Annotated in this window: 48 protein-coding genes, 1 other RNA gene and 1 pseudogene (1 of these 50 running past the window's edge); 32 read left to right on the top strand and 18 right to left on the bottom strand. The window is 37.3% G+C overall.

Features of this window, described 5'->3' with window-relative positions; all coding sequences use genetic code 11:
- On the top strand, positions 1-1,084 hold the 3' portion of the coding sequence (locus H6G44_RS13340) for a M3 family metallopeptidase (RefSeq protein ID WP_190386957.1). 1,022 nt of this gene lie to the left of the window's left edge; 1,084 of the gene's 2,106 nt are visible here — the last part of the coding sequence; the start codon falls outside the window, past its left edge; it ends in the stop codon at positions 1,082-1,084.
- Positions 1,085-1,156: 72 nt separating this feature from the next.
- Here the strand turns inward: H6G44_RS13340 and H6G44_RS13335 are convergent, their stop codons facing one another.
- Entirely contained in the window at positions 1,157-1,414 is a 258-nt protein-coding gene (locus H6G44_RS13335; protein WP_190386956.1) for a hypothetical protein, read from the bottom strand.
- Positions 1,415-1,833: 419 nt separating this feature from the next.
- Between H6G44_RS13335 and H6G44_RS13330 the strand changes: the two genes are divergently transcribed.
- Complete coding sequence (locus tag H6G44_RS13330) at positions 1,834-2,829, top strand: cyanophycin synthetase (RefSeq protein ID WP_190386955.1); 996 nt, start codon at positions 1,834-1,836, stop codon at positions 2,827-2,829.
- 163 nt (positions 2,830-2,992) lie between these two features.
- Here the strand turns inward: H6G44_RS13330 and H6G44_RS13325 are convergent, their stop codons facing one another.
- Positions 2,993-3,343: a hypothetical protein gene (locus H6G44_RS13325; RefSeq protein ID WP_190386971.1), complete on the bottom strand. Its 351-nt coding sequence runs from the start codon at positions 3,341-3,343 to the stop codon at positions 2,993-2,995.
- Positions 3,344-3,887: 544 nt separating this feature from the next.
- Between H6G44_RS13325 and H6G44_RS13320 the strand changes: the two genes are divergently transcribed.
- Positions 3,888-4,496 (top strand): hypothetical protein, encoded by a 609-nt coding sequence (locus H6G44_RS13320; RefSeq protein WP_168635937.1) that lies wholly within the window; start codon positions 3,888-3,890, stop codon positions 4,494-4,496.
- Positions 4,474-4,869: a type II toxin-antitoxin system death-on-curing family toxin gene (locus H6G44_RS13315; protein WP_242031735.1), complete on the top strand. Its 396-nt coding sequence runs from the start codon at positions 4,474-4,476 to the stop codon at positions 4,867-4,869. The genes H6G44_RS13320 and H6G44_RS13315 overlap by 23 nt, the downstream gene beginning before the upstream one ends.
- 91 nt (positions 4,870-4,960) lie before the next feature.
- Here the strand turns inward: H6G44_RS13315 and bchH are convergent, their stop codons facing one another.
- On the bottom strand, positions 4,961-8,662 hold the full coding sequence (gene bchH / locus H6G44_RS13310; protein ID WP_190386969.1) for a magnesium chelatase subunit H: 3,702 nt from the start codon (positions 8,660-8,662) through the stop codon (positions 4,961-4,963).
- Positions 8,663-8,776: 114 nt separating this feature from the next.
- Here bchH and H6G44_RS13305 point away from each other — a divergent pair, with 114 nt between their 5' ends.
- The 10 genes from H6G44_RS13305 to H6G44_RS13260 all read left to right on the top strand — a co-directional run bounded on the left by H6G44_RS13305 (position 8,777) and on the right by H6G44_RS13260 (position 18,416).
- Positions 8,777-9,745, top strand: coding sequence for an N-acetylmuramoyl-L-alanine amidase (locus H6G44_RS13305; RefSeq protein WP_190386954.1), 969 nt, complete (start codon positions 8,777-8,779; stop codon positions 9,743-9,745).
- A 339-nt stretch (positions 9,746-10,084) separates the two neighbouring features.
- Positions 10,085-10,570, top strand: a complete 486-nt coding sequence (locus H6G44_RS13300; protein ID WP_190386953.1) for an ATP synthase subunit I — start codon at positions 10,085-10,087, stop codon at positions 10,568-10,570.
- 66 nt (positions 10,571-10,636) lie between these two features.
- Positions 10,637-11,392, top strand: a complete 756-nt coding sequence (gene atpB, locus H6G44_RS13295) for a F0F1 ATP synthase subunit A (protein ID WP_190386952.1) — start codon at positions 10,637-10,639, stop codon at positions 11,390-11,392.
- Positions 11,393-11,557: 165 nt separating this feature from the next.
- A complete protein-coding gene (gene atpE / locus H6G44_RS13290) occupies positions 11,558-11,803 on the top strand; it encodes an ATP synthase F0 subunit C (RefSeq protein WP_013192016.1) in 246 nt (81 codons plus the stop codon).
- 185 nt (positions 11,804-11,988) lie between these two features.
- Positions 11,989-12,420, top strand: a complete 432-nt coding sequence (locus H6G44_RS13285) for a F0F1 ATP synthase subunit B' (protein WP_190386951.1) — start codon at positions 11,989-11,991, stop codon at positions 12,418-12,420.
- Between the two features lie 153 nt (positions 12,421-12,573).
- A complete protein-coding gene (locus tag H6G44_RS13280; RefSeq protein ID WP_190386950.1) occupies positions 12,574-13,140 on the top strand; it encodes a F0F1 ATP synthase subunit B in 567 nt (188 codons plus the stop codon).
- The gene (gene atpH, locus H6G44_RS13275; RefSeq protein ID WP_190386949.1) at positions 13,137-13,691 is read left to right on the top strand and encodes an ATP synthase F1 subunit delta; all 555 of its coding nucleotides are present in this window, start codon (positions 13,137-13,139) and stop codon (positions 13,689-13,691) included. Before H6G44_RS13280 ends, atpH begins: the two co-directional genes overlap by 4 nt.
- Positions 13,692-13,784: 93 nt before the next feature.
- Entirely contained in the window at positions 13,785-15,305 is a 1,521-nt protein-coding gene (atpA, locus tag H6G44_RS13270; protein ID WP_190386948.1) for a F0F1 ATP synthase subunit alpha, read from the top strand.
- A gap of 89 nt (positions 15,306-15,394) precedes the next feature.
- Entirely contained in the window at positions 15,395-16,342 is a 948-nt protein-coding gene (locus tag H6G44_RS13265; protein WP_190386947.1) for a F0F1 ATP synthase subunit gamma, read from the top strand.
- Between the two features lie 712 nt (positions 16,343-17,054).
- Positions 17,055-18,416: an NAD(P)/FAD-dependent oxidoreductase gene (locus tag H6G44_RS13260; protein ID WP_190386946.1), complete on the top strand. Its 1,362-nt coding sequence runs from the start codon at positions 17,055-17,057 to the stop codon at positions 18,414-18,416.
- A gap of 129 nt (positions 18,417-18,545) precedes the next feature.
- On the opposite strand, the gene H6G44_RS13255 is transcribed toward H6G44_RS13260, so the two are convergent.
- Positions 18,546-19,202, bottom strand: coding sequence for a class I SAM-dependent methyltransferase (locus H6G44_RS13255; protein ID WP_190386945.1), 657 nt, complete (start codon positions 19,200-19,202; stop codon positions 18,546-18,548).
- Between the two features lie 93 nt (positions 19,203-19,295).
- Between H6G44_RS13255 and hemH the strand changes: the two genes are divergently transcribed.
- The gene (gene hemH / locus H6G44_RS13250) at positions 19,296-20,462 is read left to right on the top strand and encodes a ferrochelatase (protein ID WP_190386944.1); all 1,167 of its coding nucleotides are present in this window, start codon (positions 19,296-19,298) and stop codon (positions 20,460-20,462) included.
- 26 nt (positions 20,463-20,488) lie between these two features.
- On the opposite strand, the gene H6G44_RS13245 is transcribed toward hemH, so the two are convergent.
- The 7 genes from H6G44_RS13245 to H6G44_RS13215 all read right to left on the bottom strand — a co-directional run bounded on the left by H6G44_RS13245 (position 20,489) and on the right by H6G44_RS13215 (position 26,793).
- Positions 20,489-21,043, bottom strand: coding sequence for a DUF4126 domain-containing protein (locus H6G44_RS13245; RefSeq protein WP_190386943.1), 555 nt, complete (start codon positions 21,041-21,043; stop codon positions 20,489-20,491).
- 145 nt (positions 21,044-21,188) lie between these two features.
- Positions 21,189-22,484 (bottom strand): adenylosuccinate lyase, encoded by a 1,296-nt coding sequence (gene purB, locus H6G44_RS13240; RefSeq protein WP_190386968.1) that lies wholly within the window; start codon positions 22,482-22,484, stop codon positions 21,189-21,191.
- A gap of 103 nt (positions 22,485-22,587) precedes the next feature.
- The gene (locus H6G44_RS13235; protein WP_190386942.1) at positions 22,588-23,244 is read right to left on the bottom strand and encodes a hypothetical protein; all 657 of its coding nucleotides are present in this window, start codon (positions 23,242-23,244) and stop codon (positions 22,588-22,590) included.
- A 95-nt stretch (positions 23,245-23,339) separates the two neighbouring features.
- On the bottom strand, positions 23,340-23,534 hold the full coding sequence (locus tag H6G44_RS13230) for an NAD(P)H dehydrogenase subunit NdhS (protein WP_190386967.1): 195 nt from the start codon (positions 23,532-23,534) through the stop codon (positions 23,340-23,342).
- A 119-nt stretch (positions 23,535-23,653) separates the two neighbouring features.
- Complete coding sequence (gene rodA, locus H6G44_RS13225) at positions 23,654-24,967, bottom strand: rod shape-determining protein RodA (protein WP_190386941.1); 1,314 nt, start codon at positions 24,965-24,967, stop codon at positions 23,654-23,656.
- A gap of 96 nt (positions 24,968-25,063) precedes the next feature.
- Entirely contained in the window at positions 25,064-26,134 is a 1,071-nt protein-coding gene (locus H6G44_RS13220) for an Mrp/NBP35 family ATP-binding protein (RefSeq protein ID WP_190386940.1), read from the bottom strand.
- A 128-nt stretch (positions 26,135-26,262) separates the two neighbouring features.
- On the bottom strand, positions 26,263-26,793 hold the full coding sequence (locus tag H6G44_RS13215; protein WP_190386939.1) for an SRPBCC family protein: 531 nt from the start codon (positions 26,791-26,793) through the stop codon (positions 26,263-26,265).
- Between the two features lie 421 nt (positions 26,794-27,214).
- Between H6G44_RS13215 and hemF the strand changes: the two genes are divergently transcribed.
- The 3 genes from hemF (at position 27,215) to psb29 (ending at position 29,983) form a co-directional block, all read left to right on the top strand.
- Positions 27,215-28,267 carry an oxygen-dependent coproporphyrinogen oxidase gene (gene hemF, locus H6G44_RS13210; protein WP_190386938.1) on the top strand — a complete coding sequence of 351 codons (1,053 nt, stop codon included), beginning with the start codon at positions 27,215-27,217 and terminating at the stop codon, positions 28,265-28,267.
- Positions 28,268-28,406: 139 nt separating this feature from the next.
- Positions 28,407-28,781: an STAS domain-containing protein gene (locus H6G44_RS13205; protein WP_190386937.1), complete on the top strand. Its 375-nt coding sequence runs from the start codon at positions 28,407-28,409 to the stop codon at positions 28,779-28,781.
- Between the two features lie 530 nt (positions 28,782-29,311).
- The gene (psb29, locus tag H6G44_RS13200) at positions 29,312-29,983 is read left to right on the top strand and encodes a photosystem II biogenesis protein Psp29 (protein ID WP_190386936.1); all 672 of its coding nucleotides are present in this window, start codon (positions 29,312-29,314) and stop codon (positions 29,981-29,983) included.
- Between the two features lie 312 nt (positions 29,984-30,295).
- On the opposite strand, the gene ssrA is transcribed toward psb29, so the two are convergent.
- Positions 30,296-30,687, bottom strand: a transfer-messenger RNA (tmRNA) gene (ssrA, locus tag H6G44_RS13195).
- A gap of 304 nt (positions 30,688-30,991) precedes the next feature.
- Here ssrA and ilvC point away from each other — a divergent pair.
- Positions 30,992-31,987: a ketol-acid reductoisomerase gene (gene ilvC / locus H6G44_RS13190; RefSeq protein WP_190386935.1), complete on the top strand. Its 996-nt coding sequence runs from the start codon at positions 30,992-30,994 to the stop codon at positions 31,985-31,987.
- Positions 31,988-32,422: 435 nt separating this feature from the next.
- Positions 32,423-32,995, top strand: a complete 573-nt coding sequence (locus H6G44_RS13185; RefSeq protein ID WP_190386934.1) for a hypothetical protein — start codon at positions 32,423-32,425, stop codon at positions 32,993-32,995.
- Between the two features lie 72 nt (positions 32,996-33,067).
- Here H6G44_RS13185 and H6G44_RS13180 read toward each other — a convergent pair whose 3' ends face one another.
- Positions 33,068-36,367: a hypothetical protein gene (locus tag H6G44_RS13180; protein ID WP_190386933.1), complete on the bottom strand. Its 3,300-nt coding sequence runs from the start codon at positions 36,365-36,367 to the stop codon at positions 33,068-33,070.
- 659 nt (positions 36,368-37,026) lie between these two features.
- Here H6G44_RS13180 and H6G44_RS13175 point away from each other — a divergent pair.
- The 4 genes from H6G44_RS13175 (at position 37,027) to H6G44_RS13160 (ending at position 43,720) form a co-directional block, all read left to right on the top strand.
- Positions 37,027-37,482, top strand: a complete 456-nt coding sequence (locus H6G44_RS13175) for a TEK-like protein (RefSeq protein ID WP_190386932.1) — start codon at positions 37,027-37,029, stop codon at positions 37,480-37,482.
- 237 nt (positions 37,483-37,719) lie between these two features.
- Positions 37,720-38,172 (top strand): TEK-like protein, encoded by a 453-nt coding sequence (locus H6G44_RS13170; RefSeq protein WP_190386931.1) that lies wholly within the window; start codon positions 37,720-37,722, stop codon positions 38,170-38,172.
- Between the two features lie 170 nt (positions 38,173-38,342).
- Positions 38,343-43,037 (top strand): FkbM family methyltransferase, encoded by a 4,695-nt coding sequence (locus H6G44_RS13165; protein WP_190386930.1) that lies wholly within the window; start codon positions 38,343-38,345, stop codon positions 43,035-43,037.
- Between the two features lie 197 nt (positions 43,038-43,234).
- The gene (locus tag H6G44_RS13160) at positions 43,235-43,720 is read left to right on the top strand and encodes a hypothetical protein (RefSeq protein WP_190386929.1); all 486 of its coding nucleotides are present in this window, start codon (positions 43,235-43,237) and stop codon (positions 43,718-43,720) included.
- Positions 43,721-43,932: 212 nt separating this feature from the next.
- Here H6G44_RS13160 and H6G44_RS13155 read toward each other — a convergent pair whose 3' ends face one another.
- From H6G44_RS13155 to H6G44_RS13140, 4 genes are all read right to left on the bottom strand, one after another.
- Positions 43,933-45,324, bottom strand: a complete 1,392-nt coding sequence (locus H6G44_RS13155; RefSeq protein ID WP_190386928.1) for an amidase — start codon at positions 45,322-45,324, stop codon at positions 43,933-43,935.
- Positions 45,325-45,571: 247 nt separating this feature from the next.
- Positions 45,572-45,955: a DUF4346 domain-containing protein gene (locus H6G44_RS13150; protein ID WP_190386927.1), complete on the bottom strand. Its 384-nt coding sequence runs from the start codon at positions 45,953-45,955 to the stop codon at positions 45,572-45,574.
- Positions 45,956-46,091: 136 nt separating this feature from the next.
- Positions 46,092-47,261, bottom strand: coding sequence for a GNAT family N-acetyltransferase (locus H6G44_RS13145; protein ID WP_190386926.1), 1,170 nt, complete (start codon positions 47,259-47,261; stop codon positions 46,092-46,094).
- A 71-nt stretch (positions 47,262-47,332) separates the two neighbouring features.
- On the bottom strand, positions 47,333-48,016 hold the full coding sequence (locus tag H6G44_RS13140; RefSeq protein ID WP_190386925.1) for a RibD family protein: 684 nt from the start codon (positions 48,014-48,016) through the stop codon (positions 47,333-47,335).
- A gap of 215 nt (positions 48,017-48,231) precedes the next feature.
- On the opposite strand from H6G44_RS13140, the gene H6G44_RS13135 reads away from it, so the two are divergent.
- The 8 genes from H6G44_RS13135 to H6G44_RS13100 all read left to right on the top strand — a co-directional run bounded on the left by H6G44_RS13135 (position 48,232) and on the right by H6G44_RS13100 (position 56,895).
- The gene (locus H6G44_RS13135) at positions 48,232-50,130 is read left to right on the top strand and encodes a sensor histidine kinase (RefSeq protein ID WP_190386924.1); all 1,899 of its coding nucleotides are present in this window, start codon (positions 48,232-48,234) and stop codon (positions 50,128-50,130) included.
- Positions 50,131-50,186: 56 nt separating this feature from the next.
- Positions 50,187-51,068, top strand: coding sequence for a hypothetical protein (locus H6G44_RS13130; RefSeq protein ID WP_190386923.1), 882 nt, complete (start codon positions 50,187-50,189; stop codon positions 51,066-51,068).
- Positions 51,069-51,842: 774 nt separating this feature from the next.
- The gene (locus H6G44_RS13125; RefSeq protein WP_168642228.1) at positions 51,843-52,016 is read left to right on the top strand and encodes a hypothetical protein; all 174 of its coding nucleotides are present in this window, start codon (positions 51,843-51,845) and stop codon (positions 52,014-52,016) included.
- Complete coding sequence (locus H6G44_RS13120) at positions 52,013-54,079, top strand: AAA family ATPase (protein WP_190386922.1); 2,067 nt, start codon at positions 52,013-52,015, stop codon at positions 54,077-54,079. The genes H6G44_RS13125 and H6G44_RS13120 overlap by 4 nt, the downstream gene beginning before the upstream one ends.
- A 42-nt stretch (positions 54,080-54,121) precedes the next feature.
- Positions 54,122-54,760 (top strand): Uma2 family endonuclease, encoded by a 639-nt coding sequence (locus tag H6G44_RS13115; RefSeq protein ID WP_190386921.1) that lies wholly within the window; start codon positions 54,122-54,124, stop codon positions 54,758-54,760.
- Positions 54,761-54,792: 32 nt separating this feature from the next.
- Entirely contained in the window at positions 54,793-55,353 is a 561-nt protein-coding gene (locus H6G44_RS13110) for a Uma2 family endonuclease (protein ID WP_190386920.1), read from the top strand.
- A 96-nt stretch (positions 55,354-55,449) separates the two neighbouring features.
- The gene (locus tag H6G44_RS13105; RefSeq protein ID WP_190386919.1) at positions 55,450-55,917 is read left to right on the top strand and encodes a DNA phosphorothioation-associated protein 4; all 468 of its coding nucleotides are present in this window, start codon (positions 55,450-55,452) and stop codon (positions 55,915-55,917) included.
- Between the two features lie 39 nt (positions 55,918-55,956).
- Positions 55,957-56,895, top strand: coding sequence for an HNH endonuclease (locus tag H6G44_RS13100; RefSeq protein WP_190386918.1), 939 nt, complete (start codon positions 55,957-55,959; stop codon positions 56,893-56,895).
- A 10-nt stretch (positions 56,896-56,905) separates the two neighbouring features.
- Here the strand turns inward: H6G44_RS13100 and H6G44_RS13095 are convergent.
- A pseudogene (locus H6G44_RS13095) lies at positions 56,906-57,517 on the bottom strand (DGQHR domain-containing protein); the annotation flags it as partial.
- Between the last annotated feature and the right edge of the window lie 154 nt (positions 57,518-57,671).

The following is a 57,671-nucleotide window of genomic DNA, read 5'->3' as shown; positions in this document are numbered from 1 at the left end:
TTGGGATATTAACTTTTGGGCTGAACGTCAACGGGAAGAACAATTTGCCTTTACATCTGAGCAGTTACGCCCCTATTTTCCCCTTCCTCAAGTGCTAGATGGCTTATTTGGGCTAGTAAAACGGCTTTTTGGGGTGACAGTGACTCCTGCTGATGGTCAAGCACCAATATGGCATAAAGATGTCCGTTATTTCCAAATAGCTGATAAATATGGTGAACCCATTGCTTATTTTTACTTAGATGCTTATAGCCGTCCCGCAGAAAAACGTGGTGGTGCTTGGATGGATGCTTGTATTCACCGTAAAAAAGTCACAGAAAAGGGGTTAACTACTATCCGCTTACCTGTAGCTTATTTGATTTGTAACCAAACTCCTCCTGTCGGTGGTAATCCAAGCTTGATGACTTTTGATGAGGTTGAGACATTGTTCCATGAATTTGGACATGGTTTACATCATATGCTGACTAAGGTAAATTATCTGGGGGCAGCAGGTATTAATAATGTTGAATGGGACGCTATCGAATTACCAAGCCAATTTATGGAAAATTGGTGTTATGACCGTCAGACATTATTTGGTATGGCTAAACATTATCAAACGGGTGAAGCCTTACCGGAGCATTATTACCAAAAGTTATGGGCGGCACGTAATTATATGAGTGGTTCAGCTATGCTACGACAACTAGATTTTAGTAGTGTGGATTTGGAATTACATAACCGATATTGCCCCAATGGTCAAGAAACCATAACAAATGTGCGACACCGGATTGCTAAGTTAACGACTGTGTTACCACCATTACCTGAGGATGCTTTTCTGTGTGCTTTCGGTCATATTTTTGAAGGGGGTTATGCAGCCGGATATTATAGCTATAAGTGGGCTGAGGTTCTTAGTGCTGATGCTTTTGCGGCCTTTGAGGAGGCGGGCTTAGAAAATGAAGTTGCAATTCACGCCATTGGCAGACGCTATCGAGATACAATTTTAGCACTAGGTGGCAGTCAGCATCCTATGGATGTTTTTAAAACCTTCCGGGGACGAGAACCCAGTACCAAGGCTTTACTCAAACACAATGGACTGCTGACTGCTGTGTAAATTGGCAATAGGGACAAGGAATGAGGGAATGAGGGGAATTATCTTATCTCTTACCCCTTGCCTTTTTTAGATTTACATGACAACTTCTTTGCGTTGAGAATCAAAGAAAAGCTCAAAAACAGAGTTAGGAATCATTTGACGAATGTGCTGAATATAGCCTTCAGCATCAGAACGACTACGGAAACGGGAAACAATTACTTTTTCTTGTTCAGTAACGACGCGGGCTACAACCCAACCATTCAGCCTTTTTTTGTAGGCATTATCTTCTCTTATAGTAGGCATTCCTTGATTTTCTGAAGTGGTATTTTTGTAATCCGTATTTTGTGGCATGATAATTTTCTGCGTATGAACTTGAGTGAGGGGCCTTGCTTTGTCTCTTAACTAAGGATGTATCATCGCTTTTTATTGATGATGCCACCTTGGTATTACATATTTTCAAAATTGTCAATACGTGGTGCAACAACTTATCTTTTGACAAAGGTTACTTTTATTTACTACTAAAGAGTAAATACTGATTCATTCAGTATTTAAGTTCACCTGTACATTTAGTTTGTATAATTATAGCGAGCAATATGCCCGCACTATAAAGTTTAAGTAAATTGTGGTTATCAACTTTAGCTGCGTAATAGCTTATGTATATAAGTTAAATTATACTAATTTTTCAATTACCTGAGATCTGAGATTGTCAAATATTTACGAATGTTGCTATACTTTTTCCGTATAATTTGAGCTAGTCTGGAAAAATAAAAATGTCGATTACATCAATTGTCAAAAAAGTTGCATTGGAAATAGGGGCTGTAGTTTTAGTTGAACCAGAATATGAACGAGTTGGACATATTACCTTTAAAAATGGCAAAAAATCGGTTTTTAGTCATAGTAAGTTAGATATTAACGGTTTTGGGGCAGCGGAGTTAGTTAAAGATAAAGCATATAGTAATTTTTTTCTGAAGCAGTTTGGATATAAAGTTACAGAGGGAAAAACTTTTTTTAATGATAAACTACGCGCTAAATTAGCAAATCTCAGAAATATTGATGATGGATTTAATTATGCACAATTAATCGGATTTCCTGTAATTGTTAAACCTCTTAATCTTAGTCAAGGCAGATTGGTGACTAAGGTATATAATCAGGCAGAATATTATGATGTTGCTAATAAAATATTTACAATTAAATCAGGATTGATTGTAGAAAAATTTTATAGTGGTAATGACTACAGAATTGTTGTTTTAGATAATGAAATTTTTGCTGCTTATCAAAGAATTCCTTTATTTGTTGTTGGTAATGGTAGATCTAATGTTTCAGAGTTGTTACAACAAAAGCAGGAAGAACTTGTTAGTTCAGGCAGGAAAAAAGTTATTAAGTTTCATGATTTCCGCATTGATAAAAAATTAAAAACACAAAATTTTAATTGGGATAGCGTGATTCCTAATAATCAGATTGTTTATCTTTTAGATAATGCTAATTTATCTAGTGGAGGTGAAGCTGTAGATTTTTCCGAAACTATTCATCCTGACTTTCAAAAATTAGCAATTAATATTACCAAAGATATAGGATTAAGATTAGCAGGAATAGATATACTCACCGATGATATCACTATGCCAATAAAAGATTATACCCTAATTGAAGTAAATGGTTCTCCCGGATTAGATCACTATGCTGCTAGTGGTAAAGTAGCTGCGGTAAGAGTAGAAGAATTGTATTTAAAAATTCTTAAAATGCTAGAAAATGGTATACAGCACGTTTAGCTTGAGTGATGTACACCATTGGCGGGCAAGATGCCCGCACCACAAGAGTTTAATCATTAATATCTGTACTTCATAATAGCGGGAACTGCTGTAGCAGTTACCAGGTAAACAATAAAATACTTTGTTTCCTGTTCCCTGCTATCCTATTAATGGTAGTTAAGAGTTACAAATTTTTCCCTAGTAGTGATTCCAATTCACTAGGCAAATAGTTCAGATCTGCTACTCTAGCTACGAGTAAACTATCATGTCCGGCATCGTTTAACCGGGATTTCCAATAGTTAATACTTTCAGCATTATTCATCCAAAATTCAATGACTGTATCTACTACTTGATCTAAATTCCAACCCCATTTTACAGGAATTGGTTCTATAGATGCTAGAAAGGCATCTAAAGTACAAGTGTGAGTTCCTAGATATTCTATTCCTTGATGTTGTGGTTTTACTAAACTCTGTTGTTGATGATTAAAAAAATACAAAACAGGAGATACACCTACCAGATTGAAGCTGTATTTAATCATTCTAGTCCTCCTAATGAATTCATAAATTGCCAAGAAACTTGAATTTTAGGCAAAAGACTCTTGCGGAAAAGTCCGCTAAATCTATCTAGAAAAAGGAGAATTTTTGCCTACTACATTAGTTTCAAGATTAAGCTAGAAATTAGCACTCAACCCCTGTGAGTGCTAGGGTTTATTTGGTTGTTACATTGTATTATCTATTATTTGGAGAATAATTTCAAGATTGTAAATAGCTTTTTTATTTTGTGTTATTGTAATTTCTATTCAAGGGAGGTACAATAGGAAATAATTAACCGCAGATGGAAGAAGATGGACGCAGATAAACGCGGATAAATTTGTACTTTATTAGACTAGGAAAAGTTATATTGTCAATGTGTTGGGTTGCACTTCGTTTAACCCAACCTACGATTAATTGATAATAAAGTGCGATTTAACGATTTTTGGCTAAGGCTATATTAGTAACTGACAGACTGGATTATTATGGGTTTTTCAGTTAAAATAGTCCTAGTGAAGCGCATAATATTACCAGAGAGGTACATAAAATATGGTATACAGCTTTACATTCCCACAAGAAATAATTGACAGCATTCAGGAAAGGATAGAAGTCCTGGAAAGATGCTTAAATGATGCTAACCCGCAAGATGAAGCAATGGCGGAGATGCTTGAGTTGGCTAATATTCGGCAAATATCTTTTAGTGAGTTTAAAGAAGAAGCAAGACAGATGTTATATCTACTTCAAAAATTTTTGAAGTTAGATAAGAAATTAAAAGAACAAGAAAAACAGGGCGATTTATCAATTCTACTCTTTGTTAGATACAATTTTTTATTCAAAGAAATTATAGACAATTACTGGAATTTCTTTCAAACAAAAAAAGGTAGAAAATTATTCAAAGCGATATTCATGCTTTGGGAAAAAACTTACAAAGAATTTCCAAGGATAAGACAGTTTAACAAAAATGAAATATACATTATTTTAGAAACACTAAAAAATATATTGCTTTCAGTAATTGAAATAAGTTTGAAAATTAATGTATTGACAGAAGAACAGGTTAATTTTAACATAGAAGATATCACACCTAAAGAATCGGAAACCACACTAACGTTTTTGGCATCTATAAAAAAATGGGATTATGTGTATAGAAAACTTGCATAATCCTAAATTTATTGAGGATAAAAAAGAGGTTTTAAGAATACACAGTGAGCTTCTCATTCAATATGGTGGAGAACCAGGTATCCGTGATGAAGGCTTGCTAGAATCTGCGATTAACCAGCCTCAAGCAAGTTTTGGGGGAGAGTTTTTACATCCTACTATTGTTGAACAAGCAGCAGCATATTTGTTTCATATTACTAAAAATCATGCTTTTGTAGATGGTAACAAGCGAACTGGATATGGTGTTATGGTGACATTCTTGAACTTGAATGATTATGAACTGAACATGACACCAGAAGAAGCAGAGAAATTAACAATGCAGGTTGCTGATAATAAAGTGAGTAAAGAAGAGTTAATTGAGATATTGAGATATTGAGATATTGTATTATAGAATTGTTTTAAAGTATCAGGTGAAATGTGTTGGGTTGCACTTCGTTTAACCCAACCTACAATTAATTTTGAATTTTTTACGCGGTTACTCCTTCCAATTGTTCATCGCTTAATTCATACAACTGACGCAATTTTTCTAATTTATCTCCATCAGCTTGCCATAAACCGCGTCCTGATGCTTCCAACATTCTCCCCAAAATATTTTTAAAAGCTTCGGGATTTGCTTTACGTAATTTTTCCGCCATTTCTGGATCTAAAGCATAGGTATCTACGGCTTGATCATAAACCCAATCATCTTGAAAATCAGCAGTACCACCCCAACCGATTAAAGCTGTCATGCGTTGAGAAATTTCAAAAGCGCCACCAGAACCTTGATTAGCCATTGCGTCAGCCCATTTAGGATTTAATAACTTAGTTCTGTATTCCATTCGCAATAAATCATCTAAATTGCGGGGTGTAGTGTCTTTAGAAAAACTTTCTACAAAACTGGCTTGTACTTTTTTTCCGCTTTGCTTTTCGGCGGCCTTTTTCAAACCTCCAGTATTAGCATAATATTCCTGAATATCAGTTAAACCATATTCTACCGAATCTATTTCTTGAATAATGCGATCGCTAGTTTTTAATAATGTTTGTAATACCTCTGGTCTAGCTTGTCCTTTATCATTTCTACCATAACTAAAGACATTGCGACTTTCCCAAGTATTCCCCAAATCTTCCCCAGATTCCCAATTACCATCAACTACTCTATCATTAACCAAAGAACCAAAATCACCAGAGGGATTAGAGAATAATCTGGCCGAAGAATTTTCCACACCTTGGGCTTTTAAAATCAAAGCGTGTTTTCTAATAAAATTCATTTCCTCCGGTTCATCAATTTCCGCAGCCCGTTGAAATAAATCATCTAATAATTCAATAATATTCACAAAACTATCTCGGAAAATTCCCGATAGATTTGCTAACACATCAATACGAGGATGTCCCACCTCAGCAAGAGGTTTTAAATCATATCTAACAATGCGTCCAGTTCCCTCCTTCACAGGTTCAGCGCCCACCAATTCCAAGAGAATCCCCAAAGATTCACCCTTAGTTTTAATAGCATCCAAACCCCATAATAAAACCGCCACAGTTTCAGGATATTTCTGATTTTCATCCAGAGATTGAGAAATAATTTTTTTAGCAATTTCCTTACCCCTTTCAAAAGCAGCAGGAGAAGGCATTCTATAAGGATCTAAAGCGTGAATATTCCTTCCAGTTGGTAAAACACCAGCACCATCTCGTAACAAATCCCCACCGGGTGCGGGAAGAATAAACTCACCATTTAAACCCCTTAAAAGATTAGTCAACTCATCAGTAGATTGATTCAATAACCTTGTAATTTCCTCCTCCTCTCTGTGTTCTCCGTGCCTCCGTGGTTCGTTTCCAAAATAAGCATCCAAATAACCAATTAACTCCTCCTGATTTGGTGCTTCACCTAAAGTATGTAAACCAGAAGAGAAAAGACGATTTTCCAGAACTTGCAAATACTCATATAACTTCACCAAATAATGATCAAAAGCGTGATTACTGAACATTCTCACATTTTCCGGTGTAAAAGGAATCCCCAAGTTTTTAGCATCATCAAAAGGACAATCTATCTCCAAACCAGTATCAACAATCTTTTTACAAATTCCTTCTTTTAAGACATAATTCTTTTCTGGATCTTCTCGATATTCCGCAATTATATCACGTAAATTTACCAACTCCTTATATAAACCAGCGCGGCCATAGGGGGGGACATTATGAGAAATTAAAACCCCATAACCGCGACGTTTTGCTAGTATTGATTCTGAAGGATTATTTGCTGCATAGATATAGAGATTTGGCAGATTTCCCAAGAGAATATCAGACCAAGAGTAACCAGTATTTCCTAATGGTGAACCTGGCAACCATTCTACAGTTCCGTGCATTCCAAAATGAACAACTGCATCAGCTTGAAAATCATTTTGTAACCATTTATAATAAGCTGCATATTGAGGATGTGGGGTTAAATCTCTTTCAAACATTAACCGCATGGGATCTCCTTGAATTCCCAAAGGTGGCTGAACACCTATCCAAATATTTCCTAATTGTACACCACCGATATTGAATTCATCACCATAAGTCTTAATACCGCTACCAGTCAGGTATTTCCATTGTTTTTCTATGCGAGATGTGAAAAGATAGCCTAACCATTTTTCCAATGTTCTAGCATTGACTGTATTTTTATTTTGTAGAGAGGTTTCATGAAACGTCTCCACATTGACGGGATTAATTTCATCTGCTGCTTTAATTTGCCGAATTAATTCTTCTCCATCTTCAGGAATATCACCAACTGTATAACCCTGTTCTTTCAGTGCATTTAGTAATTTAATTAAACTGCGAGGAACGTTTAATAAAGCAGCAGTTCCTACCGCACCATAACCAGGAGGAAAACCATATAAAATAATGGCAATTTTTCGTTCAGAAATAGGTTTTTGTCGCAGAGAAACCCAACTTTTGACCCTATTAGTTAAACGTTGGACTCGTTCAGGAACTAAATAAATTTGTTCACCGACTAAACCACCGAGAGGAATTGTATCAATTGCGCCATCTAGTTCGGGTAAAGCATATAATACAACACTTTGCAACCCCCCTACACCTTGGCGTGTCCAAGAGTGAATATCTTGTATTAATAAAGGTGCTGCAACTATATAAGGAACATTTTTAGCTGCAAGAATGCGTTTAGCCACTTCTACCTGTCTTCCCGCTTCCATAGAACCAGCCGGACCACCAACGAGGGGAAACCCGATAGTAGAAACTATGGCATCAATTTTTACTGCTTCTGCGGAAAGGGAAGGGGTTTCAATATGATTGAGGTGACGTTGCTGGGTTTCATGGTCGCTTGTCATCCAATCTCTGACGGCTACGTGACCTTCTACCCCATTGATAAAGATAGGTAAGGGGATTAACCCCGCTTTTTCAAAATAGCCTATCAGTTGGGAAATATAGGGCAGTTTGGTGATAACGTGCTTTCGGTAAAGTAAAATACCAATAACTGGCTTTGTGGGGTGGGCATCTTGCCCGCCCTTAGACAGGTCAGACACCCGCCCCACAAGATACCATTGTAAATACTGTTGCGGAGAAGTAAAAAAACCTGGATAGTCAGGATGTAATAATCCCATGTTGGGAGTTTCCAGAGGTGGTGGTATATCTCCAATCTTTAAATATAAGTATTTTTCCGCAATAGTCCAAAATAGAGAAGCGACGTTTTCTGAACCGCCGGCGTTCCAATAACCATAGATAATTAACCAGTTACGAAGGTCTTGGACTTTTTGAACTGGGATGAATTTTAATAACTTTGGTCCGATTTTTAGAAAACTGATATAACCTGCAAGTTTGTCTTCTTCTTTACCATTGCTGAATTTGTCAAGAATGAATTTAATCGGTTTAGGCATTCCTTTCGGTTTGTCACCAATGGAAAACGCGCCAATTTTCGTTAAACTCATTAATTCCAGCGCTGACTCGAAAATCAGACGAATAGGGATATCAATAATACGCTCTCGCAACCACACAACCTGGTCATAATCAAAAATTAAACTACCAAAGAAAACATCCGCGTTTTTAAGTGCCGTTTCTACTTCGGCACTGTTTGTGGTAATATTGCGATCGCTAAAAACTCGAATATCCAACTCTGGACACCGGGAACTAGCCAAATCAGCCGCTTTTCGGTACAATTCGGCGTTAAAGGATTCAAACCCAGCAATTAAGACAATGCGTTTAATCATGCTTTGGCTACGAAATATTTCTTAACCTTAATCTTAAACATTTTTGGGGATTAATGGGGGAATCTCTACCTAGAGATTAAAATACGAGAAAAGTCTATTAAGGAGATACAAATGAAATTCGGCATTGATATTGGTCATAACTGCCCTCCCGATAGTGGTGCAAGCGGTATTAAATCGGAAGATAGGTTAACAACAGAAGTGGGTAATAAGGTCATATCTAAATTACAAAATTTAGGACATACAGTAATCTCATGTAAACCGAATAGTGCTAGTACAGTAAATCAGTCTTTAGGTAGCCGCTGCGATAAAGCCAATAATAACCGAGTAGATTTTTTTGTATCTATTCACTTTAATGCTTTTAACGGACGAGCTAATGGGACAGAAGTATTTGCTATTAGCGACAGTGGGAGAAAAGTTGCCCAAAAAGTATTAGATGAAATTGTCAAATTAGGCTTTTTCAATCGTGGTGTTAAAAATGGTTCACACCTGTATGTTCTTAGAAGAACAAATATGCCAGGAATTTTGATAGAAGGTTGCTTCATTGATTCTGCCAAAGATATGCAAATATATGATGGCGAAGCAATGGCTAATGCCATAGTTGCCGGCTTAACAGGTAAAGTCGCAAATACCCCTGTAAATCCTGTAAATCCTGTAAATCCTGCAAATCCTGTTATAGATGAAGAACAGAATAAAGATAAGAGCATTCTCAGGCTACAACAGGCTTTAAATCGCCTGAAAATTACTGATAAAAATAATCGCCCCCTAGCAGAAGATAATAGCATGGGAGCGGCCACATCTTCAGCAACAGAAAAATTCCAGCGAATAGTGGGAATTTTACCCACAGGAATTGCCAGTAATACTACGTGGGATGCCATCAATCAAATATTAGCTAAACGAGTTATCCAAGGAACTCATGCTAGTGGTATAATTATCAGATATTTACAATTCCGTACAGGTAGCGATCCTGATGGTATCTATGGTCCAAAAACACTGGCAGGAATCAAGAAATTCCAACAGCAAAATGGTTTAACTGCTGATGGTATTGTTGGGGCAGCAACCTGGCAGAAATTGGTAGGTTAGCATCAATTTTTTAAGGATACTACTGGTAAATAGGGGGTTTTACTCCCTATAATATAGGATTCCTATGTAATTTTTGAACCTTTGCCAGTAGCAAGTCCTTCAAAAATGTCATAGTTTTGCCACAACGGCTGAAATTTTGCCTCAATTGAGCTAAACTGAGACAAAGTAAGAAAACCCCTCAAGCCACAAAAACTCTTACCAACCCCGCTACACGCAAAAAATTAGTAACTAAATAATTATCTTACCACTGACAACAGACCACCAACAGCAGACAAAAATAAGTTAATTGTTTTTTTCTCAAGTAGTGTTACCGGATCGTGATATGATTCAATTGACTGAATGTGCAGTCATCTTATGTTAACTGTACTGGTTTCAAGTCTCGTGAGCTTGTCAGAAGAATCAATTGCACCGACTCAGACAACACAACAAGATAGGAAATCTGGTTTTGCGGAAACAGAACCAGTAAGCTCTTCCATGGAAGAGTTCTATCAACTCTACCAGAAGTTGTTAGTGATCACACTTGTGTTGACGGGGATTATTTTTATCTCTGTGTGGATTTTTTATTCCTTAAACATCGCCCTAAATTATTTTATTGGGGCTTGTACAGGTGTGGTTTACTTAAAAATGCTGGCTAACGATGTCGAGAGGCTGGGTGGCGAAAAACAAAGTCTGAGTAAAAATCGTTTTGCTCTGATCATGATACCGATCATATTGGCAAGTCAATGGCATCAGCTACATATTTTGCCCATATTTCTGGGATTTCTCACCTACAAAGCTACCCTCCTCATCTATATGGTGCAAACTGCATTCATTCCTGAACATTAAAATTCAGGCTCACTCCAGACAATTCGCCAATCCTCGATTTTTGGGGAAAAACCTTGAAGAACGCCCATGCTTAGTGTATTAAACGCTTTTAACGCTTTTCCCCTCGCCGAATTAGAAGTAGGTCATCACTTCTTATGGCAACTGGGTAGTCTCAAAATACATGGGCAAGTATTTCTCACCTCCTGGTTTGTGATTGCTATCCTAGTAATAGCATCACTAGCTGCCACCAGAAACGTCCAGAAAATTCCTCGTGGCATCCAAAATTTGATGGAATATGCCCTAGAATTTATTCGGGATCTAGCGAAAAACCAACTCGGAGAGAAAGAGTATCGCCCCTGGGTACCATTTATTGGTACGCTATTCTTGTTTATCTTCGTATCAAATTGGTCAGGAGCATTAATTCCCTGGAAGCTGATTAAATTGCCTTCTGGTGAACTAGCCGCCCCTACCAACGATATCAATACAACCGTCGCATTGGCATTGCTAACCTCCTTGGCGTATTTTTACGCTGGATTTAGCAAACGCGGTTTAGGCTACTTTAAGAAATATATAGAGCCAACACCAGTTCTATTGCCAATTGCCATTCTCGAAGATTTTACCAAGCCCCTCTCCCTAAGCTTCCGGTTATTTGGAAATATATTGGCGGATGAATTAGTAGTGGCGGTATTGGTACTGCTTGTGCCTCTCTTTGTGCCTTTACCAGTTATGGCTTTGGGTTTATTTACTAGTGCCATTCAAGCCCTAGTGTTTGCTACTCTAGCCGGAGCGTATATTCATGAAGCCCTAGAGGGACACGGCGAAGAAGGACATGAGGAGCATTAATGCCCTCAGTTGGTTGCTATGGCTTGCGCCACGTTGCACAGTTCAGATGAGTAAACTTACTCAAAATATCGCTCCGGCGATTTTAGAACCTAGTGTAGTGTAAAAATACGCATCTAGTTGTTACGTACATTTGTAATTTTTGTAGTTAAAACAAGGAAAATCGTCATGGATCCATTAGTACAAGCTGCCTCAGTTCTAGCTGCTGCTCTCGCTATCGGTTTAGCTGCAATTGGACCTGGTATTGGTCAAGGTAACGCAGCAGGTCAAGCAGTAGAAGGTATTGCACGTCAGCCCGAAGCAGAAGGCAAAATTCGCGGCACACTACTTTTAACCTTAGCCTTCATGGAATCCTTGACAATTTACGGTTTGGTAATTGCCTTGGTATTGCTATTCGCTAACCCTTTTGCCTAAGACCGCAAAAGTTTTGTTAGTGTAGAGACGTGAAAGATGTCACAGACAGCGAACATCTGGGCATCTACACGCCTCTAAGACTAGCAACTTATGGATCATTGGTGAGAATAGGATTCGTAAAATTATCAAAGGCTGGATCATCTTACTAGCCAAAAAAATTAGTATTCCAGCCAAAGAGGAGAAAAATGTTTGATTTCGATGCTACCTTGCCATTAATGGCATTGCAATTCCTGTTGCTGGCAGTCTTGTTGAACGCAATTTTCTATAAGCCTATGACTAAGGTATTGGATGATCGGGCTAATTATGTCCGTACCAATAACCTTGATGCTCGTGACCGCTTGGCTAAAGCTGAAAGCCTAACCAAAGAATACGAGCAACAACTAGCATCTGCCCGTAGGCAGTCCCAAGTGACTATAGAAACTGCCCAGAATGAAGCTAAGAAAATTACGGCACAAAAAATAGCCCAAGCTCAACAGGAAGCACAAGTTCAACGCGAACAAGCTGCTAAGGAAATAGAGCAGCAAAAGCAAGCAGCTATGGCTACCCTAGATGCCCAAGTTGATGCCCTCAGCAACCAGATTCTAGAAAAACTATTAGGATCTGCTTTGGCGAAATAGTGCAGACTATATCACCAAGTTGGTGCTACGAAAGCATCAACAGATGAGGGGATTTGCCCAAAAATGCGGCGAAAATTAAGTGTCCAAGGCACTTTTACTTTTTTTCCTATCGGGAAAATTCAACGAATTACCAAGCGAGCAGCGCACTTGTAGATGGCTAACATGGGCAATATTTTTTTACTTGCCGCAGAAGCTGTTAACTCTGAAATAGCAGAAGGCGCGGCAGAAGGCGGTTTCGGTCTAAACCTAGACATCTTGGAAACCAATCTAATTAACCTGTTAATTCTGATTGGCATACTATTCTACTTTGGACGCAAAGTTTTAACCAATATCTTGAATGAAAGACGCTCCAGTATTGAAAGCGTTATTCAAGATGCGGAGTCACGCTTGCAGGAGGCTCAAACTTCCTTGGCTAAAGCTCAGGGACAGTTGACCCAAGCGCAACAAGAAGCACAAAGAATTACTCAAGTAGCTGAACAAAATGCTCAAGCTGCTAAAGAGGCTATTTTAGCTAAAGCGAATCTGGATGTAGAACGGTTGAAAGAAACCGCAGCATCGGATTTGAATGCAGAACTAGATAAAGCCATCTCCCAACTTCGACAAAAGGTAGTTTTAAAAGCGCTGCAAAAAGTCGAAGGACAACTCAAGGATGGTATTAGCGCAGATGCTCAACAAATTTTAATTAATCGTAGCATCGCACAACTAGGAGGCGAGATATGAAAAGTGATGCAGCTACCGCTGAAATATCCCAGCCTTATGCCCAAGCATTGTTATCTATTGCTCAATCTCAAAACTTAACAGAAGCAGTTGGGGGAGACGCACGGACATTTATCAGCTTATTAACAGGGAGTAAAGAACTCACTGGCTTTTTAAGCAATCCCTTCGTAAAGCCAGAGAACAAGAAAAATGTTCTCCGACAATTACTTGGGGAAGGTGTAAGTCCCTGCTTACGTAACTTTTTGTTGCTGTTAGTTGACAGAAGAAGGATTGCTTTCTTAGAAGCGATTTTAGAGCAATACTTGGTGCTATTACGCCAGTTAAATCAAACTGTATTGGCGGAAATTACTTCTGCGGTTCCCCTCACAGAAACCCAACAGCAAGCAATTACAGAAAAGGTAATTACTCTGACCAAAGCTCGTCAAGTGGAATTAGCCACCAAAATAGACAGCGATTTAATTGGTGGTGTGATTATCAAAGTTGGTTCTCAAGTAATTGACGCTAGTTTGCGTGGTCAACTACGTCGTCTTTCTTTGCGTTTAAGCAGTAACTAAAAAGTTCTGATAAATGTCAGTAGTCAATAGTCAATAAAAAACCACTGACCACTGACAACTGACAACTGACAACTAACAATTGACAACTGAAAAATGAGTATTTCCATTAGACCTGACGAAATCAGCAGCATCATCCAACAACAAATCGAGCAATATGACCAAGAGGTTAAAGTTGCTAACGTTGGTACAGTGCTACAAGTTGGTGACGGTATTGCCCGGATTTATGGCTTGGAAAAGGCTATGGCTGGGGAACTTCTAGAATTTGAAGATGGCACAATTGGTATCGCCCAAAACTTAGAAGAAGATAATGTCGGTGCGGTACTGATGGGCGAAGGTCGGAGTATTCAAGAAGGTAGCTCTGTAACTGCTACTGGTAAAATTGCTCAAGTAGCCGTTGGTGACGCTCTCATCGGTCGGGTTGTAGATGCTTTGGGTCGTCCTATTGATGGTAAAGGCGATCCTAAGACTACTGAAACTCGGTTAATTGAATCCCCCGCACCCGGGATTATTGCTCGTCGGTCTGTACACGAACCGATGCAAACAGGGATTACCGCTATTGACTCCATGATTCCCGTCGGCCGTGGTCAACGGGAATTAATCATTGGAGATCGTCAAACTGGTAAAACAGCGATCGCTATTGACACTATCATTAACCAAAAAGGTGAAGATGTCGTTTGCGTTTACGTGGCTATCGGTCAAAAGGCTTCCACCGTTGCTAACGTAGTTCAAACCCTACAAGAAAAAGGCGCGATGGACTACACAGTAGTTGTCGCTGCTAATGCCAGTGACCCTGCTACATTGCAATTCCTCGCTCCCTACACAGGTGCTAGTATTGCTGAGTATTTCATGTACAAAGGCAAAGCGACCTTAATCATTTACGATGACCTTTCTAAGCAAGCACAGGCCTATCGTCAAATGTCCTTGCTGCTCCGTCGTCCACCCGGTCGGGAAGCCTATCCTGGAGATGTATTCTACATTCACTCCCGCTTGTTGGAACGTGCTGCTAAACTCAGCGATGAATTAGGTAAAGGTAGTATGACTGCTCTACCTATCATTGAAACCCAAGCTGGTGACGTATCTGCATACATTCCTACCAACGTAATTTCTATTACCGACGGTCAGATTTTCTTGTCTTCTGACTTGTTTAACTCTGGTATCCGTCCCGCTGTAAACCCCGGTATCTCTGTATCCCGTGTAGGTTCTGCAGCACAAACCAAGGCCATGAAGAAAGTTGCCGGTAAGATTAAACTAGAATTGGCGCAGTTTGACGACTTACAAGCTTTCGCTCAATTCGCTTCTGATTTAGACAAAGCCACTCAAGACCAGTTGGCCCGGGGTGTGCGTTTACGGGAACTCTTAAAACAGCCCCAAAATGACCCCCTCTCCGTAGCTGAACAAGTAGCAGTTCTTTACGCTGGTATTAACGGTTATTTAGATGACATTGCAGTTAATAAAGTAACTACCTTTGCTAAGGGTTTACGTGATTATCTGAAAAATGTTAACACTGCCTATTACCAAGGCGTACAAGGGACAAAAGTTCTCGGTGATGCAGAGGAAGTTGCTTTGAAAGCCGCTCTCACTGAGTTCAAAAAGACCTTTCAAGCAGCAGCGTAATTAGCCAGTGGTCAGCGGTCAGTGGTCAGTAGCAATGGACAACTGACAACTGACAACTGACAACTAACAACTGACAACTAACAAAAATTATGGCTAATCTCAAATCAATACGCGATCGCATTCAGTCGGTCAAAAACACGAAGAAAATCACAGAAGCCATGCGGCTTGTAGCAGCAGCGAGAGTCCGTCGCGCTCAAGAACAAGTAATTGCTACCCGTCCCTTTGCTGACCGCTTGGCGCAAGTATTATTTAGCTTGCAAACTAGACTGCGGTTTGAAGATGTCAACTTACCCCTACTGAAGAAACGCGAAGTTAAAACAGTAGGTTTGTTGGTAATTTCCGGCGACCGGGGCTTGTGTGGTGGTTACAACAGTAATGTTATCCGTCGTGCCGAAAATCGTGCCAAGGAACTTCAATCTGAAGGTGTAAACTATACTTATGTATTGGTTGGCCGCAAAGCTACACAATACTTTCAACGCCGGAATCAGCCTATTGATGCTACCTACAGCGGATTGGAACAAATTCCTACGGCCGCAGAAGCAACAAATATTGCTGATGAACTGCTATCTCTCTTCCTTGCAGAAAAGGTAGACCGGATTGAGCTAGTTTATACAAAATTCGTCTCCTTGGTTAGTTCTCGTCCCGTTATCCAAACCCTTCTACCTTTAGATACCCAAGGTTTAGAAGCAGCAGATGATGAAGTTTTCCGTTTAACTACCCGTGGTGGTCAATTCCAAGTAGAACGGGAAAAGGTAGCTAGTACAGTGACAGCTTTACCTAGTGACATGATTTTTGAACAAGATCCAGTACAAATACTGGATTCTTTGTTGCCATTATATCTGAGCAATCAGTTATTACGGGCTTTACAAGAATCAGCAGCTAGTGAATTAGCTGCACGCATGACAGCAATGAGTAACGCCAGCGAAAACGCCGGTGAGTTGATTAAAAGTCTATCTTTGTCTTACAACAAAGCTCGTCAAGCCGCAATTACCCAGGAACTTCTGGAAGTTGTCGGGGGTGCAGAAGCGTTGACTTAATTTGTGATTGGTGGTTGGTGAGTCAGCGCTGTCTTGGGGGTTTCCCCCATGAGCGACTGACGAACCCGAAGCGCGATTGGTAGAATTAACCATAGCCAATCATCAGCTATTAATGATTATTCATCAACAATAATATCAGGATTTTTTCCCTTGCATAAGGGTTATCTTGCCCTTTTAAAGGGTTAGTTCGATTATCAAAACTTTATAAAAGGTAAATAATTACCAATTACCAACTAATCAAAATTCATCTAAATTTTATTGACAAAATACCGTTTTAATGTATGAACCAAGAAATCTTAATTTATCGTTCGATTGATTTTTCAGGGTCATAGTAATGGAATAAAATATTGTCAATAAGTGGTCATTAACGCGAATATTTTGGTCATTATTGAGATTGAATAGCCCTTATTGATAAGATGCGTTTCCCCTGTTTCCTAACACGGGAGTGATTTTTATTCGGGGGAGATGGGACTATCTAAGGCTTGGAGGATGGGGAAATAAGAGAGAAACAGGTCGTCAGAGCGACTATCGACCAAAGCCAAGCGTATATGCAAGAAAAGGGGAAAATTATCTTCTTCTTTCTTGCTCCTGACCAATTCACTACTTTTATTTTTCTTTAAGAAGTTCAAAATAAACAGAAATAATTGTGACAATTTTGATACAAATTTGTTAAGAATGGTGACAACATCTGTTATGGAAGGAAATACCTGTTATGGTTAGTGTATCTGAAAAGAAACCAGTTCATCAAGTCGTCATTGTTGGCGGTGGTTTTGGTGGTCTATACGCTGCTAAGTCCCTGGACAAAGCCAATATACAAATCACCTTGATTGATAAACGTAATTTTCATCTTTTCCAACCACTTCTGTACCAAGTCGCTACAGGTGCATTATCCCCAGCGGATATTTCCTCTCCCTTGCGTTCCGTCCTCAGCAAGAGTAAGAATACCAAAGTGCTGTTAGGTGAAGTCAATGATATTGATACTAACGCCCAAAGGGTGATAGTTGGTGAAGAAACAGTCCCCTATGATACCTTAATAGTCGCCACAGGCGCGAAGCATTCCTATTTTGGTAAGGATAGCTGGGAGGAATTTGCACCGGGTTTAAAGACCGTGGAAGATGCAATTGAAATGCGTCGACGGATATTTTCAGCATTTGAAGCCGCTGAAAAGGAAAATGATCCGATAAAACGTCAAGCTTTGTTAACTTTTGTCATTGTCGGTGGAGGTCCTACTGGGGTAGAATTGGCGGGAGCGATCGCTGAATTAGCAACCAAAACCCTAAAAGAAGATTTCCGCAACATTGACACATCAGAAACAAAGGTTTTATTATTAGAAGGTTTAGATCGGATTCTTCCCCCCTTTGCACCGGAATTATCCCACACAGCAGCAGCATCTTTAACTGCTTTGGGTGTAGATGTGCAAACTAAAACCTTAGTAACACATATTGAAAATGATATTGTGACGATTAAGCAGGGTGACGAAGTTAAAGAAATTGCTGCAAAAACCGTATTATGGGCTGCGGGTGTAAAAGCCTCACCCATGGGGAAAGTTTTGACAGATAAGACCGGAGTTGAGAGCGATCGCGCTGGTCGTGTTATGGTAGAACCAGACCTAACTGTTAAAGGATATCCCAACATTTTCGTAGTTGGTGACTTGGCTAATTTTTCCCATCAAAATGATAAACCCTTACCGGGAGTTGCACCAGTCGCCATGCAAGAAGGTGAATATGTTGCTAAACTGATTCAGAAACGCCTCAAAGGTGAAACTCTACGCCATTTTAAGTATGTGGATAGAGGTAGTTTAGCAATGATTGGACAACACGCCGCAGTTGTTGATTTAGGATTTATCAAACTGAGAGGTTTCTTTGCGTGGTTTGTTTGGTTATTTATTCATATCTACTTCTTGATTGAATTTGATAATAAGTTAGTTGTGATGATTCAATGGTTATGGAGTTATTTTACCCGCAATCGTGGCGCAAGATTAATTACAGGCAAAGAAGCCATTGTCTCTATCCCCATTGAGAATAATCATGGTCAACATCCACCTATTCCCACTAAAAAACCCTTAAATGTTTAACTGAAAGTAGAGGCGGGTAAAACCGCCCTAAATTATCCTAAATCATGTTGTATCCAAAAAATAAGCACTATGATATTAGATTATTTCCAATAATCTGTTTAAACCAGCTTTAACTTTTCCCTAGATGATTTATTTCTCTGGAAAATTTGGGACATTCTCAATCATCTTCCTACCCTGAATTACCTGCAAACTCCCACCAGCGTATAAACTAGGTTTACCCACATCAAAACCATAATCTCCTAACAACCGAGGTAAATCCGTTTTCAATAATTCCCAGGCCGTCTCAGTTTCAAACAACCAGAAAAACAGCGTCAACCCCGGCCAAAATATCGGATTTGTTGGGGAATGAAAATCCACCACAGTAAAAACCCCACCTGGTTTTAATACTCGATAAACTTCAGCAATAATTTTTCGCAGTTGTTCCGGCTGCATTTCATGTAAAGCCGCGCTAGTATGTACCACATCAAATAAATTATCGGTAAAAGGCATATCCTCAGCAAAAGCTTTTATATACGTAGCATTTGGCACATTTTTCTGGCATCGCTGTATAGATAATGGGGAAGCGTCCAAACCGATAACATTTTCCGAAAAATCTACCAAAAATCTAGTTACTTGACCACTACCACAACATAAATCTAAAATCTGAGTATCTGATTGTAATTTTAAATTTTGTAAAGCCAATTGTCGAAACTTGGCCTCACCACCCACAATTACAGCCGCTAATCGGGATATGCCATTATATAACCATTGGTATCTGTAACTCAAGTCTCTAAAAATTGTTGCCATGACATTTTTCCTGCCGATAAAGCTTTATATTTAATAAAGATATATTGTTAACATTAGTAAAAAATCTGTAAAGATTGGGGGAAAGTAACTGCTATGGGTCGTATAGGGGTATTATTACTTAATCTCGGAGGTCCCGATAAACTCGAAGATGTCGGACCGTTTTTATATAATCTGTTTTCAGATCCGGAAATTATTCGTTTACCATTTCGTTGGATGCAAAAACCCCTAGCTTGGTTTATTGCTACACGCAGAGAAAAAACCTCTCAAGAAAATTATAAGCAAATTGGCGGCGGTTCTCCCCTGCGACGGATTACAGAAGAGCAGGGAGAAGCGATTAAATCCCAGTTGAGTGAATTAGGACAGGAAGCTAATATCTATGTGGGAATGCGTTATTGGCATCCTTATACAGAAGAAGCGATCGCCCAACTTACCCAGGATAACATTGATAAGTTAGTAATTCTGCCACTTTACCCCCAGTTTTCCATTAGTACCAGCGGTTCTAGTTTTCGGTTATTAGAACAACTGTGGAAGGAAAACCCCAAACTTCAAGATCTTGAATATACCGTTATCGCTTCTTGGTACAAAGAATCAGGTTATCTGCAAGCAATGGCAGAACTTATAATTGGAGAAATTGAGAAATTTCCTCATCCTGATCATGTACATATCTTTTTTAGTGCCCATGGTGTGCCTAAGAGTTATGTCGAGGAAGCAGGAGATCCCTACCAACAAGAAATTGAGGAATGCACAAACTTAATTATGCAAACCCTTAACCGTCCTAATCCCCACACTCTAGCCTATCAAAGTCGTGTCGGTCCTGTAGAATGGCTACAACCCTATACAGAAGATGCACTGAATGAACTGGGGGCAAAAGGTGTGAAATATCTGGTAGTTGTCCCCATTAGTTTTGTTTCTGAACATATCGAAACACTACAAGAAATTGACATTGAATATCGAGAAATAGCTGAACAAGCGGGAATACACAACTTTGGACGCGTCCCCGCGCCTAATACTAATCCTGTATTTATTAAAGCCCTATCAGACTTGATCATTGATGTTCTTCAACAACCTGATTTGAAACTGTCTCAAGTCACCCAAATGAAAAAAAGAGTGAAAATGTATCCTCAAGAACGTTGGGAATGGGGAATTACCACCAGTGCGGAAGTGTGGAATGGCCGGATAGCCATGCTAGGTTTCATCGGGTTGATGATTGAATTGCTTACTGGTAAAGGCTTATTGCACGCAATTGGACTTTTACATTAGTTTTGATAATGGGTAATGGGTAAGAATTATTTCCTCTGCCCTTCTCTGCCATATTTATACCAGTCATACCAGTATTTTCCGCTAATAATAGCCAACCATAGCAGGATTAAAGCGATTAATCCTCCTTTAATAGGATCATCAACAGCAGAGAGTACAAGTGTAACACAGAGGATATCTTGCATAAATGCTGCCCATATTGGCAAACCACGTAAACGATAAAACCAACCTACGGAAACTAGCTGAAATACCAAAGCCAATAAACCACCAATTAAGACAACTAACCAGATTGGTGTTTGCACCGATGAAGCGACAGACAATCCCATTAAAGCTCCTACTAAAGGAGACAAAAATAAATGAACTTGCTGGATGATTCTTTGGCCGATAAGTCTTTTAGACGCGAACAATTCAAATAAAGACAAACTAGTGAATAGTCCGATTAAAATATGGGGAGAAATACCTGATAATATTGGCATCTGTGACCAGAGTTGATCACCCTGGAGAATGCCAATAATTAGTAGAGGTATACCTATTCTCATACCAGCAGCAGCGCCAGCAGATAATATAGCTAGAACTTCAATCATAGGTATGTCCCCGATTTGATTAAATTAGCAAGGGTGCTTTATTTATACTGACAACTACTGATTATAGCTTCTAATGAAAATTAAGAGAACAGGGAATAGGGAACAGAGGAAAAATTATTACTAATTACCTATTCCCAATCCGGTTCTAAATACCTAGTCGTTGATAAACTTGTTCTAAATGCTGGAAATGATGTTGTGGATCAAAACAGGCTTCTATCTCTGTAGGTAACAAGTTTTGAGTGACGCGAGGATTTGTACTGATTAAATCACGAAAGTTGCCTTCTGGTTTGTTCCAAGCAGCGTGGGCACTTTCTTGGACTATGGAGTATGCTTCTTCTCGATTCAGTCCCTTATCAATTAAGGTGAGTAATACCCTTTGACTAAAGACTACCCCACCATAACAATTGAGATTCCGTGCCATATTTTCGGGATAAACCAACAGATTATTTACCAAGTTGGTGATTTCATGTAGCATAAAATGAGTTAAAATGCAAGCATCTGGTAAAATTACCCGTTCTACGGAACTGTGAGAAATATCCCGTTCGTGCCACAAAGCGACGTTTTCTAATGCTGCTCCTGCATGACTTCTCACCAACCGTGCCATACCCGTTAACCGTTCAGAACGGATGGGATTACGCTTATGAGGCATAGCGCTAGAGCCTTTTTGTCCTTTAGCAAAAAATTCTTCAACTTCTAAAACATCTGTTTTTTGCAAGTTGCGAATTTCCACAGCAAAACGTTCTATGGATGCAGCCAGTAGTGCTAATTGTTGCACAAAGTCAGCATGAAGATCACGGGAAATTACCTGAGTGGAAGCAGTATCGGGTTTAAGTCCGAGTTTCGCACAAGCGATCGCTTCTATGCGCGGTTCAACATTAGCATAAGTTCCCACCGCACCAGATATCTTACCAACAGCGATGGTTTTCTTGAGAACTTGCAGACGTTCCTGGTGTCGCAACACTTCCGCTAACCAACCAGCTAACTTAAAGCCAAAGGTAATAGGTTCAGCGTGAATACCATGAGATCGCCCAATCATCACCGTATTTCGATGGGTAGTGGCTTTTTTACGAATTGCCTCAATGACATCTTCTAGGCGTTTTAACAACAGATCCAGACTAGCAACTAATTGTAGCGATAAAGCAGTATCCAAAACATCAGAACTAGTTAAACCTAAGTGAATATAGCGTCCTGCATCACCTACATATTCATTAACATTTGTCAAAAAAGCAATCACATCATGACGAACTTCCGCCTCAATTTCTAACACCCGTTGGGGGTCAAAATTGGCCTTAGCCTTAATTTCCTCTACTGCTGCTGCTGGAATATAACCCAGTTCTGCCTGTGCTTCGCAAACTGCGATTTCTACATCTAGCCAGGTCTTCAGCTTATAAGCCTCACTCCACAAATCGCCCATTTCGGGTAGGGTATAACGCTCAATCACATTCACAGCATCTAATACAACTGTCATATTTTACATTGGAAATTGCCCACTTTTAATGGATATCTCTCCCAAGTAACAGTCATGTTTCCATAATTGTAAAAGATTAGGGGTGGATTTGACTTAAAATAAAACGTAGACGATCATAATCATCTTTGAGTAACATACTTAGATGTCTTCCAGCTTTAATTAACCATTCTCGATCGTTTTTACGCAACTGATATACTCCTCTAATAGCAGCAGCCGCTAAAGAATCTACAGGTGCACCAGTGATAAAAAGTAATGTTCGTAAAAAATCTAATGCTTCCGTAAATTGAATAATTGCCTCTGGTTCGCAGTGAAGAACAGCTTGATGAATTTGTGGCGGACGGGGCGGCAAGTATTGATATACTCTACTATTATTACCAATATTTATAGATTTTTCCTTAAATCCTACAATCGCTGCTCGAAATTCAGTTTTGAGCATGGAAAATATTTGGGGTTGTTCCTCTCGCAAAGCTTGTAAAGATAATCCCAGTGCTACTGCCCGATGTACAGAATCAATCGGCATAGTTGTGGCATGATAAACTACAGCATAAATTTGATTTCCTGATTCTTCATCTACGGCGCAAACCCAACTACCAAAAGGTGGCATTGGTGGAAAACTCAAGTCTTCTGGTTCTAAACACTGAGCCAAAAATTCCGTACTTGTGGTTTCAATTATCTCTGCAAAGTGATGAGAATTGCTATTAATGATAGCAAACTGTGGTAAAGGCAGACGCATAAGCAATTAAAAAGAAGTTCAGAATGCAGAATTTTTTGGGTATTAGTCAATAGTCTTAGAAAATAACTAATGACCACTGACTAATAACTAAATTACTATTTCCCTTTTTTTGGGATTGTAGTTTCAACCGGTTCTAATTCTGTTAAGCGGAAAGTAATTATTTTATCCCAATTACCGCCTTCAAATAATACAGCTACCTTACCATCACTAACCCGTTGTACAAGTCCTTCAGACCGATAATATGTATCTGCGGGATTTTTGACCCGAACAGTTGCTCCAGGTAGGATCATCATATTCACCTCGAATAGTTTCTTACTAATAGCTTAATGCTTATTAGGCAACAGGGAACAGGAAACAGGGGGTAGGGAATTTTATTTTTCCTTCTACCTTCTGCCTCCTGAACTCCTACTCAATAATACTTTTGACGTTGACGATAATTAGCTACAGATTCTACTATACCGATGGCAATAAAGTTAGTCAGCATGGCCGAACGTCCATAACTCATCCACGGTAGAGGGATTCCCGCCACTGGTGCTAAACCAACTGTCATACCAACATTAACAATCAGTTGAAACACAATCATAGACAAAACACCAACAGCTAAAAGTGAACCAAAATTATCTTTGGCTGTTTGAGCTACATGAAGCAAGCGCAAGCAAATCAAACAGAAGACAGATAGGAGAATTAAACAACCCACAAGACCAAACTCTTCAGCAACAGCCGAGAAAATAAAATCTGTATGTTGTTCAGGAACGAAATTTAGTTGAGTCATGGGACCTTTAAATAAACCCCAACCCCAAACTTCACCGGCACCAATAGCAATGCGAGATTGAATTAGGTGATAACCAGCACCTAGAGGATCATGTTCAGGGTTGATAAATACACTCAGTCGGTTTTTTTGATATTCCCTTAAAATATGATTCCAGGCAAAAATGCCTAGTTCACCACCGAGCATATTTAGACATAATGACATAATAGTGCTAATGCCAAACCGCTTCCAGGGAAGACTAAACCAGCCGACTATCCCCATCGCTACTGCCCATATTAAACCTAATATACTTAAAGATATTTCTTTGTATAAAACTATGGGTGTTGATAATGGCCAAGATATACTAAATAAGATGGCTGCTATAACTGGAGAAATCATGAGTATTAACCAACAGGGGTTAGCATTTGCCCAATACAACATTCCTAAGAATATTGACCCAAATACAAGTGATGTGGCCAAGTCCGGCTGTAAAAATACCAATGCCCAAGGGACAGCCGTAATTGCCAAGACACGGAAAACACTTTCAAGAGTAGAAGCAGTTTGTCTATGCAACAACGCAGCTAAGGTAATAATTAACCCTACTTTGGCAAACTCTGAGGGTTGAACATGAAAACCGGCAATACTAATCCAACGCTGTGCACCTTTAGCACTAGTACCGGCGAACATTACAGCTATTAAACTAAAGTTCGTTAGCCCGTAAATAAACCAATGCCAGTGCATAAGACTTTCATAGCGGCAACGGGCTAAAAATAAAGCGATAGTTGAACCTATAGCGGTTATTAACCAGTGCCACCACCAGTCAGTGACAGGTTGCTTGAGTTCTGTACTCAGAATCATCAGCCCCCCGAATATACTAACAGCAACAGGTAGAAAAAATAGTAGCCCGTCCATTTGTTGCCAAGGTTTAAGCCAAGATTGCCAACGAATTTTAGGGAACGAAGATTTTGATAACATTGTGTGAGGAGGGAGTTGGTCAGAGGAATAGGGGGCAGGGGCACAGGGACAGGAAGAATATTGATCTTTTTCTTGCCGCTTACCTCTTGCCTTTACTTATGTCAAAGCTGCAACTGATACTTTACCTGCTACAGTGAGAGCGATCGCTCTCAGTGCTTGGGCTGCGGCTGAGTTGGGTTCACCAATTACTATTGGCACACCGTTATCACCGCCAATTCGGGTAGAAATTTCTAATGGTACACATCCTAACAAAGGAACTCCTAATTCTGCAGCTGTTTTTGAACCACCACCAGAACCAAAAATGTCATATTGCTGATCCGGTTGATCCGGAGGGATAAAATAGCTCATATTTTCCACAATTCCCAAAACTGGGACATTTAACTGTTGGAACATCCGCAACCCCTTCCGGGAATCCAACAAAGCTACTGTTTGTGGTGTGGTGACAATTACTACCCCTGCCATTGGTACGGATTGGGCTAAAGTTAACTGAGCATCTCCAGTTCCCGGAGGCATATCCACAATTAAATAATCCAGTTCTCCCCATTCCACTTGATAGAGAAACTGACGAATTACACCATTGAGCATGGGACCACGCCAAATTACTGGCTGATCTTGGTCAATTAAAAAACCCATGGAAACCAGTTTTACACCATGATTAAATGCTGGTTCGAGAATATCCCCTGCGGCTGTAGACCGGACATTAATTTCAGCATTACTTAAACCCAACATTGTCGGATCATTGGGTCCGTAAATATCTGCATCTAATAAACCGACCTTCGCCCCAGTTTGTGCTAAAGCTACAGCAATATTAACAGCTACTGTGCTTTTACCAACACCACCTTTACCGCTAGAAACAGCAATAATATTTTTCACTCCAGGTACGCCCTGCCGATCTGGTAAGCTTTTTTGCTGGGGTGTTTCTGCTGTTACTTCTATAATTACATCTGTGACACCGGGAAGCTTTTTAACAGCTTTTTGACAATCTTCAACTATAAATTCCCGTAATGGACAAGCAGGAGTGGTTAACACCAAAGTGAAACTAACTTTGCCACCGTCAATTTTGACGTTGCGAATCATATTTAGTTCTACCAGACTTTTGCGAAGTTCTGGATCTTCTACTGGTCGCAACACTTTTAGGACTGAGTGGGAATCTAGAACATCATACATAGTGTGTTTACCGTTACCGCTTCTATAAAGCTTAAAAAATTTTCATTGACAGATACTAAAATCTTAACTTTAATGGGGCAGTTGTCAGTTGTCAGTTGTCAAGAATTTCCACCTCATATCTGAATCCTCTAAAAATCAAAGCAACTACCATTGAGAGATTTTTTTGGCGGTAATCGTCGATTTTCTACCGATTCTATCAGCGCACGGGCTACCCGATCTACATAAGGACGAGATAACAACCAAATTACCGGTGATAACCAACCACGTAAGGTCACCGAATAAGACAAATAAGACCCACAGACCGTTGATTCTACTTGATATGTGACTCTTTCTTCAATGCCAGGAATAGCTAAGACACGGATACTTAACACCTGTTTAGGATTGACCCGTTCAACAAAAATTTGGATGGGAATTGGCCAAAACCTTGGCATTGCTTGGAAAATCAACCCGGGTTTGGGGACTAATCCTAATGGAACATTGGTACTCTTGAGGAGGGGATGCCAAGAAATATCTGTTAAATCAACTACTTTCTGCCACAGTTCATCTACGGAAGCAGAACTGATCTCTCGATAAGTACGTACTAAGGACGCACAAAACCGCCGACGTTGGCGATGAATTAATTTAGATAACCAACTTGGGACTGTTTTGATCTGTTCCATGGAATTTTGACAATGCTTAACATTGCTTTATATTTTGTCTAGGTATTTGTGATCTTGAAAAGAATTGTACTCAAACTCTTCCTCCTGGGAAAAACTATGTAAAAAATCTGTAATCAGAATAATAAGATTATTTATATGCAATTCTATAGAATGGTAGAATTATTTCTATGAGTGTGAAAACTGGTCTTCAGATATAATAGTGTAGATTGGAGTTAGTTCCGTGCCAGCGGCTTTATGTTGAAACTTGGTCATAGTCGCCTTATGGCATTGGGAGACTTTAAACGGACATGGAGGGACGATAAGACCACTTGTGGCGTGTTCTATGTGAAGTGTCAAGAATCACCTCACCTTCAGGTCGGTGAGTATGTCAAAAGAAAAATTTGTAATTGTTTAGGAATTGTAATTTTAGGTTCGGGAATCTATGTTAACCAACGCGCAAACCCCCACTATCATCAAAGATTCATCTGATTTTCTCCCTGGTGTTAATGCTCAAGCTAGAGTTAGTCAGTTTATGCAGAACTTGCAAGACGAAATTACCCAAGGTTTAGAGAAGTTAGATGGGGCGGGAAAGTTCCGAGAAGATAGTTGGCAGCGTCCAGAAGGTGGGGGCGGGCGATCGCGTATACTGTGCAATGGCGCAATTTTTGAACAGGCCGGTGTGAATTTTTCTGAAGTCTGGGGTTCTCATTTACCCCCTTCTATTTTAGCCCAGCGTCCAGAAGCTACAGGACATGGATTTTATGCAACTGGTACTTCTTTGGTATTACACCCACGCAATCCCTATGTACCTACAGTTCATTTAAATTATCGCTATTTTGAGGCAGGTCCGGTTTGGTGGTTTGGAGGTGGTGCGGATTTAACACCTTATTATCCCTTTGCTGAAGATGCAGTACATTTTCATCACACTTTTAAACAAGCTTGTGATCAACACCATCCCGAATATTATCCTGTGTTTAAACGGTGGTGTGATGAATATTTTTATCTGAAACATCGGGGTGAAACCCGAGGAATCGGTGGTTTATTTTTAGATTACCAAGATGGTCAAGGTTCTATCTATCGCGGTCCAGAACCCCATGGAGAAGCAGCTAGTTATAGCAATCAGGTGGGCCAGTTACCATCACGAACTTGGGAAGATATATTTGCTTTGATTCAAGACTGTGCTGGGGCGTTTTTGTCTGCTTATGTGCCAATTGTAGAGCGTAGACATGGGCTTGAGTACGGCGATCGCCAACGCAATTTCCAATTATACCGTCGTGGTAGATATGTAGAATTTAACTTGGTTTATGACCGAGGTACAATCTTTGGACTGCAAACCAATGGACGCACAGAATCAATTCTCATGTCTCTACCACCGTTAGTTCGTTGGGAATATGGTTACCAACCAGAACCTAATTCTCCTGAAGCTGAGTTGTATGAGACTTTCCTAAAACCTCAAGATTGGATAAACTGGAAACTAACTCAGGCATCATCCTAAATCCTATTACTAGGATAACAAACTTTTATAACCTGGTTAAAGCAAATTTTACCTAGAAATAAGGATTGGTCAAACCGACCGAAAACAAGTCTTGGTGAGAGTGTTGATTAGCAAATATTAGCAAAAAAGTATCAGTGTAATGGTTAATATAGATCAAAAAACCTATACAACTGAAGACGGTAATACCATCATGGTATTGACACCCACCAGTCGTTTGGACATTACCACTACTTGGCAACTTTGTCTCAAATTAAAGGAGTGTATTTCTGAATACATTCCTCATATTATTGTCAATTTAGGGCAAGTCAATTTTATTGATAGTTTTGGTCTGACTTGCTTAGTAGCTGGTATGCGTGATACTAGCAAGGTTAGGGGCAGTTTTCGCATTTGTAATATTCATCCAGAAGCCAAGCTCATGTTTGAAAAAACAATGATGGATAATGTATTTGAAGTCTTTGAGACCGAAGACGAAGCTGTAAATGATGTACCGCGAAGTATAGCTTCTGAGCGTTAAAAATTGTCCTTATAGCACTAGACAAAAGGCAAGAGGCAACTTTACGTTTCTTTACAAAGTTCGGTTTTATTGTACTAACCCTCTGGGATGTGATTAGTTGATAAAAATACCTGGTAAGTGGTAAACGAACGGCATGGATTTTTTGTGTTAAAATCAGGTTGTGATTAAGAAAAACTATCGGCGTGTTGAAGCATCCTAATATGGGAGAAATCCCTGCAACTTAGTACACCCATTGAAAGGTAACACAAAAAGAGCTAATAATAGCAGGATGTTGAGCGTACCATGACTTGGCTTGGTGATGGACTCTGAAAGCATTAAAAACAAAAAAGTAACTAGAAATCTAAGCTTGACTTAGAGTGACCTGGTAGACGGCATTTGACAGTCGTAGCGAGAAAAAGAATGGCGAAACATCCACTTTCGGTGATCAGATATTACCCTAAGTTTAATTCTATCCGCAAAATCTCAGCGGATTTAGTCGCTGAGAGTGTCAAACTAGAGAATAGGAATAGGTCTTTACTAAAATTTTCTTTGTGAATAACGTCCGTACAGTATCTGATACAAAAAGAACCTTTTACACCCTTCATACCAGGCCAATTAATACTATTTACCGCCGGGTAGTGGAAGAGTTGATGGTAGAAATGCATCTGCTATCAGTCAATGTTGATTTTAGCTATGATGCGATTTATGCCCTGGGCGTTGTCACAACTTTTGACCGCTTCATGGAAGGCTACCAACCAGAACAGGACAAAGAGTCAATTTTCCGAGCTATCTGTCAAGCTGTGGAACAAGACCCCCACCGCTACCGACAAGATGCCTCCAGATTGCAAACTTTGGCTGTTAGTTTACCGGTGAAGGATTTGATTCTCAGCCTGAGCCAAGTAACTTCCTTAGATCAGGATGGGGATTTGCAACAGCAACTACAGGCGGTTGTGGCCAATTCCCACTTTAAATATAGTCGCTTATTTGGGGTTGGTTTGTTTGCATTGTTGGTGTTGTCAGATCCTGAACTGATTAAAGATGATCAGCAAAAGGGTGAAGCACTTAAAGCGATCGCTAAGGGGTTACATATCTCTGAAGAGAAACTGATCAAAGATCTAGAACTATACAGTTCTAATCTAGAAAAAATGGCGCAAGCGCTGATAGTCATGGCGGATATTTTGACAGCAGATCGCAAAAAACGGGATGCTTTAAAGCAAGCCTAACTATAAATACATCCCGCACCAATAAATTATTTGGGAACGGGATGTTCATTATAGAGACATTCCATGACCGAAAAGACGGGACACAAGCCCCGTCCTTCTAGGACAGCTTTATGTTAAAATTTGGTCATAGTCGCCTTATGGCATTGGGAGACTTTAAACGGACATGGAGGGACGATAAGACCACTTGTGGCGTGTTTCATTGAAGTGTCAAGAATCACCACACCTTCAGGTCGGTGAGTATGTCAAAGGCCTCTACAATAACAAAAAACCCGCGGACACATTCAAGTGTTTAGCGGGTTAAATAACTATTGAAAATGGAGCTTATGGGAGTCGAACCCATGTCCAAACTGGGTATTAACCCTCCACTCGTTCACAGGTTTAGCCTTTCTGACCCTCAAGGCGGGAATCGTTCATTATCCCGAACGTAGGATGCTCTGATTTAATCTTAGCCTCCAAGCCAACCAGAGAACGCTTGTTGGAGCATCCGTTGGGGGTTAGGTCTTTAATCCTTAACGGAGTCAAATTAAAGACGCTCGAACCTGAAAGAGGTTTCTTAGGCTGCTACTAGAGCTTCCCGACGAGCAAATTTTACGATATTGTTCGCATTTACTTTTTTTTCGAGTCTTTGATTTGCGAGAGATGACTCGCTCTCGACCTGAATCACAGAGTAGCTTTCGCCAACCTGTCGAAACCGTTAAAGCCCCATGCAGTTCACATTTTCATTATAGGCGATAATTTTGAATTTTGCAATTTGAATAAATAACTATTTTATTTTGGGATTAAATTAAGAGTAGAGATAGATATTTTATATGTATAGGGATGCGTTAGGCACGCTCCACGAAGGCCATAATTAGTTTTGATGCAACGGTCAGAAATTATCCATTTATCAGGGTTTAGTTAGCACGGTTGTGAGAGTTTGCTGATTGGTCAACTGACAACTGAACAGTTTGCGATACAATAAAAATTCTGCCAATTTGACAACAACTATTACGAACAGGAGATGCTTCTATGGCGCGTATGTATTATGATGAAGATGCTAATTTAGATCTTTTAGCAGGTAAGACCGTTGCTATTATTGGTTATGGTTCTCAAGGTCATGCTCACGCGCTGAATCTAAAAGATAGCGGTGTTAATGTGATTGTGGGATTATACCCCGGTAGTAAGTCTACAGCAAAGGCGGAATCTGCTGGGTTGACTGTCAAAAATGTGGCTGATGCTGCTAAAGCTGCTGATTTCATCATGATTTTATTACCTGATGAGGTTCAAAAAACTATTTATAAAACCGAAATTGAGCCAAATTTAGAAGCTGGAAACGTTTTAGCTTTTGCACATGGTTTTAATATCCATTTTGGACAAGTTGTACCCCCGACTAATATTGATGTGGTGATGGTTGCACCTAAAGGACCAGGACATTTAGTCCGTCGTACTTATGAACAAGGACAAGGTGTACCTGCGTTATTTGCAGTTTATCAAGATGCCACTGGTCACGCACGCGATCGCGCTATGGCTTATGCTAGAGGTATTGGTGGTACACGCGCCGGTGTTTTAGAAACTACTTTCCGCGAAGAGACTGAAACGGATTTATTTGGGGAACAAGCGGTATTATGTGGGGGTTTGAGTGCTTTAATTAAAGCTGGGTTTGAAACTCTGGTAGAAGCGGGATATCAACCAGAATTAGCTTATTTTGAATGTTTGCACGAAGTCAAGTTAATTGTTGATTTGGTGGTAGAAGGTGGTTTAGCAACAATGCGTGATAGTATTTCTAATACTGCCGAATATGGTGATTATACTCGTGGTCCTCGCGTTGTCACTGCTGACACTAAAGCGGAAATGAAGAAAATCCTCAGCGAAATTCAATCTGGACAATTTGCGCGGGAGTTTGTGTTGGAAAACCAAGCGGGTAAACCTGGTTTTACTGCTATGCGTCGTCAAGAAGCGGAACATCCTATTGAGGCGGTTGGTAAAGATTTACGTGCCATGTTTAGTTGGTTGAAGAAAGCTTAATTTTGGTTAGTTGGTAATTGGTAATTATTTACCTTTTACCAAACTATTTTTCACGCAGAAAATATTTAGCACAATACAGAACATTGCTGTGATGAGAGGTTTTAAGGAAGATAATTATAGAGATAAGACTGATACTACAAGCGTTTAAAAGAGAATTATATTAAAGATATTAAACCAATTTTGGAATTAAGACTAATACAAAATCGGATTTTTCTAGCAAGATTATTGACAATGGAATTAATAAGTGTGAGAATTAATCTATGTACTTTTCTGTGTAACAAGATTGAAAGGGTTAAAGGGTATTGGTTTTAAGGTGTTTTATCTCTTCTGTTCCCTAGGGAGGTAGAAGTTTTAATTACAAAAGCTTACAGCTAATGTATTACCAATACTTATATAAAAGTTACACTAATGTGTTGAAATAAAGGACTAAATACAATGACACTACAAATCAAGTCTATCAATAGTTTGGAAGTTAAAGAGTTGATGTTAGCTATTTTACTATCAACTTTAATACATGAAAGTGTTCAAGCACAATCCGTATTTAGTATCACAAGACCAAGTATTCAAACTCCATCAGTAAGTATCACAAGACCAAGTATTCAAACTCCATCAGTAAGTATCACAAGACCAAGTATTCAAACTCCATCAGTAAGTATCACAAGACCAAGTATTCAAACTCCATCAGTAACTATCACAGAACCAAGTATTCAAACTCCATCAGCATTTCAGCTACCAACTCAGTTTATCGTTAAGAGTGCAGATGGTATAATCCCTAGCTATGTTTCTGCGAGCAAAAAAAATAACGATCTAAGTATAACTGAGACGGGTACAGGAGATAAAACTATTCCTATTACGCCTCTGCCTCCAAATACACCAGGAACTTTGTCTACTATTAATGTAGTGATACCTTTTGAAAAGCAGATTGATGATAAAAGTGTCGAATTTACGGTTGACATCGTTGATTCTAGAATAAATAGTGTTAATTTTTTAGTACCAGCTTTAGATTAATTTGGGAATTGGATAAATAAAGTCTCTCTCCTTGTAGGAGAGAGTTTTTCATTTTTCAGGGTTTTAAATCTTCTAAAATTTAAATTCTAGATTCATATCCCCTCTAAAACCATCCTCACTTTTACCTAAACGAGAACTTATAATTAAACCAGAATTAGCACTGGTATAACGAAATATCATCCCATAATTAGGATCTTTTAACTGACTGTCAAATACTTTAGAAGCTGTAGAATAAGAGGAATAGTATGGACCAGTTGCCATAGTCCCTACTTTTTGGTCTTTGAAAACATCATAGGTAGCTTCAACTTTATATGAAGTTTGATCATTAAAAGAGACAGAACTATTAAAATTAAAACCATCTTTATGGGAAAAATTCAACAGTAAAAAGGTGCTAATATCATCTAAGCTAGAAGATTGAACATCAGGATTGAGAATTTTAGGGAAATAACTTAATACTGGATAAAAAGTTATATTAAAATCTGGTTCTACAAATTGAAATACATTACCAACAGAAAGACTTGATAGATTCAAACGATTGGGATTAGTATTATAAGTTAGGGATAAAAAAGGTGAATTAACTATGATACTTTCCCATTGCTGATCTTGGTCATAAAAAGTGTTTTGAAAATCTCCTTTAAGGGCAAATTTTAACATTCCTCCTAGAGAATTTTCTGCTGTAGAATTAGGATTTAAATTACCTAAATTCTGATTAATGACCGGTGCAGAATCAGGAAAAAGATTAAACCACATACCTGTAGATAGGGAATAACTCAAATCATCAATACTTCCAGACATAACTAATTCTACTGCTGGTAAATAAAGATTTCCAGTATAAGAAGATATTGCAATTTCTCTTTGTCGAGACTTACTGAGTTGAATTCTTCCAAAATCGATATCAAAAGTTTTTCCTCCCCCAATTACAGGAACTGCTGTAAACGAATTATTGAGCTTATTATCAAATGCATAAGATTTATCAAATAGAACTTTTCCATCTGAAGTTTCTGCTCGTAAAAAGGTAAAATTAGTTGTTTCAGGAGTATTAATTTGAGTTAAACTAGTAGGAAAATTAATACCTATAAAAGATATTGGACCAAAATTACTAGGACGAACAAAATCTATAACAACCGGAGTTTCATCACTCCAAGGTTGTATGATTTGCTGAAAAAGTTGGACATTTCTTTGATAAAGACCTGTTCTAAATTGCAATAATAAGGAACTGTCTGGAGCGATATTTCCTGAAAAAGTATAACTTCCTGAAACTTGGGCAAGACTACTATTAGTAGTACCATAATTTAGGGTATTATTTAATCTTTCATTCATTTGTTTACGTTGTTGAGATGTGGCTTTTGTTTTCAAAACTGATAAAGGTTTTAAGTTCTGATACTCTCTTTTTGCTTCACCAATAGCTGCATCTAAATCACCAGGACTAATAACACTAAAAGCACTACCTAGAATTAATCCTAGACTAGCATTTGTGGTTTGATTAAAATCTGTATCTTGCCATTGTGCTGTAGTTATAGATAACCCAGGATTAGAGAAAACATTTAAATAATTTAAACTAATTTTCTCTGGATCATATTGTAGCAAAGTGCGGTTTTTTGACCAAGTTAAAGTATATCTATACCAATCTTGAATCTTAGGACCAAATACTGAAGAAGCTGTAAATTCAGGACTTTGTTGCCCAAGATTGTACCACATTAAGGAATTGAGATAATGAAAATCTCTTTGTTCTTTTGTTAAGAAAGGATTGCTAAGAACTTGAAGAATATCATTATTATCAATTTGATTAATTTGTAAAGTTTTAATCCCTGGAAGAGAAGTCATTGAAGACTTAAAAGAATATCCTTGTGTGGTGAAAAAATCACCTAATGTTAGTCCCGTAGCAGTGAGATTTTCACGAGGGATAATACTACCAGCTTCTAATTTGACACCATTATTTAATAAAGGTTGTAAATTGACAGTTGGAAATCCTTGTAAAAATTTGGGTGCATTTGTAGCATCTAAATTGCCAAATAATGAACCTCCTCCTAGTATTTCGTCTGTGGTTGCTTTGCGTGTTTCATTTAGGGGAATAATTTTTTGGAATACACTACCATCAGATCGAGTAATATTCACATTAAAACTGCTATTATCAGGTAAACTAGCTCCTGGAGGTACAACTATTTCCGCAGCACCACTAGTAATATTGAGGTTATTTGAATTTTTATCTCCTACTAAATCTGCAAAAGCAGTAGGAATACCAAATGCTGTTTGTACACCCCAAAAAACTGTAGAAACTTTAGCAACTTGTCTGATTTTTTGTTGATAACTATTTCCCTGATAGCTAAAATTTAGATGGTTTCCTTTGGTTTCAATTACAACACGATTGCCATCTAATACCCAATACAATTGTTCTTCGTCAGGATAAAAAGAAACATTAGTTGTTTTTATTAGTGGGTCACTAAATTGTTCTTTTTGCAATACATTTCCTGGCTCAAATTTATCTAAATCAACACCAAAATTTGAATATAAATTAAATTTTGAGGGTTGAAAATTACGAGGATTAATAATTAATTTATCACTTGTATTGACAAAAAATGGATATCTTGACGCACTATTATCTAACAAGTTCCGCATTAAAATTCTCAGAATTTTTTTATTTTCTTCTGGTGTTAATTTTGGTTTATCTTCTGGTTTATCTTCTGGTTTATCTTCTAGTTTTTTATCCCCTGGAATAGGTAAAGGAGGTATTTCTTTGGGAATTAAAGTGGAGTTTGGCTGAATTGGAGGTAATTGTGCTTGTTTCTGATCATTTATACTCTGTGCAATTAAGGTTTCATTCTTAAAAACAATCTTGTGATTAGATTTGTATAAATTAAAACTGTTGGAATCTGTTATATTTAAATCCCTTTGCAACAGTGTTTGACTATCTAAAATATCATCAGAGATATAACTAAAATTGTCTTTACAGTTGGAAATATGTCCTTTTAATTCCTGCTTAATATTGGAATTAACTTCTGTAGTCATAGGTATAGACGCAGAATTTTCCAGCTTATTTTCCTGACAATTAAAAGCTGTATCTGGAATATTTTTTGGTAACTGATATTTAGAATCTTGATTAAAATTGATTTCGTTGTTATTTAACTCTTGCTGGGGTGAAAAAGAAATACTACCAACTATTTCTGGACTAGAAAGTGTTGAATTTTCTGACTGAGTATTTACCTCTGTAGGTTCTAGGTCTTTTTCCGCTTGAATATCCTGGTCATTGGTATTGACCCCAAAAAAATCATGTGCTTTTTCCTGTTCCGTTGCTAGGACTTTCGTGGGAAGCAGTAACGACACCCCGAAAGTTACCAATAGTTCAACACTCCAGAAAATATCTTGCTTCTTCATATTCATGGCACTTACACATTAATAAACAGTAGCATCTATAGCTTAAACGAGTTCTTTTGTATAGCTATAGATTTTAAAGAGTCCAACAAACTTACACCTTATTTCTATGGTTAGAGACAAAGCTAAAAAAGTATAATTAGCCACTCAAAATATTGAGTGATATTTTATATAATAGTGTAAACCATGAAATAAAAAAATACAAGCCAAAAAAAATATAACTTACGCACTGACAATGTAAATCAACGAAAATCCGTCATTTCAGGGTTTTAAGGATTAACGCCCAAATCAATAAATATGGCTTGTAGGTGGCTCAAAAACCCTTTTAATAGCTTAAAATAGCTAAAATACAAATATTTTCTAGATTATATCAATAATAAATTGTGTATTATTTTCTTCTTTTTTTACTTGACAAATATCAAAAGTCTTGTGTATACTATCAGACATAGGTTATTGCCTTCTAGTGAAAACCTAAAATATCAGTCTGTATCATTGGAATTTATGGGTCAGTGATTTCTACGGGAATGTTTGACTAAGAGGATTTTTCTTCCATTCCTGAAAACTTGGTCATAGTTCCGTTATCAAAGGTTGAAAGCCTTTTTTAGAGATTACAGATGATAACAATGTGTAAGTTCTGATTAACCAAATCAAAAAATGTAATCATGAAAACAACGTCTAACAAAGTATTAAAAGCCGCTGCTATTGCTTCTCTCTTAGCAGGTGGTGCGATTGCAGGTTCATTTATCAGCACCGAATCCGCTCAAGCTCAAACAACCACCGTTCAAGCTCAGGATTCTCAATCTAGAGTATCTGGGGCGGTGACTAATACTTTCTCCAATGGTATAGCTAACAGTTTTGCTGCAGAAATCCTATACCCACAGAATGATTATGCCCCTAGCGGTACAGTGTCCATGAGTATTAGTTATGGTACTGCCGGCGGAGATGCCAGCAAAGTTGTAATTACGGGTGCAACGATGAGTGGTCCTGTAACCACATATAGTGCAAGCACGGTCGAAGCGGCTACTGCTCGTGCAATTGACGGTGCAAGGACTGCTAGTCGCTTTGATGACGTTAATGGTATCGTCAAGTCTTGGCGTGATTCTAATGGCTTGGACTAGTTAAATAAAGTCGGCGATTCCTACTCATTAAAAAGACTAGAAGGAATCGTCAACTAGCTTTATGGAGCATAGGTCAAGGAAATTAATGCCCTATTCTCTATATGTATTCCCCCGGCTTCAACTGGGGGATGAGTTAATTTTATTCTGAATTGGAACTAATGTCTACTATCTTTGCTCCAGACTTGAAGACTTGAGTTGGGAAATATTTGAATAGTTTAACCCTGAGGTCTCCCAACAATGAACACCAACTGTATCCAGACATCAAAAGCATCTGTCATTATACTTTTGTTGACAGAGGTAGCAGTTACCAGTTTATTTATTACTGGGAAACCTGCTCACGCTCAGTTTATCAGTAATAATTCCCAACCTAGAGCTTATGTGGCCATTACTCATATTTTATCGGATGGTACAATCAATAATTTTACATCCGAAATTATATTTCCCCAAGATTCTATTAGCACTAATGGTAATCTGACAATAAAAATTATCTATGGTTCTGTAGATAATAATTTTAATCAGGTAGCAATCATGAAGGAACATACGAATGATGAAACGGTAAATTATACAGATAAAACCATTCAAGCTGCTATTGTTAATAACATTGATACTGCTATTAATGATCATAGCTTAGATGATATTGGGGATATTGTTAAATCATTGCAAAGTGGTGGTTCTTCTGCTCTAGATTAATTGTATTTTGAGAAGTTATAGGATATGGTGAGCAAAAGCTTAACTAATACTAATAATAAATACAATTTTTACCTGACAAAAGTTAAAAATCAAAGGGCTATTTTATTCAGATTTCTCTGATGATTGTTGTTGCAAGTTTTTAGATAAATTATCAATGCTTAGGGGTTTTTATGATTATTTTCTGTGGTGGAATGACTAATGATTTGAGAAGTCTAGTTTACGAACTTTGCCAAACTTTACTAACTCAAATAGATAAAAACAATATTCAAGAAATTATATGTAATACTGCATCTGAAATAGATGCTTATTGTCAGTTTTTAGAAAAATCCTCATCAGTAGCACTAATTCAATATCAAATTCCCTCAAAACTAGTTTTAGAGAAAATCCAGCAAGATGAAGCTAAGAGTATTTATCTACATCAAAACCCCCGGGAAATTTTAGCCGCTGTCATTGCTTCTTTAGAAAATAAAGTAACATTTGAATCTAGTTTTGTCAATCTTTGGCAACAATATCAAGAACAGTGGTTTCCTGATAGTGATCAAACTTTATTAATTTGTAGAAAAGAATTAATTTCCGAACCATATTTAGAAATTTTTAAATTAGCAAAATATTTAAAAATTGAACCTACAGAATCTGAAATTGAGTTCTTATTAAATAAGTACGTCTTACCAAAACCAGAAAAGGTACTGGACTGGACAGAAATTCTCAGTTCTGAGCAATGTTTAATTATTGAAACGTTGCTAAAACCATTACTAATGCAATTTAATGATGAAGATGAATTTACTATAGCTCAAAGATTAGAACAAGATTTAGCAGCAATGCAATTAGAACCACTGCTCATCCAAATTGATAAAATCATTGGTGAATTTAGCAAACTAAAAACGGAATTAAGGGAGCAATTTTATGAATCAATTGATCAATATCTAATCACGATTTTAAATGCTATGGGGCGGTTATATGAAGCTGGGGAAATTTGCCATTTACTGGGAACAGCCCTAACTTTAAAAAATGACTTCCAATTGGCAGAAAAATGGTATTTACGCGCTCTGAATATCCAACCTAATTTAGCCAAATCTTACTATAATCTGGGTTTTGTCTATGAACAGGAGGATGATTGGGAAAAAGCTATTGATCATTATAATCATGCTATTAAAATTACCGGGAATTATACTAAGGCTTACTATCGCTTAGGATTGATTTTTAAACGTCAAAAGCAGTTTAATGAAGCTATAGATCAATTTTCCCAAGTCTTGCAATTAGATGCAGATCATCAGGGGGCTAAATTCAATTTAGCTTTACTTTGGCAACAGGGAAAAGGTACAGATTTAATTCAAAATTTGCTAGGAGAAAAAGACCTGGAATTGTTGCCTCATTTGACAGAAGAAATAAACGATACCGGGGCAATATTGGTGCGGGAACGGAAATTTGAAGAAGCAAAAATCTATTTTAAATCTCTGATTGAGCTAGATCCAGATTGTGTTTTGGCTCACTATAATTTAGGTTGTATTTTTCAACATCAAAACCGCTATCCAGAAGCAATTACTTCCTATCTTAAGTCTTTAAAAATTAATGAAAATTACATTGATTCTTTAAAAAATTTAGGGTATGTTTACTATAAAAGTGGACAAGCAAATTTAAGTCAAGAATGTTTTCAAAAAATATTGGCATTAAATCCTAATCATGGCGAAACTTATGAACTTTTGGGATTTATTGCTGGTGAACAAGGGAAATTTTCAGAGTGCATTAGTTTATTAAATGAAGCTCTAAAAATTAATCCTAATAATCATAAATTACATTCTTGTTTTTTGTTTAATTTATCTTCTCTTGTCAGTTTTACACCTCAAGAGATATTAGATTCTGCTAAATTGTGGTATCAACAGCAAGTAGTTAGTCAATGGTTACCAATCTTAACTACTCACTCTCAGGATAAAATTCCACACCGTCGTTTACGCATTGGTTATATTTCCCCTGATTTCCGCAGACATTCCGTAAGTTCATTTATTAAACCTGTTTTTCAACACCATGACCGCACCCAGGTTGAGGTTTTCTGCTATGGGGAAGTCCAAGAACCGGATACAATTACAGAGGAAATTATAGATATCTGCGATGCTTGGCGTTCTACTGTTGGTCTTGCAGATTTACAAGTAGCTGAATTAATTCGAACAGACCGCATAGATATTCTCGTTGATTTAGCAGGGCATACAGCAAATAACCGGATGATGGTCTTGGGGATGAAACCAGCGCCGATTCAAGTTACATATTTAGGTTATTTTGCTACTACAGGTTTACCGACAATTGACTACTGGATTACTGATCAAGTTCTGCATCCTAATGATACAGAGGAAAAAACCAGCGAAACTATATGGCGTTTACCTCGTTGTTATGTAGGTTATGAACCTCTAAAAAATGCCCCTGAAGTTACTGATCTTCCTTGTCAAAAAACGGGAGTTTTTACTTTTTCATCTTTCAATAATTTACGCAAACTGACACCAGAAACTTTTACTCTGTGGATTGAAATACTCAAAGCAGTACCTAATTCTCGCTTGATCTTAAAATGTGCCGGTTCTAACGTATTCAATCCCTTAATTGCTGAAAAAATTCAAACTCCCTTTGTGGAACAGGGTATTGATCCCAAACGCATTTTCTTATATGGTGCATTTGTTAATGATGAGGAGCATCTAGATCTTTATAATCAAGTTGATCTGCATTTGGATAGTATACCCTATACGGGATGTACTACGACTTGTGAGGCCTTGTGGATGGGAGTACCGACATTAACCCTAGCAGGGACTCGGAAAATGGAGCGCATGAGTGCTAGTATTCTCCACAGTGTTGGTTTAGACGATTGTATTGCTAATAGTGCTGTCGAGTATGTTCAAAAAGCGATCGCATTAGCGCAAGATCCAGATTATCTCCAATCTTTGCGCTCAAATATGCGGGAAAGAATGCAGCATTCTCCTTTGTTGGATGTGAAGAACATCGCCAACAGTTTAGAAGCAGCTTATCGCCAAATGTGGCAAATTTATATTCAACAAGAAACCCCAATATCTAACAGTGAAAATTTCCCTAATCATGCTTCTCTCTCGGTGGAATTAGAACCTGTAGATGCTGTTAATTATTATCAACAATATATCGAAAATCATCCTGATGATGCTCAGGGATATTATCATTTAGGTCAAGCTTATCAAGTCTTGGATGAGGTGGAAAATGCTATTTCATCTTATTTGCAATCTCTGGTTATTAATCGCGGTTCTACTGCGACATATCAGGCTCTAGGTCAGCTTTTAGAAGAACAGGAATTAATTGCAGAGGCTGAAAAATATTATCGCTGTGCACTGTTATTAGAACCTGGTAATAGTGAAATTCGACAAAATTTAAAATGTTTTTTGCAACAGTATTATCCTCAAACTACTAATAAAATTATTCCAATTTCTCACAAAAATGGTAATAATTCTGAACAGCTTAAATATTTTAAATTTACTGAGATTGATCCTCATGAATGCTTGGTGGAAATTGAGGGGGGAATTAAAGTATGTGTTAAGAATGATCTAAACAGTCTGACAACTTATGTTTTACTAGAACAGGGTGATTGGTTTGAGCCAGAAATGGAGTTTATTCGCAAACTGATTACACCAGGAATGGAGATTTTAGATATTGGTGCTAATCATGGAGTTTACACTTTAACTATAGCTAATTTACTTCAAAAACAAGGTAAAATTACAGCTTATGAACCTGCCAGTTCCGTTGTTTCGTTATTGCGAAAAGGTGTAGAAGCTAATGGTTTTACAAATATAGAGATAGTCAATGCTGGCTTATCAGATTGTGAAGGTGAGGCAACTTTATTTTTATCAACAAATAGTGAACTAAATTCTTTACAGCCTGATAATTTATCTCAACAACAAGAAATTATTAAACTGCTAAACTTGGATCAAGAATTAGCAATGCGTAACTGGCAGAAGATTGACTTTATTAAGTTAGATGCAGAAGGAGAAGAAGCTAAGATTCTCACTGGTGGGAAAAGATTCTTCCTTGAGCAATCGCCATTAATTATGTTTGAACTCAAGCATGGCAAACATATTAATATGCGGTTAATTCAGCTATTTAAAAATCTAGGTTATGAAATTTACTACTTAATTTCTAGTCTAGGTTGTTTAGTTCCTTTTGATGTAAATCAGCCAGTAGATGGCTATCAATTAAACTTGTTTGCCTGTAAGTTAGATCGATCTCAACAACTAGCAGAACGTAGTTTGTTAGTAACACAAATTCCAGAAAAATCCCTACTCCCAAAACCATCCTATTGGTTAGAAGCAATAGCAGCTTTAAATTATGCAACTCCTTTCCTTAATCAGTGGCAAGAATACGTAATGGTTGCCAATGCTGATAGTCAAATTTATTTAGAAGGGCTGAATTATTTTTTTCTAACCAAAACAGTGAATCTTTCTCCAGGAGAAAAATTTGCGTCTTTAGAACATTCTTTTAAATGTATTCAGGAAGCTGTTAAAACTCAAGCTTCGTTCACTAGATATTGTAGTTTAGCTAGAGTAGCGGCAGAGTTAGGGAAAAGACAAATTAGTGTAGAAATACTTGAAAAATTAATTACTAATATCAATTCTGGTAGATTAATTAGGGTTAATGAGCCTTTTTTGCCTGTGAGTCAGCAATATGATGATCAGATATTTAACAATAATCTGCAAGACTGGTTTTTAGTAAGTATTGTCGAAACCTGCGAAAATAGACGCGTTTTTTCATCTTATTTCTCAGCTAAACAATCGGTATCTTCACTCAATCAAATTATTCATAAACCTTTCCATAGTCATAAATCAGAGGTGCGATTACTTCTCGCTAACAAACGATTTGACGGATAAATGGGATGAAGTTAAACTGTACTGTATTTAGTTTGTATAATTCTAGTGAGTAAGATGCCCGCACCACAAAGTTCAAGTAAATTCTGGTTATCAAATTTAGCTGCGTAACAGCTTAGTAATGCAACATTATTAAAGATTTTGGTGTGTAACGCTATCATGATTCTACAGCATAAGGGATAATCCCTGGAATGTAGAACATGAAATCTCTAATTTCAACTTTCACCCAAAATTTAGATTTTTCCGAATCGGAAATAACAGCAATACTTTCCACACCCTTAAATGAGGTGCTAAATTCACCGGCTTTGAAACAAGAATTAGACAGTTTAGATATTAGCTTACTCAAAAAAACCTTACCTACAGCCGGTGCAGTTTTAGCTGAACATTTACCACTTTTTTATGATTGGTTAAAAAATGAATTAGGTGTACAAAATGTTCCCGATAGTCCAGATCATACAACAAAATGGGTAGTTGGTTTTCTCAATAATCAAGAAAGTATCAATCATCTGGTTGAATTACATCGTCCCGTACCGCACAAAGCTTTAGAACAAGCCGTTCCTCGCTTGGTGGGCTTATTTGATGGTGTCGAAGATGAAAAAGTCCGTCAAGCATGGGAAAAAGCAGTTGCCGCACTTTGTTTAGTTTTAGTTGTCGATGCTCGTGAACAGGAAAAACTGAGTAATTAAAATGTAACGTTGATATTGAGTTAGGTACAAATTATGCGGGCAAGATGCCCGCACCACAGGAGTTTTATGATTAATATCTGCAATCAATACATGGTCCATTTCCTGCTTTGTTGGGTTTCATGCTTCAACCCAACCTACAAATCAAGGCTTTTTTCAATTTGGACAAGGTATTGTTCATAATAACGGAAACTGCTATAAATCCTGATTTAGACTTAAAGTGCTGGACGATGTTGAATCCAAGGGTTAGCGGCTTCTAATTGGGCTGCTAGACTAATTAAAGTGGACTCGGCTGCCGGTTTACCAATTAACTGCACACTCAAGGGTAAACCATTGCTATCGAAACCCATAGGAACGGCTATAGCAGGTAATCCAGTAGCATTGGCGACAGGGCAAGGTGCGACCCAGTTGGCAATTTTAGCAAATGTCTCCTCTGGACTCAAATCCGCCCATGCACTGACCCGAATCGGAGAATGTAAATAAACTGGTAATACAAGTACATCTATTGTATTAAAAAATGCGATAATTTTCCGGGAGGCAATTTGCATTTGGGAGAGTGCTTGCAGATATTCCGCTACAGAACCATTTTTTGCTAATAACCAGCGGTTTAGGGGTTGCAATGCTTCTGCAGGGATTCTGGCCGCTGCTATTCCCGCTTGCCAAACTGCTTTAAATGGTTCGATTAAAGCACTAAAATCTGGACATTTTTCCGTAACTTGGTGTCCAAATTCTGTTAATAATTGGATGGTTGTTAATACCCCTTGTTTACAGTTAGCGTCCGCTTCTCCAAAGGGCATAATACTGGTACTAAAGGCAATTTTCAAAGTATCTAATTTAACTTGAGTCGCAGCGAGAAATGATGGTTGCGGATCTGGTAGCCAATAAGGATCACCTGTAACATAGCCAGAGATAACATCTAACATGGCTGCTGCATCAGCTACCGTGCGGGCTAGTGGACCGTCAACTCCAATACCTCCCAAGCGATCGCCTACAGGGGCTTTAGTGACTCTTCCCCTTGTCGGTTTAATACCAATGACACCACAACAAGCCGCTGGTCCACGGACTGAGCCACCACCATCTGAACCTTGAGCGATCGCACTTAATCCCGCTGCTACGGAAGCTGCTGCACCACCACTAGAACCACCTGGAGTATATTCTAAATTCCAAGGGTTTCTCGCTGGAGGAAACCCTACAGGTTCGCTGTAAGGATAAGAACCTAATTCGGATGTTGCGGTTTTACCAAGAATAATAAATCCTGCTTGTTTAATTTTCGTAACTACCCCATCATCATGATTGGCAATATTATTTAATAGTAGTGAATTTCCGTAGGTACAAGTAACACCTGCAACGGCACTTAAGTCTTTAATGGAAATTGGTACACCAAAAAACGGCGGTAATTCGGATGTTGTTGTCAATAATTCCGTTTTGTGTTTAGCATCAGCGATCGCTAAGTCTGCTGTAATTGTAAAATAACTACCTAATTGAGGATTTAAGCGTTCAATTCTTTCTAAATATATTTCTACCAACTCTAAAGGCGACACCTCCCGCAGACGGATTAATTTTGCTAACTCTAAGGCTGGAGTAAAAGCTAAATCGTTATTATTCATAATATAAATCTGCTAATTTAACCTGCTATCTTACCAGGATTTGTGAGAATTATCCCCCCAGGACTTACTTGTGCTATTTAACACAGGAAAGGTAGTTAATCAGGTGACAGTGTTATTAGGCACATATCTAGCGGGCAAGATGCCCGCACCACAAGAGTTTTATGATTCAACTATGATTCAACTTTGTACCTAATCTTCAGTGGAAAACGCTGTATATGCGATTCTGGTACATTTGCATTTACTTTTGCTAATCTTGAATATACTCCTTTCCTGAAACTAAAGCAATTTCAGCGCGAACAAGTTCTCTACCTAGATAAGCTGCATGATCTAGTAAAGTTACAGGACAATTTAGCGTTTCTTCAAAAATCTTAATACAGATTTCTTTAGCTGTCCGTCCGCTAAATAAAGTTCTGTGGGTTCTTTCCACCTTACCGCGAACAGGAATTACTTCACCTGTTTCTGGATTTACGGCCAAACCACGTTCATTAATGATATTAGTGAAGTGCTTGGCATAAATTAATCTTTCATGTTGGTCTATGTAGATAATAAAATAACCGTTGGGGTCAAGATCAATATGACGGTGAGAAAGTTGATTATCAATTGCGGTCAAATCTTCAAGTAGTAAATCCATAACCATTGTAAAAACTAAATTTCTAGAACAAGTATTTTTAGATTACATCTTTAGTGTAATTCTTGTGTGATGTTTTTCGGAAATATGTAATATGCAGATGCCTAACTTTTAAAAAAAATCGGGCTTCTATTTCCTGCTACTTAAAGGGTAACTCTGCATTAATGGTATCAATTTCTTTTTGTTCCATCTGATTTACTTCCCGAACCCAAGGCAAAATAATTTGTCCTAAACGGTTGTTGTAAAAGCGGTGAAGACTGTAATTAGAAGTAGCAGGAAAACCTCGGCGTTTTTTATGTTTACCACCAGCGCCGGGGTCAAAATTTTGGATACCATGAGCGATCGCCCATTCAATTGGTGCATAATAACAAGCATCAAAATGTAAACAATCTATGTCTTGAAAACTCCCCCAATAACGTCCATATAGCTTGTCTTCTTTAAATAAACAAAAAGACATTCCTACAGGTTGATGAGAATTTTCTTGATCATAAGCCGCAAAAAATACAACCCGATGTCGATAATTATAATCTAATTGTTCAAAAAATTGCTTAGTTAAATACTTACTCCCCCACCAGCCAAACTTATCACAAGTATCAGCATAGAAATCATACATTAACGAAAACAGAGAATTAGGAATTTCTTGACCTGTTAATGCTTGCAGTTTTAAACCTGCCTTTTCCACAGATTTGCGTTCCCGTTTAATATTGCGTCTTTGATTCGCATTAAATCCAGTGAGATAATCATCAAAAGTTTGAAAATCAGCATTTTCCCAAATATAACTATGATGTAGCCAAGTTGTAAAACCCTGACGTTCTAAAATTAGTCGCCATTGTGGATCAACATAGAGAAAATGACAGCCAGAAATGCGATATTTCACACAAAAACTATCAATTTCATGAAGCATTAAAGCTGTAATTTCTTCCTCATCTTCTCCTGGAGCAATTAAAAAGCGATAACCTTCAGCGGGCGTGAATGGTGTCATTCCCAGGAGTTTAGGATAATATTCTATGCCCAAACGAGAAGCTAATTCTGCCCATTGATGATCAAAAACAAATTCCCCCTGGCTATGTCCTTTTAAATATAATGGAGCAGCCCCAATTAAAGTTCTATCTCGCCATAAAATCAAGTGATTTGGCAACCAACCAGCATTAGCTGTAGCACTTTGGGATATTTCTAAATTGTTCAACCAATCCCATTCTAAAAAAGGCGTTTTTAGCGGCATTGCTAAGGCATCCCAAGCAGTTTGGGGAATATCGGCGATTGTGTGTGTCCAAACAAGAGAATATTGAGGTTTGTGTTCTTTAAACATTGTATATTTGTCCTGTAATTTTAGGTTTTAGATTTACTGCTGACTCCTTGCCGAGTGTAGACCCTGCACCTCTAGCGAATTATCCTATAGTGCAAAAATACTTCTTGCTCAACAGTGAATACTTCTAGTAATTGTAACTTAGGAGCAACATCAGATAAAAATCCTATCCCTTCCACAGGTGAAAGAGCCATACTACCACCTAAAATTAGTGGACAAATAGTCAGCCAGATTTCATCAATTAAATTAGATTCTAGGAAAGATGCCACTAATTTTCCTCCTCCTAAAATAGCTAAACGGGTAATTTGTAAACTGGATAAATATGTTAAAGCAGCCAAAAGATCAATTTCTCCTGTAGGATTTTCAAATACTAAAACTTGCTCAAATTCTGATCTTTCTTGCCAAAAATAAGCCCCCAGAGAGGTTGTAAGTAACCAACGTCTTACTGGTTGTTGGAAAAATTTAATGTCCGGATTCAGGTTAGCCGAACGAGAAATCACTATATGGACTGGTTGGGGATGCTTATTTACTTCTTTTCTTTGTTGCAAGAGTATTGTCTTTGAGATGGTCATTGTTGTATTGTAGGCACGAAGAGTACCAGCACCAAATAAAACGGCATCAGAAATAGCAATTTGTTTCTCCAGGTGGGCTTGATCGACTACTGAGCCAAATCGAGCGGGTGCTTGCCTAAAATCCGCTATTTTGCCATCAGCACTCATGGCTAAAACTACTGTGGTATGGGGACGATATTCGATCATGGGGTTAATTTTTTGAGGGAGTTTATAGTATTAATCTTAATGTGCAACATACGGTTTATTAATTTTAAATTTTAAATTTTTACCTGCTTTCTATTTTTTTAATTAGAAGTTTATATGAATATGCAATTTATCATCAACTAATAAAATGTCTCCTTTCGCTAATGTAATTTTGTCTTTTTGTTATTGTAGTTTGCAGATGAGAAGTGAGACAAACAATGGCTAAATCTAGTCAATCGTCATTTCGACGAATTTTAGTAACAAGAATCCTACTAGTATTTGTCCCAGTTTTATTACTAGGGGAAATGGTTGCCCTGAATAAAGCTCGTTCTAGTCTGTTAAATACGGCTCAACAAAACTTAACAGAAAGTGCAGTTAACAAGGGAGAAAAAATTATTGATGATATTGCAGGTTTACGCTCTAATTTAATTACTGCTAGTCAAACAAAAGTAATTCAATCTGGCTCATATGTAGAAATTCAACAATTTCTTAAACAACTAAAAAAACAGCTACCAACTCAAATTGATTGTTTACAAGTTACCCGAATTAAAAAGGGTGAAATAATTGCCAGTAGTTGCGGTAATCAAGAAATTACTCCATCAGATTTATCTCCTGACATTGATAATGTTGATATTCAATTCATATTACCACGTCCATCTGGAAAAACTGGTAAAAAAGACAAACAAAATCAATTACAGTTATTTTTATCAGTTCCTGTTGCTAATCAACGTGGTAATTTAGCTTACCGATTAAGCATTAAAACCACATTATATCAGCAAAACCCCAATCATCCAGGCTCGTTAACAGGTTTTTTGGTAGTTATTGCTGAAGATGGTAAAATTTTAGCTCATCCATTTCCAGAAAGAATCGGTACTAATATTAAAGATTATGCTGACGTAGAAAGAATACAAGCCATAGTTAAAAATGCTTTATCTGGAAGCAATAATTCTAGTAATTTATCCTTTATAGAAGCACAGGAATTAGTTGCAGGTTTTACAGCTACTACTAAACCTGTAACTACAAAACCACCACAAAGATGGATTATATTGGCAGTTACAACTGTAAAAGATGCTCTATTTGGTTTAGAAGAAATTAAACTAATTCTCATTGTTTTAACCGTTGGTTTAATTGGTGCTAGTTTATTAGCCTCATTTTATTTAGTTCCTTATTTAGCCGGTCCCATAGAAGAACTGCGCGACTATGCTGTTAATCTCCATAGCCACCATGCGGCACAACCCATACCGCGCAATTTCAAAATTCGGGAATTTAATCAATTAGCTCAAGCATTAGATCAAATGGTGGAAAGACTAAAAGATTGGGCTGAAGAATTAGAAATTGCTTGGAAAGAAGCTAAGTCAGCTAACCAAATAAAAAGTCAATTTTTGGCCACAACTTCCCATGAATTAAGAAACCCATTGAATATTATTATCAACTGTGTACGCTTAGTACGTGATGATTTATGTGATAGTCGAGAAGAAGAATTAGAATTTCTGACAAAAGCCGATGATACAGCAATTCATTTATTAGGAATAATCAATGATTTGCTGGATATTTCTAAAATAGAAGCTGGTAAACTGTCTGTAACTATAGTACCTTTAGATTTACGACAATTATTATTAGAGGTAATTAACTTACAATCAGTTAATATCCAACACAAAGGACTACAATTAATTTGTGATATAGGTGATAAGCCTATTCCTGTAAAATCCGATGCTATTAAACTCAAACAAGTGCTAATTAATATTATTAGTAACGCCAATAAATTCACCAATGAAGGTAGTATTCAAATTACCACAAATATTAATTACAATAATCATTATCCTCATGTTATAGTATCAATTAAGGATACAGGTATTGGTATTGACCCTGCAGAACAAGGTAAACTATTTCGTCCCTTTGTTATGGTTGATGGTACAACTACCCGCAAGTTTGAAGGAACTGGATTAGGTTTAGCAATTTCTCGGAATTTAATTGAACTCATGGGTGGTAAAATTACCCTAGAGAGTTTAGGTTTAAATCAAGGAACTACAGTAATTATTCAATTACCATTGACTGATTTGGCTTTATTGCCTAATGCGGAAAAAAAAGATATTATCAGTAATGGAGTTAGAAGTTAATCACTTCTCTTTGATATCCTCCCCTAACAGTAAATTAAAATTACAACCTTCCTAAAATGAAACAATTTTTCCCAAGTATTTTTGTGATGACAGCTTTATTAATAGCTCCTGGTTGTTTATCAAATACTAAATCTCCTAAAAGCGAAGTTTCACCTAGTATGATGATGAATCATGATGGAAATTCCATGAATGAACATGAAGGACATTCAATGGAAAATATGCATCATACAAATAATTCACAAATAACTACCAAAGTTAAATTAACTGCTCCGCAAAAATTAGCTCCCAATCAACCGATTAACTTAGTTATTGATATTCAAGACTCCACTGGAAACCCTGTCAATAAATTTGAAATTTTCCAGGAAAAACTCATGCACTTAATTGTTGTTAGTGATGATTTACGATTTTTTGATCATATTCACCCAGAATACAAAGAAAAAGGACGTTTTGAAGTAACTGCAAATTTTCCAGAATCAGGAAATTATACACTTTTTAGCGATTATAAACCTACTGGAAATAAGGAAATTGTATCATTAATGAATATTACAATTCCCGGTACAATTCCTTTGCCAAAAAATTTAGAAAAATTCACCAAAACTAAAATTATCTCAGATACTAAAGTCAATCTCAATATATCCACACCAAAAATCAAAGCTGGTCAAGAAATTAAACTAACTTTTGATCTAAAAGACCAAAAAAATCAACCAATTAAAGATCTACAACCATATTTAGGTAAAAAAGGACATTTAGTAATCATTAAAAGTTCATCTCCCCTAACAGCATCTGATTATATCCATGCTCACGCGCTCGAAAATTCCATAGATGGAAAAATCGAATTTTATACCAAACTCCCCAAACAAGGAACATATAAAATGTGGGTACAATTTAACCGCAATGGACAAGTTAAAACCGCAGATTTTTGGGTAAATGTAGAATAAAAAAATATTACTTTCCTCAATTAAAATCGTAAATTGGGTTAAGCGAAAGCACAACCCAACAATAACTTTAATAATTTAAAATAACTAATTAATTTTTATCTTGGCTTTTTCCACTTGATTAAAAAATCAGTATATAAGCCATATCATATTTTGTGAAATTTGTACACACCTTGTAGGAAGATGAATAGAAATCATATAAGGTTTAAAGTATTGATATATGGTAAACACCTGGTATATATGAAGGCTTGGCTAACACCCAGGCCTTTTTTTGTTTAAAAGGTAGCAGGAATCAGGAGTAAAATTTTATATAGATTATTATTCGCAACATCAATATGTATTTTGGTCATGACTTATCATATTTAGAGTAATCTGTATACATTCCATAGGTAGATGATATGTGGCTAGAGTAGCACTAAATTAGTTGAGTACGTTGTTAAGCACAGCAATTATGGAGGTTTGGTACTATAACCAAACCTTTTTTTTCACCCCAAAATAAAATTGATTGTTTTATAACAAACAAAGCGGTGATGATATAAGTTATAGCCTTTTCTAGTCTAATAAGGTACAAAGTCATCTGTGATCATCTGCGGTTATCTGCGTTTAGTTCTAACTGTTTGTACAGCACTTGCATGGGAATACGTCAAACTTTGGTATTGTTACCTTTATTTTGAGGTTTCCCCTTCTTTTTTGCTACTCCAACTCACATAAGGCGTATTATATAAAAATAGTGTCATAACTGGTTAAAATAGAAAATAAATCTATTGCACTATTAAAATGATACCAGAATCAAATATTGAAGATGTTCAAGAACCAATTACCAGCGCACCACCGGAAGTTAAGCAAATTATCGAGAAGGTCTGGAGATTGGAGAAAAGTCGGTTAGATAGAAAGAGCAAAGGTCATATTAATGATGATATTCTCACTATTGTGAAGGAAGCGGTACAATGAAGCTAACTTCGATTAAATTATGTAATTTTCGTTCATTTTACGGAAAAACACCAGAGGTAACTTTAGCTGGTGGAAATATTCGCAATACGACGATGATTTATGGTAGTAATGGCGCAGGTAAAACCAGTATTTTGAATGCGTTCACTTGGGTTTTGTATGAGAAATTTAGTGCGGCTTTTGCGTCAACTGAACAGTTAGTAAATAAACGTGCAATTGCGGAATCTGAACCTGGACAACCTGTGGAATGTTGGGTAGAAGTTGGTTGGGAACATGAAGGTAATCGTTATCGTGCTACTCGTGGTTGTCGGGTTTATAAAAATGAAAGTGATGTGATTGAAGCTGGGAAAACTCAGTTAAAAATTCAAGTTGCTGGAGATGACGGAAAATGGTATTTTCCTATTCAACAAGCTGAGGAAATTATTACTCAGATTTTACCATTAAGTTTACATCAATATTTTTTCTTTGACGGTGAACGCATTGAAGAAATTGTCCGTTCTAATAATAAAGCGGAAATTTCTGAAGCCATTAGAACTTTTTTAGGTGTGGAAGTAATCGAACTTTCTATTAAACACTTAAAAGACGCTAAGAAGTCTTTGGAAACTGATTTAAAACATATTGGTGATCCGGAAACAAAACAGTTATTAACTAAGCAAGAAAAGCAAGAATTAGAAATTGAAAACATTAATAAACGTCAAACGGAAATAAATCAAGAATTAGAATATCAACAGACTTTTAAAAAGGAGATTAGTAATAAATTACGAGAATTGAGTGCTGTCAAGGAATTACAGGAAAGAAAGCAAAGTTTAGAATCTCAAAAAAATAGTTTATTGCAAGAGTTGAAAAAAACAAAGGAGAATTTAAAAAAGGTTATTTCCGCACGGGGTTATACTGTTTTATTATCGGAAACTACAGCTAAATTTCGGGAAATATTCACAGATTTAAAACAACGAGGTGAATTAACTGCGGGAATTTCACAGGAATTTGTCAATGATTTACTTACTTCTGGACGTTGTATTTGTGGTGCGGATTTAAGAGAAGGAACTCATACTCATTTTCATGTTAAGAATTTAATGAAAAAAGCAGGTTCTTCAACTGTGGAAGAAACCGCAATTAGAATGAGTGCACAAGTTGATGAAATTGATAAACAAGCACTTGGATTTTGGGAAGAAGCAGATAGAGAACAAGGACGAATTCAACAGTTAAAGGAAAATCTCGATCAAGTTGAACTGGAATTAGCTAATATTCAGGAACAACTACGAAAAGATCCCAATGAGGAAATTAGTGGTTTACAAAAACGTCTTGATGAAATTGAAGCTAAAATTGATGAATTAAATCGAGAACAGGGTGCAAATCGACAGGAACTTTCTCATCTAAAAGCAGCTATTGATGCTTTAATAAAACAAATATCTAAGCAAAAACAAAATGAGGAAAAACAATCTTTAGCACAGCGTCGCATTAATGCTACTCAGGATGCAATTGAACGGTTATCGGAAGTTAAAAACCGTCAAGAAAATCAATTTCGTCTCCAATTAGAACAGCGGGTACAGGAAATATTTTCCGATATTTCTTTTACTCCCTATATTCCCAAAATTAGCGAAAAGTATGAATTAAGTTTAGTGGAAAATACGACGGGAATTGAAGCACCAGTCGCAGCTTCTACGGGAGAAAATCAAATTCTCAGTTTATCTTTTATCGCTAGTATTATTGATAAGGTGCGCGACTGGAGTGAAAGACGAAAAATGATGATGGTTCCTGATAGTAGCACTTTTCCTATTGTCATGGATTCTCCTTTTGGTAGTTTAGACGCTAATTCTCGTCGTCACATTGCGCGAACTATTCCTAAGTTAGCAAATCAGTTGGTTGTGTTGGTAACTAAGACTCAATGGAGGGTAGAAGTTGAGGAGGAAATTGCTGATAAGATTGGGAAGGAATATGTTTTGGTTTATTATTCTTCTAAACCTAATTGTGAACAGGATTTTATTGAGTTAGGTAGGGAAAAATATTCTTTGGTTCGACAGAGTTTGAATGGTTTTGAATATACTGAAATTGTTGAGGTTGAATGAGGATTTTTTTCACGCAGAGTCACAGAGAGGAGGAACGGAGTTATGGTTGTTAGTTCTTTAAGTTTGGTTACTGATAGTTGGGTAAAGGTAAGTTGGGATGAGTTTATGGAGGTTGCTGAACATTCTGATTATCAGCAAGGAAGATTTTATTTTTATCAAAATTATATGAGGGTAGAAATGTTACCAGTTGGTTTTCGTCATGGCCGTTATCATTCGATTGTTTCTAAGGTGGTGAGTTTATTTGCTACTCTCAAGAATATCAAAATTGTTGAAGCTACGAATACCAGCTTTAGAAAAATAGGTGAAAGTGAATGTCAACCTGATTTAGCTTTTTATATTGGGGATAAAATCAAATTTCCACCTTTAAATAATTCTCCTGTCAATATTAATGAGTTAGCAGCGCCTACTCTAGTGGTAGAAGTTGCTGCTGCTTCTATTAATGATGATTTAGGTTTTAAACGATTACTTTATGAACGGTTGGGGGTAAGGGAATATTGGGTAATGAATGCTAATAATAATGATATTATTGCTTTTGAAATTATTGACGGGGGTAGTAGGAGAATTGAGGAGTCCAAGGTTTTACTAGGTTTACAAATAGCTATTGTTCAGGAAGCTATTCAACGCAGTTTAACTCAAGATGATGGTGAGGTTAATCGCTGGTTGTTGCAAATTTTTAGTTAATTTATTTTACGGAAATTCAGGAGGTAAATGTTATGGTTGCTAGTTCGGATACAAGTTATATGAGTCCTTTGGAGTATTTGGAGTGGGAGGAACAACAAGATATTAAATATGAATATATCAATGGTGAAGTTTTTGCTATGACCGGGGGAACTATTCCTCATACTACTATTGCTTTAAATCTAGCTTCTGGGTTGAAAAATCATTTGCGGGGTGGTAATTGTCGTCCTTTTATGGCTGATGCTAAAGTAGGTATATCGGAGAATGGTCCGTTTACTTATCCTGATGTTGTTGTTAGTTGTCACCCTAAAGATAAAAAAGCGATTAATTTTATTCAATTTCCTAGTTTAGTTGTTGAGGTGCTTTCTCCGAGTACGGAAGCTTATGATAGGGGGGGTAAGTTTCAGTTATATAGACAGATTCCAACTTTGCAGGAATATGTTTTAATTAGTGCTGACAAGGTGGGTTTGGATTGTTTTCGGTTAAATGATAGGGGTTTATGGGAGCTACATCCTTTTGTTGAGGGTAATGAGGTATATTTGGTTAGTGTTGATTTTAGGTTTCCTCTTTCTCTGGTTTATGAGGATGTTTTTTGATTTTTTTCTCTCGCAGAGGTGCGGAGGGGAGGGTGATTATGTGGTATTAGTAAGTTAGGTTTGCTTTGTGATGTTAAGGGTGTGTATTTTATAATTATGGCTGCAAATAGAATCAAAATTGCTCAGGATAAGGCTGAGTTGGTGAAATCGTTACTAGCGTCTAAAGAAACACCTGGACTTTTCCAAACTTATGTGGAGGTGATGGTATTTGCAGCATCATTAGGAGTAAGGTATAAAAAAAGTGTTCCTTTAGGAGACACCACAAAAAGAGAGCCTTCTCCAATTCCACAAGACAATTTTGCTTCACTTGGGTATGACAAAATTATCAAATTATTAGGAATTGTTGAGACAAGTGATATCCAAATACTTGCTTCTAGGGAAGATGAATATGAGGATAAGCGGACTCAAGTATTTGAAGAGTATGCTAATGGGGGATTAGAAATATTACAAAGTGAATTGCGTGGAGTTGTTGATTATCAAATACAATTTCTATTGATTTTAAAGAAAGCAATAGATTATCAAGAAAATAATATAGAAGAAGAATTCAATTTAACTAGATTTTAAAATAATCCATTTTTCCGCATTTTTACAAAGTAGTGAGACATGAATAATATTCATTTTTATTGTGAAAAGTTTTCCAAGCTGAAAGTAAGTAATAGTCGAAAACGTGGTAATGCTCAATATAAACCAATACTACTTTTAACCGTAATAGATTTGATTATGAGAGGAGACATTACCGATAATAAAATTTTTGTCTCAGATAAATTAATTCAAGCTTTTAATAAATATTGGAATGTTATTGGTTCACAGTCTTATAAAGGGGGTTTACACTATCCATTTTTTCATCTACAAAATGAGGGATTTTGGCACGTAGAAATTAAAGCAGGTTTTAATAATTTACAACCAAAAACAACTAACCAATTAAAATTGGCTGTTGAATACGCATATTTAGACAGTGAATTATTTAACTATTTACAAAATGAATCTTCCCGAAAAGAATTAATTGATGCATTGGTAACTGCTTTTTTCTCGGATAATGAAGATGAAATTGAGGAATTTTTACAAATTAATCAGACTTTTCAAGATTATCCAGAAGTAGAAAAACTAGATGATACTGAAAATTTACCCAACAATCCTAAATGGAGTTTTAAAAAAACACTAATTAGAAATGCCTTTTTTAGAAAAGCTGTTGTTTCTGTATATGATTGTCAATGTGCTTTTTGTGGCTTGAAAGTTACTAAAACTGGTAATCAAAATATTGTTGACGGCGCACATATAAAGCCATTCTCCACTTTTTATGACAGTAGAATACATAACGGAATAGCACTTTGTAAAAATCATCATTGGGCTTTTGATAGAGGTTGGTTTGCTGTTGATGATAAATACAAAATTATCGTTAGTAAAGAATTAGAAGAAGTATCTCCCCACGCTAGAACAATAACAGAATTTCATGGGGAAATACTCATATTACCTAAAGTAGAGAAGTATTTTCCAGATATTGAAGCTTTGCAATGGCATCATGATCATATATTTCAGCCATAATTAGCTATTATTATAAAATAACTGGTAGTCCTACATTCTGCGGTTTGACTAACTTTCCATCAAAACCTATAGTTTGTTCTTCTATAGTCCTAGCATTGGCTAAAGCCTTACGTAAAGCAGTAACTTCCATTTGTTCAGTTATTCCCCCCAAAATATAAATTAATAACTTCACAGCTAAATCTTTTCCTACTACCTGTACCCGCTTTTTATTAGGGTCATATAAAACTCCATACCATAAAGATTGAGGATATTCCATACCACTAAAACCCCCTTGACGGTCAAATTTCTCCAACTTCTTAAAAATATCCGTCAAAGCAAAACCTTTTTTAAATACCAAAATTCCTAAAGCTTGCGCTAAAGCAACTTGAGAAACTGGACGAAATAACATATTCCCCTCACCCCCGTCTTTTTCAAAATGGAAGCGACGTAAAACCGTTGTTTCTTCATGTTCTAATATTTTATAACTGGGAAGATTAGCTAAATGATCAAAAAGTAATCTAAAATCTGCAATTCCTTCCTGGATTTCTTCATTTTCTGGACGCATGGGAATTAACCCTTTCTCTAAAGGTTTCCAGTGTGGGAACTTTTGCCCCAAATATCTTTCAGACATATCTTGTAGGGCAGAAGTGTTGAATGTTAAGAAAAGCCTGATAAAAATAGCCAAAAATATGTTAAATTTTGGGCGAAGGATTAAAATATTTTGATTAACCATGATCATAAACTCATTTCCCAAGATTGTCAAAAATATCCTGGAAGGACTACCCAAAAATGATTAT

It is taken from the genome of Aphanizomenon flos-aquae FACHB-1287 (assembly GCF_014698755.1).
In the GTDB taxonomy this organism is placed as follows: Bacteria; Cyanobacteriota; Cyanobacteriia; order Cyanobacteriales; family Nostocaceae; genus Dolichospermum; species Dolichospermum flosaquae.
The sequence above is the reverse complement of the archived record's forward strand: the minus strand, read 5'-3'. Positions and strand labels throughout refer to the sequence as shown.

Coding starts and splice junctions, on each gene's coding strand:
- H6G44_RS13335 (WP_190386956.1), bottom strand. CDS start 1,414: ATGCCACAAAATACGGATTACAAAAATACCACTTCAGAAAATCAAGGA.
- H6G44_RS13330 (WP_190386955.1), top strand. CDS start 1,834: ATGTCGATTACATCAATTGTCAAAAAAGTTGCATTGGAAATAGGGGCT.
- H6G44_RS13320 (WP_168635937.1), top strand. CDS start 3,888: ATGGTATACAGCTTTACATTCCCACAAGAAATAATTGACAGCATTCAG.
- H6G44_RS13315 (WP_242031735.1), top strand. CDS start 4,474: ATGTGTATAGAAAACTTGCATAATCCTAAATTTATTGAGGATAAAAAA.
- H6G44_RS13305 (WP_190386954.1), top strand. CDS start 8,777: ATGAAATTCGGCATTGATATTGGTCATAACTGCCCTCCCGATAGTGGT.
- H6G44_RS13300 (WP_190386953.1), top strand. CDS start 10,085: ATGTGCAGTCATCTTATGTTAACTGTACTGGTTTCAAGTCTCGTGAGC.
- atpB (WP_190386952.1), top strand. CDS start 10,637: ATGCTTAGTGTATTAAACGCTTTTAACGCTTTTCCCCTCGCCGAATTA.
- atpE (WP_013192016.1), top strand. CDS start 11,558: ATGGATCCATTAGTACAAGCTGCCTCAGTTCTAGCTGCTGCTCTCGCT.
- H6G44_RS13285 (WP_190386951.1), top strand. CDS start 11,989: ATGTTTGATTTCGATGCTACCTTGCCATTAATGGCATTGCAATTCCTG.
- H6G44_RS13280 (WP_190386950.1), top strand. CDS start 12,574: ATGGCTAACATGGGCAATATTTTTTTACTTGCCGCAGAAGCTGTTAAC.
- atpH (WP_190386949.1), top strand. CDS start 13,137: ATGAAAAGTGATGCAGCTACCGCTGAAATATCCCAGCCTTATGCCCAA.
- atpA (WP_190386948.1), top strand. CDS start 13,785: ATGAGTATTTCCATTAGACCTGACGAAATCAGCAGCATCATCCAACAA.
- H6G44_RS13265 (WP_190386947.1), top strand. CDS start 15,395: ATGGCTAATCTCAAATCAATACGCGATCGCATTCAGTCGGTCAAAAAC.
- H6G44_RS13260 (WP_190386946.1), top strand. CDS start 17,055: ATGGTTAGTGTATCTGAAAAGAAACCAGTTCATCAAGTCGTCATTGTT.
- H6G44_RS13255 (WP_190386945.1), bottom strand. CDS start 19,202: ATGGCAACAATTTTTAGAGACTTGAGTTACAGATACCAATGGTTATAT.
- hemH (WP_190386944.1), top strand. CDS start 19,296: ATGGGTCGTATAGGGGTATTATTACTTAATCTCGGAGGTCCCGATAAA.
- H6G44_RS13245 (WP_190386943.1), bottom strand. CDS start 21,043: ATGATTGAAGTTCTAGCTATATTATCTGCTGGCGCTGCTGCTGGTATG.
- H6G44_RS13235 (WP_190386942.1), bottom strand. CDS start 23,244: ATGCGTCTGCCTTTACCACAGTTTGCTATCATTAATAGCAATTCTCAT.
- H6G44_RS13230 (WP_190386967.1), bottom strand. CDS start 23,534: ATGATCCTACCTGGAGCAACTGTTCGGGTCAAAAATCCCGCAGATACA.
- rodA (WP_190386941.1), bottom strand. CDS start 24,967: ATGTTATCAAAATCTTCGTTCCCTAAAATTCGTTGGCAATCTTGGCTT.
- H6G44_RS13220 (WP_190386940.1), bottom strand. CDS start 26,134: ATGTATGATGTTCTAGATTCCCACTCAGTCCTAAAAGTGTTGCGACCA.
- H6G44_RS13215 (WP_190386939.1), bottom strand. CDS start 26,793: ATGGAACAGATCAAAACAGTCCCAAGTTGGTTATCTAAATTAATTCAT.
- hemF (WP_190386938.1), top strand. CDS start 27,215: ATGTTAACCAACGCGCAAACCCCCACTATCATCAAAGATTCATCTGAT.
- H6G44_RS13205 (WP_190386937.1), top strand. CDS start 28,407: ATGGTTAATATAGATCAAAAAACCTATACAACTGAAGACGGTAATACC.
- ilvC (WP_190386935.1), top strand. CDS start 30,992: ATGGCGCGTATGTATTATGATGAAGATGCTAATTTAGATCTTTTAGCA.
- H6G44_RS13185 (WP_190386934.1), top strand. CDS start 32,423: ATGACACTACAAATCAAGTCTATCAATAGTTTGGAAGTTAAAGAGTTG.
- H6G44_RS13180 (WP_190386933.1), bottom strand. CDS start 36,367: ATGAAGAAGCAAGATATTTTCTGGAGTGTTGAACTATTGGTAACTTTC.
- H6G44_RS13175 (WP_190386932.1), top strand. CDS start 37,027: ATGAAAACAACGTCTAACAAAGTATTAAAAGCCGCTGCTATTGCTTCT.
- H6G44_RS13170 (WP_190386931.1), top strand. CDS start 37,720: ATGAACACCAACTGTATCCAGACATCAAAAGCATCTGTCATTATACTT.
- H6G44_RS13165 (WP_190386930.1), top strand. CDS start 38,343: ATGATTATTTTCTGTGGTGGAATGACTAATGATTTGAGAAGTCTAGTT.
- H6G44_RS13160 (WP_190386929.1), top strand. CDS start 43,235: ATGAAATCTCTAATTTCAACTTTCACCCAAAATTTAGATTTTTCCGAA.
- H6G44_RS13155 (WP_190386928.1), bottom strand. CDS start 45,324: ATGAATAATAACGATTTAGCTTTTACTCCAGCCTTAGAGTTAGCAAAA.
- H6G44_RS13150 (WP_190386927.1), bottom strand. CDS start 45,955: ATGGATTTACTACTTGAAGATTTGACCGCAATTGATAATCAACTTTCT.
- H6G44_RS13145 (WP_190386926.1), bottom strand. CDS start 47,261: ATGTTTAAAGAACACAAACCTCAATATTCTCTTGTTTGGACACACACA.
- H6G44_RS13140 (WP_190386925.1), bottom strand. CDS start 48,016: ATGATCGAATATCGTCCCCATACCACAGTAGTTTTAGCCATGAGTGCT.
- H6G44_RS13135 (WP_190386924.1), top strand. CDS start 48,232: ATGGCTAAATCTAGTCAATCGTCATTTCGACGAATTTTAGTAACAAGA.
- H6G44_RS13130 (WP_190386923.1), top strand. CDS start 50,187: ATGAAACAATTTTTCCCAAGTATTTTTGTGATGACAGCTTTATTAATA.
- H6G44_RS13125 (WP_168642228.1), top strand. CDS start 51,843: ATGATACCAGAATCAAATATTGAAGATGTTCAAGAACCAATTACCAGC.
- H6G44_RS13120 (WP_190386922.1), top strand. CDS start 52,013: ATGAAGCTAACTTCGATTAAATTATGTAATTTTCGTTCATTTTACGGA.
- H6G44_RS13115 (WP_190386921.1), top strand. CDS start 54,122: ATGGTTGTTAGTTCTTTAAGTTTGGTTACTGATAGTTGGGTAAAGGTA.
- H6G44_RS13110 (WP_190386920.1), top strand. CDS start 54,793: ATGGTTGCTAGTTCGGATACAAGTTATATGAGTCCTTTGGAGTATTTG.
- H6G44_RS13105 (WP_190386919.1), top strand. CDS start 55,450: ATGGCTGCAAATAGAATCAAAATTGCTCAGGATAAGGCTGAGTTGGTG.
- H6G44_RS13100 (WP_190386918.1), top strand. CDS start 55,957: ATGAATAATATTCATTTTTATTGTGAAAAGTTTTCCAAGCTGAAAGTA.